The following is a 56,056-nucleotide window of genomic DNA, read 5'->3' as shown; positions in this document are numbered from 1 at the left end:
GGGCGGCCGTCGAGCTGACCGTGACCGACGAGGGGGGCGGCGAAGGTGGAACGTACACCTTCCACGTCGCCACGGAGGGCAAGCCCCATCTGCTCAAGGTGGTCTACGAGGGCGCCGACTACGACACGACCACGTCCTTCACCGGCTTCGACGAGCCGCTGAACATGAAGGCGCCGGACCCGGCCGAGGTCATCGACGCGGAAGAGGCGACGAGGTGAGGCCGTGAGCGGCTCCGGTATCCGTACCGATCGTCTCCTGCTCCGCGAGTGGCGGGCTTGCGACCTGGAACCCTGGGCGGCCATGAACGCCGACCCGTTGGTCCGCGAGTACTTCCCCGGGACACTCACCCGGGAACGGAGCGATGCGTCCGTGGCCGGGTTCCAGGCCGACCTGGAACGGCGCGGCTGGGGCTGGTGGGCGGTGGAGGTGGCCGGCACGGGCGAGTTCATCGGGTTCACCGGACTCGATCCCGTGGAGGACGGGATGCCCTTCGACGGGGTGGAGGCCGGCTGGCGGCTGGCCCGTCCGGCCTGGGGGCACGGCTACGCCACCGAGGCCGCGCGGGCGGTGGTCTCCTTCGGTTTCGAGGAGCTCGGGCTGGCGGAGGTCCTGGCGGTGACCGCGGCCACGAATCTCCGCTCGCAGGCGGTGATGCGCCGCCTCGGCATGACGCGCGACCCGGCCGACGACTTCGACGATCCGGATGTGCCCGAGGGCCCACTGCGCCGCAGCGTGGTCTACCGGATCGGGGCCGGTGAGCGGGGCTCCGCCGGCCGGTAGGGCGCGAGGAGGGCGGAATCACCAGCGGATCAGGAGGCGTGGCCGAGGGCCGTGCCTTCGTGGTCGTCGGCGAGCCGCACCGCGGCCCTCATACGCTTGCCCACGGGCTCCCGGTGCACCTCGAGACTCTGGCAGACGGCCATGACGATCTCCAGTCCGTGTCGCCCTATCCGGTCCGGGTCCGGGCCCTCGGCCAGCGGCAGCACCGGGTCGCTGTCCCACACCGTGACCTCCACCCGGTCCTCGGCCAGCTCGAGGTCGACGAGTGACGGGCCGGGCGCGTACTTGCAGGCGTTCGTCAGCAGCTCGCTGACGACCAGCTGCACCAGGTCCACCGCGCGGTCGGAGACCGGCCGGTTCCGCGTTGCCCGCACACGTGCCAGGAAGCCACGGGCCAGCTCCCGGCCCCGGGCGATGTCGCCGGGCCTGCCCTCGTACTTCGCCGAAACCCTGACCGGCACCTCTCTCGGCCGGTTCCCGTTCTGGACAGCCCCGTTCAATCGATCCGCCCTCTTCCCGAGCCTTGACCGTCACGCCAGCCCGTCTACCCCCGAATCCGGGAAACATCCGACCGTCGTCACGATCACCGGCCGATGGGGCGCCGGACGCGTGGGTCCCAGGAGAACCGGCACTCCGGACCGTGACCGCTGTCAGCTCCTAGGATGGCGGGCGTGGATCTCCTCGCCGTTCGCACCTTCGTCACCGCTGCGGAGGCGGGTCAGCTGCAGATCGCAGCCGACCGGTTGGCGGTGACCCAGCAGGCGGTGTCCAAACGCGTCGCCGCCCTGGAGAAGAGTCTGGGCATCTCCTTGTTCACCCGCACCGCGCGAGGGGTCCGGCTCACCGTCGACGGGCAGGCGTTCCTCCCGCACGCGCGTGCGCTGCTCGACGCCGAGGAGCGGGCCCTCGCCTCCGTACGGCCCGGACGCCGCCCGCTGCGGGTCGACGTGATCGGCAGGCGGGCCGCCACGGCGGGCGTGCTGCGCGACTTCCACCGCGCCCGTCCCGGTGTCGCCCTCGACGTCCTCACCCTCCCCGACGTGCGGGCGGCCATCGACGCCATCCGGTCCGGGGCGGTCGACGCGTCCTTCCGCTGCGTGACCATGCCGGGGCTCGAACTGCCGGACGGCATCGAGGCCACTCCCCTCTTCGACGAGCCGCTCCATCTGGTCATCGGACCCGCCCACGAGTTCGCGGCGGCAGAGGAGATCACCCCGGCCCAGCTCGCCGGGCACCGCGTCTGGATGCCGGGGAACGTCCCCGGCGCCGAGTGGTCGGCCTACTACGACGCCCTCGCCGCCGAGTTCGGGCTCACCATCGACACGGCGGGGCCCAACTTCGGCGTCGAGGACCTGCTCGACACGATCGCCGAGTCCTCGGCCGTCGCCACCTTCCTCAGCGACCGGACACCGCTCGTCAAGCCGACCGTCCAGGGTCTGCGGCGCATCCCCCTGCGCGACCCGACGCCCGTCTACCCGCACTCCCTGCTCCTGCACGCCGACAACCCGCACCCCGCGCTGGCGGCGCTCCGTGCCCACCTCGCCTCCCGGCCGTCCGGCCACCTGGCCGCGGAGGTCTGGGCGCCGCCCTGGGCCCTGCGCCGCCGGCCACCGGACGGTCGTACCCCGATGTGACGAGCCGTGCTGCCGGCCCGACGGATTCCGGGGGTGGTCAGGGGCCGCCGGCTGACTGATCCTGTGAGGACGCCGGCCGGTCGCGCGGTCATCGGGACCGCCCGGGGCCTGGCTTGGGTTCCTTCGGCGACGGCCCGCACCGGTGCCCCGGGGCGCACATCGCCCTGTTGGAGACCGACGTGTTCCTCAGCCGGCTGTTCGCCCTGGACGGCATCCGCTTGAGCGGGGAGCCCCGCGTCGCCTTCCAGGAGGCGATCGGCGGTTACGAGATCCGCGGGCTGACCGTGGCACTCCCCCGGGCCGGTCGCGGCTGACCGGCCCGGTAGTCGGGTACGGCGTCAGTCACCGAGGGCGCCGAGGACGACGAGCTTGGCCTCGTCCTGCACCTGGCGCAGGTGGTCCGCCCCGAGGAAGGACTCCCCGTAGATCTTGTAGACGTCTTCGGTGCCGGAGGGCCGGGCGGCGAACCAGGCGTTCTCGGTGGTCACCTTGATGCCGCCGATGGCCGCTCCGTTGCCCGGTGCCTCGGTGAGCACCGCCGTGACCGGCTCCCCGGCGAGTGTGTCGGCGGTGACCTCGGCCGGGGACAGCTTTGCGAGGCGGGCCTTCTCCTCGCGGGTGGCCGGGGCGTCGATGCGGGCGTAGGCGGGTTCGCCGAAACGGCCGGTGAGGGCGGCGTAGTGCTCGGACGGCGTCTTCCCCGTGACGGCGGTGATCTCGGAGGCGAGCAGGGCCAGGATGATGCCGTCCTTGTCCGTGGTCCACACGGAACCGTCGCGGCGCAGGAAGGACGCGCCGGCCGATTCCTCGCCGCCGAAGCCGAGCGTGCCGTCGACCAGACCGTCCACGAACCACTTGAAGCCGACGGGCACCTCCACGAGCGGGCGCCCGAGGTCGGCGGCGACCCGGTCGATCATGCCGGAGGACACCAGCGTCTTGCCCACGCCCGCGTCGGCCGACCACTCGGTGCGGTGGGCGTAGAGGTAGGCGATGGCGGTGGCGAGGTAGTGGTTGGGGTTCATCAGCCCCGCGTCCGGGGTGACGATGCCGTGCCGGTCGGCGTCGGCGTCGTTGCCGGTCGCGATGTCGAAGCGGTCGCGCCGCTCGATGAGCGAGGCCATCGCGTGCGGCGACGAGCAGTCCATGCGGATCTTGCCGTCCCAGTCCAGCGTCATGAACCGCCAGGTGGGGTCGGTGAGCGGGTTGACCACCGTCAGGTCGAGGCGGTGCTGCTCGGCGATGCGTCCCCAGTACGCGACTGAGGCTCCGCCGAGCGGGTCGGCGCCGATCCGCACGCCCGCCGACCGGATCGCGTCGAGGTCCAGGACGCTCGGCAGGTCGGACACGTAGGCGTCGAGGAAGTCGTGGCGGCCGGTGCCGGGCGCGGCGAGGGCCCGAGCGTAGGGGACGCGTCGTACGTCCTTCAGCCCGGCGGTGATGATCTCGTTGGCGCGGTCCTGGATCCAGGACGTGGCGTCGGAGCCTGCCGGGCCGCCGTTCGGGGGGTTGTACTTGAAGCCGCCGTCGGAGGGCGGATTGTGCGAGGGGGTGACGACCACGCCGTCGGCGAGACCCGAGGTGCGGCCCCGGTTGTGGGTGAGGATGGCGTGGGAGACCGCGGGGGTCGGGGTGTAGCCGTCCGCGGTGTCGATCAGGACGGTCACGTCGTTGGCCGCGAACACCTCCAGCGCGGTGATCCTCGCCGGCTCGGACAGCGCGTGGGTGTCGGCGCCGAGGAAGAGCGGGCCGTCGGTGCCCTGTGCGGCCCGGTACTCGCAGATGGCCTGGCTGGTCGCCGCGATGTGGTCCTCGTTGAACGCGGCCGCCAGTGACGACCCCCGGTGCCCGGAGGTGCCGAAGGCCACGCGCTGGCCGGGCTCGGCCGGGTCCGGGTGCAGCGCGTAGTACGCCGTCACCAGCCGGGCGACGTCGATCAGGTCCTCGGGGCCGGCCGGCTTCCCGGCTCGGTCATGCTGCATGCGCCCACTCCTCCGCATCGTCGGGCATTCGCTCGCGGAACCCATCTTCCCCTGTCCGGTGCGCCGGCACGGGACCGGTACCGGGGGTGGGCCACGGTTACGGTGAACGCTTGACCGAGGTGGAGGTGCTGCAGCCGCTCGTCTCGCCCGCGCACCGGTTGGCCGGGCGCCCCGCGGACGGGCCTTCGCCCGGTCCCGCCGACGAGCGTGTGCCCCGCGTGGAGGTGCGGGAAGGTCTGGGTCCGGTCGGCGACCGGTACTACGCGCGCCCGGCCGCGGCACAGACCGTGGCCGTCGGGACCGGCCGGGGGGGTGTCAGATCCGACCGCCGGTGAGCCGGGTGAGGGGACCGTGGGTGTGGCGTCCCGCGCGGCGGCCCACCGCGTACGACACGGCGCTCAGCGCGGTGATGCCGGCGCCCACGCCCGCGGTGACCAGTTTGCGGTTCGCGATGACCGTCCACGCGGTCTTCGCCCCTGCCGCGACCTGCCCCGACGTGGTGATGACCGCCTGACGTCCGGCTTCGACGCCCTTGGCCGCCGATTCCACTGCGCCGTTCGCGGCCCGGGCCGAACGCTGGGCTCCCGCCTTGGCCGCTGATGCCGCGTCACCCGCCTTGTCCGCGGCGGACTTTCCGGCGCGCGAGGCGGTGGCGGTCGCCTCGTCCGCGACGCCGCTGGTCTTCACCTCGGCGGTCCGTGTGGTGCTGCGCTTCTGGTTCGTGTTCTTGTTCGGATCGCTCATGGACTCCGCTTTGCCTCTCACACCGGCGGCAAACGCGTACGTCGGCGCACGTCGGGTCCGACCGCCGCTCAAGGAGCCGATCAGGGTGCCGAACGGGGCGTAGGCGTCACCCCGCCCCGGGCAGCCGCCGCGGCTCAAGGCGTTCCTCCACCGCCCGGTCGCCGTCGCGGGTCACCACGTAGGCTCCCTTGCCCACGGTCTCCGTCATCGCCTCGACCAGTTCGGTGCCGCGGTAGACCGGGCCCACACCGTCGTCCGTGCAGTGGGCGGCGGGCAGGGTGCCGTCGGCGACGAGCCGGTGGATCAGCGGCCGGCGGCCCTCGTCGACGTCGTGGTGCACGCCGTTGCCGTAGGGCAGAAGTCAGGGCGTCGGTGAGCGGGTTCAGTTCGGGGCCGGAGGAGTCGGTCGCGCCGCCCCGGTACCGGCACAGCGATCCCGCGCTCACTCCGCTGAGCACGACCCCTGCTTCCCATGCGCGTCGCATGATCCGGTCGACGCCGTGGACACGCCACACGGCCGGCAGGTCGGCCACCGAGCCGTCCGTCACCCGGACTACGTCCTGGGCGAGCGTCGGCCGTGCGCGCCCGAGAGGTCCGCCGCGAAGTGGGCCAGGGCGTCGAACGCCACCATGGTCCGTCCGCCCGTGCGATGGCCTCCGGAGGCGGCGAGGACGGTGGGTCCGGGTTCCGTCATGAGGGTGAGCCCCACGACCCGGTCCGAGACGTCGCCCCGGCCAACTCGGCGGGCTACGTTTGCCCTTGAGTGATCAACCAGCCGGACCGGAGGACATTCCCATGACCGAGTCGCCCGCCGTGAACGACGCCCGCGAGAGGATCAGGACGGACCAGCCCCACACGGCCCGCATCTGGAACTACTGGCTGGGGGGCAAGGACAACTACCCGGTGGACCAGCAGGCCGGCGACCAGATACGCCGACTGCACCCCGGCATCGGGGACTACGCCCTGGCCGACCGCGAGTTCCTGGGCCGTGCGGTGCGCCATCTCGCCGGCGACCGGGGCATCCGGCAGTTCCTCGACATCGGGACCGGACTGCCCTCCGCGGACAACACCCACGAGGTCGCCCAGCGCGTCGCGCCCGAATCCCGCATCGTCTACGTCGACAACGACCCGATCGTCCTGGCCCACGCCGAGGCGCTGCTCACGAGCACCCCGCAGGGCCGCACGGACTACCTCGACGAGGACCTGCGCAACGTCGACGCCATTCTGGAGCACGCGTCGCGCACCCTGGACATGAGCGAGCCCGTCGCGCTGGTGCTGCTGGGTGTCGTGATCTTCGTCGAGGACGACGAAGAGGCCCACGGGATCGTGCGGCGACTGGTCGACGCCCTGCCCCGGGGCAGCCATCTCGTTCTGTCGCACACCGTCACCCGGCCGGACATGCCCGACGTCGACGCGGCCGTGGCCTTCTGGAACGAGCACGGCACGCCGAAGCTCACCCAGCGCACCCCGAACGCCGTGGCCCGGTTCTTCGACGGGCTGGAGCTGCTGCAGCCCGGCGTGGTCTCCTGCAACCGCTGGCGCCCGGAGTCCGGTGACGGCGAACTCCCCGCCGAGGTCGCCATGTTCGGCGGGGTGGGCCGCAAGGCGTGACCTCCGGCCGGTGACCGCTACGTCACCGCCGCGGTCGGCGGCAGCTGGGCCGGGCTCACCTGCTCGCCCAGCACTTGGGCCATGAACTGCACCAACCACCGCTGCGCCGGGCTGCGCGAGGACTCGTGCCGCGCGTACAGGGCGATCTCGATCGGCTCGGTGTCGAAGGGGAGACGCACCAGTCGTACCCGGTGGGAGGCGGTGAAGACCTCTCCCACGTACTCGGGGACGATGGCGATCAGGTCGGTCTGCTCCAGCAGGTAGGGCAGCATCGAGAAGCGGGTGGCGTCCACGGCCACCCGCTCCAGCAGTCCGTGCGCCGCCAGTACCGCCCGGGGCGCGACGTGACCGCTCGGCCCGAAAACCGTCGCGTGGTGCTCGGCCGCGAGGTCCGGCAGTGTGACCTCGTCGCCCCGGATCCGGGGGTGGTCGACGGCGACCATCAGGACGTAGCGCTCCCGGAAGAGCGGGATTCGCACCGTCAGGTGCGAGGTGATCACCGGGGTGGCCACGAACGCGTCGAGGTCACCCCGGCGCAGCTGGCTCTCGGCGTCCTCCACGTCGAACGGCCGGACCGTGAACGACACCCCCGGCGCACGCTCGCGCGCGGCGGCCAGAAGCCTCGGCAGGAGGGTGGCCTCGCCGAGGTCGGAGAGGGCGATGGTGAAACGGCCCGACATGGCGGCGGGGTCGAAGGCGTCGCCCTGACGGACCGTCCCGTCGATCTCCGCCAGGGCGCGCTGGAGCGGCTCGTACAGCCGCCGGGCACCGGCCGTGGGTGTCAGTCCGCGCCCGTTGCGGCGGAACAGCTCGTCGTCGAAGTGCCGCCGCAGCTTGCCCAGGCTGTAGCTGACGGTGGGCTGGGTGACGTGGAGCGTCTCCGCGGTGGCCGTGACGCTGCCGGTCTCGTAGAGCAGGACGAAGACGCGGGCGAGATTGAGATCGAAGGTGCCCATATCGATGGACTCTATATCGGTTCGGCGAAACATCTATTGGTGCCCATGTCGCGGGGTCCCTAGCGTGTCCGGCATCACTTCGAAAGGAACGTCCGTGTCAACCGTGCGCCGTCTCTGCCACGATTTCCTGGAGCGCCAGGGCCTCACCACCGTCTTCGGCAACCCGGGCTCCAACGAGCTTCCCTTCCTCGCCGACCTGCCCGACGGTTTCCGCTACGTCCTCGGTCTGCACGAGGGCGCGGTGGTCGGCATGGCGGACGGCTACGCCCAGGCGTCCGGGCGTCCGGTGCTGGTGAACCTGCACGCCGCCTCCGGTTCGGGCAACGCGATGGGGGCGCTGACGAACGCCGTGGCGTCCCGTACGCCGCTCGTGGTGCTGGCCGGGCAGCAGGTGCGGCCGGCCATCGGGCCGGAGGCCAACCTGGCCAGCGTCGACGCGCAAACCCTGATGAAGCCGCTGGTCGGCTGGGCGGCGGAGCCGGCGTGCGCCGAGGACGTACCGCGGGCCCTCGCACAGGCCGTCTTCGAGGCGCGGCTCCAGCAGCGGCCGACGTACCTCTCCGTGCCGTACGACGACTGGTCGGCCGAGGCCGACGACAACGCCCCGGCGGTACTGGACCGGCGGGTGGAGCGGGCCTCGGTGCCCGGCGGTGAGCAGGCCCGCGCGCTCGTGGAGCGGGTCGCCGCCGCCCGGCGCCCCGCGCTGGTGCTGGGCGGCGACATCGATTCGGCCGGTCTCTTCGACGACGCCGTCCGGCTGGCGGAGCTTCTCGGCGGCCCGGTGTGGGCGGCGCCCTCGCTCTTCCGGCTGCCCTTCCCCAACCGGCACCCGCAGTTCCGGGGCGTACTGCCCGCCGGTATCGCGCCCGTCTCCCGTGCCTTCGAGGGGCACGACCTCGTCCTCGTGCTGGGCGCGCCGGTGTTCCGCTACCACGAGTACCTGCCCGGCCGTTATCTGCCCGAGGGCACCCGGCTCGTCCAGGTGACCGAGGACGCGTCGGCCGCCGCGCGGGCGCCGATGGGCGAGGCCCTGGTCGCCGATCCCGGCGCCGTCATCGACCTGCTGCTGAGGTCGCTCGACGCGCGCGGCGAGCCCGCGCGTCCGTACCGGCCCGCCCCCGAGCCGCTCACCGCCGACGGACCGAGCCTCCACCCCGAGCAGGTCTTCGCCGCCCTGCGCGACGAACTGCCCGAGGACACCGCCTACGTCGTGGAGTCCACCTCGACCAACTCCGCGTGGTGGCGTCAGATGGATCTGCGCCACCAGGGTTCCTACTACTTCCCGGCGGCCGGCGGACTCGGCTTCGGCCTGCCCGGCGCCGTCGGGGTGGCGATGGCCCAGCCCGGCCGTCCGGTCGTCGGCGTCATCGGGGACGGCTCGGCCAACTACGGCATCACCGCTCTGTGGACGGCCGCGCAGCACCGGGTCCCGCTGACGATCGTGTTGCTGCGCAACGGCACCTACGGGGCGCTGCGCTGGTTCGGCGGTCTGCTCGGAGTGCCGGACGCGCCCGGACTGGACATCCCCGGGCTGGACTTCACCCGCGTCGCGGAGGGCTACGGGGTGCGCGCCCGGCATGTGGGCGGGGTCGAGGAACTGCGCGCCGTACTCGCCGAGCGGCCCGACCACCCCCGCCTGATCCAGGTGGACACGGCCCTCACCACGCCCTCCTGACCCACGACCCGCCGACCGGCCGAGCGCACGGAGCCGCTGACGCGCTCGACTACCCGAAAATCCCGAAGAAGGGGAAGACGATGACATTCCTGGACAGCGACGTCTGGGGCCGGAAGTTCTTCAGCGACGGCTGGCAGGACTCCCCCGCCGAGCACCCGGTGACCGAGCCGGCGACCGGTGAACGGCTCGGCGCGGTAGGCCTGGCCACGGCCGAGGACGTGGCCAGGGCCGCGGCGCGGGCCGCCGAGGCCCAGCGGGAGTGGGCGGCGACGCCGCCCCGGCAGCGGGCCGCCGTACTGCGCCGTGCGGGCGAGCTCTTCACCGAGCACGCCGCCGAGATCGAGGACTGGCTGGTGCGCGAGGCCGGCTCGGTCCGGTCCAAGGCCGCCTTCGAGGCGGGGCTCGCGATCGGCGAGTGCTTCGAGTGCGCGGGCCTGCCGACGCACCCGCAGGGCGAGGTGCTGACCTCCGAGGAGGCGCGCTGGTCGCTCGCCCGCCGCAAGCCGGCCGGTGTCGTGAGCGTGGTCTCCCCCTTCAACTTCCCGCTGATCCTCGGTCTGCGTTCGGTGGCGCCGGCGCTCGCCCTCGGCAACGCCGTGCTGCTCAAGCCGGACCCGCGGACCGCGGTGAGCGGTGGCGTCGTCATCGCCCGGATCTTCGAGGAGGCCGGGCTGCCCGCGGGCGTCCTGCACCTGCTGCCGGGGGACGGCGCGGTCGGCCGGGCGGTCGTCGAGGCCCCGGAGGTCCGTGTGATCTCCTTCACCGGGTCCACGCCGGTCGGGCGGATCATCGGCGAGCAGGCCGGACGGCTGCTCAAGCGCGCCCACCTGGAGCTGGGCGGGAACAACGCGCTGGTCGTGCTGCCGGGCGCGGACGTGCCGAAGGCGGCGTCGGCGGGGGCCTTCGGCTCGTACCTGCACCAGGGGCAGATCTGCATGACGACCGGCCGGCACATCGTGCACGAGTCGCTGGTGGAGGAGTACACCGCCGCGCTCGCCGCTAAGGCCGAGGCCTTGCCGGTCGGTGACCCGGCCCGCGAGGACGTGGCGCTCGGCCCGATCATCGACCGTCGCCAGCTGGAGCGGGTGCACGGCATCGTCACCGACAGTGTCGCCGCGGGGGCGAAGGTCGCCGCCGGCGGCGAGATCGTCGGCGCCGGCTACCGGGCGACCGTGCTGACCGGCCTGACGACCGAGATGCCTGCCTGGCGCGAGGAGATCTTCGGTCCCGTGGCCCCGGTCATCTCCTTCTCCACGCTGGAGGAGGCCGCGCGGATCGTCAACGACTGCGAGTACGGGCTCTCGGTCGGCATCCTCGGGGACGTCGGGACGGCGATGAAGCTCGCCGACCGGATCGACTCGGGCAAGGTCCACATCAACGAGCAGACGGTGAGCGACGAGCCGAACGCCCCCTTCGGCGGGGTCAAGGATTCCGGCACCGGGTCCCGCTTCGGCGGCGCCGCGGCCAACGTCGAGGCGTTCACCGAAACCCAGTGGGTCACGGTCCGCCCGGACATCGCCGACTACCCGTTCTGATCCGGCCGGCCACGCGTCACGGCCCCCTTCGGCCACCCCGGCCACCCTTCCCGGCTCCGCTCACTCACACCCGTTCCCGGGGGGAGACTCATCATGGCTTCCACCACCACGTCCGGCGCGCCCGCGCGGACAGGCCGCGCCGGCAGCAGCAGGTGGACGGTGATCCTCTGCTGGATCACCGTCCTGCTGGAGGGCTACGACCTCGTCGTCCTCGGCGCTATCATCCCCACCCTGCTCAAGACCCACCACCTGGGCATGACCGCGGGTGACGCGACCACCATCGCCACGCTCTCCCTCGTGGGCGTCGCCATCGGCGCGGTCTGCGTCGGTCCGCTCGCCGACCGGCTGGGGCGCCGCCGGCTGCTCATCGGCTCGGTGGTGCTGTTCTCCGTCTTCACCATCGTGGTGCCGCTCGCGACGTCCGTGTGGATGTTCGCCGCGCTGCGTCTCGTCGCCGGCCTCGGGCTCGGCGCCTGCATGCCCGTGTCACTCACGATGATGGCCGAGCACATGCCCGCCAGCCGCCGGGCGCGGGCCAGCACGCTGACGATGACCGGCTATCACACGGGTGCCGTGATCACCTCGCTGCTGGCCCTCCAGGTGACCGACAACTGGGAGATCCTCTTCTACCTGCTCGGCGTCGTCGGCCTCGTGGTCGCCGCCGTCCAGTGGTTCAGGCTGCCGGAGTCGGAGGCGTTCGTCCGGGCCAAGCAGGACGGGGAGCAGCGGGTGCCGTTCACCGAGCTGCTCAAGCCGGCGTACCTGCGGGCGGGCATCGGCATCTGGGTCGCGTCGTTCATGGGGCTGCTGCTGGTCTACGGCCTCAACACCTGGCTGCCCAAGCTGATGAACGACGCCGGCTACCCGGTACCGACGGCCGTCACCCAGCTCCTCGTGCTCAACGTGGGCGGTGTCGTCGGGCTGGTGCTCGGCGGGTTCGTCGCCGACCGGCGAGGCATCAAGGGCACCACGATGAGCTGGTTCGCGGTCTCGGTGGTCATGCTGGCGTGCCTGAGCATCAAGATGGGGAGCGACCTGATGCTCAACGTCGTCGTCTTCTTCACCGGCGTGTTCGTCTTCTCCGCCATGGTGCTCGTCTACGCCTACGTGACGAACTTCTACCCGGCCGCCGTGCGGAGCACCGCGCTCGGTTCGGCGTCCGGGATCGGCCGCATCGGCTCGATCGTGGGCCCGTCGATCACCGGAGCCCTGGTCTCCTCGGGGATCGGTCACCCTTGGGGCTTCTACTTCTTCGCCGCGGTGGCGGTCCTCGGATTCCTGGCCGTACTGACCCTGCCGCGCACGGCGGCGGGCGTACCGGCAAAGACCGTCGAGCCGGCCGCCTGAGGCCCCCGGGCACGCGTGACGGGAGCGGTCGGGTGACTCACCCGGCTGCTCCCGTCGTCGTCAGGTACTTCTCACAGTGACGTGGGGCGGCGCTCAGTCGCGGTCCACGTGCTCGCGCAGGATCTTGCCGTTCGTCGCGTCGACGTCCACGGTCGTCTTGTTCCAGTTGTCGGTCGAGACCACGTCGACGGACCAGATGGCCTTCTGGTCGTCGTTCTCGTCGAGCTCGACGTGGGTCACCGTGCCCTCGGCCTTGTCGGTGGCCGCCTTGACGGCCTGCTCCGGCGTCTGGGTGGCCTTCTTCAGCAGGTCGGCGATCTGCTGCTTGTCGTCCGCGTCCTGGTTCTCGGCCCGGGTGCGGAAGACCTCCCCGGAGACCGCGTCGATGTCGATCCGGTGCACGGTGCCGTCGGAGGTCGCGACCTTGGCCTCCCATTGGGGAGCGCCCTGGCTGGGGGCCGGGTTCGGCGTGCTGGGGCTGGGCGAGCCGGTCGACGCGGTGGCCTCGGCGGACGTGCGCTTCAGCTCGAGGTCGACGAGCTTGCCCTCGGGGACCTCCTTGACGGCCGTGTCGGCCGCCTTGTCCCAGGTGACCTTCGCCAACGGGACCAGGGCCTGACGCTCGGACCGGTCGTCGGTCATGGTCTCGGAAGGAGAGGGGGAGGTGGTGCCGGTGCTGGTACCGGTGGGGGATGCGGTGCTGGTGTCGGTGGGGGATGCGGTGCTGGTGGCAGGGGTGGTCTGGGCCGCCTCGGCGACACTGGAGCGTGTCGTGTCGGCGTTCGTGCAGCCGGTCACCAGCAGCACGGAGCTGCCCAGCGCGCAGATGACGGCCATCGAACGAAGAGGCGGGAGACGTCGCACAGAGCTCATGAACCTCTCCGTAACCACATGACCGTCTTGTCATACTGGTTCGGTCGGGAAGCCACCTCAATGGCCGATCCGGCTCAGCGCGCCGGTGCGAACACCGCCCGGTCCGTCGCCGTACGGGCTCCGGGCGGGAACGGAGCGCCGGGGCGGGGCCCGACGCGCTCCAGCCACTCCCGGTAGGCGGTGGACTGGCGGGCCACCTCCCAGTACGCCTCCTCCAGCGCTGGGTAGACGGCGTCCAGCTCGGCCCGGGTACGTGCGGCCAGCAGCAGGCGTACGCCGAGGGGGTCGCCGTGCAGGCGCCGTACCGCCGTGTCGGGGCGCGACTGGGAGCTGGGCTGGCAAACCGTGACGACCTCGCCGGTAGCGACGAGGGAGGCGGCGGTGTGGTAGTCGCCGTGCAGGACACGGGGGTTGAGTCCGACGGCGCGCAGGATGCGGTGCACCCCGTCCCACTCGCCGTCGACGGTGGGGTCGACCATCCAGCGGTCGTCGGCGAGCTCGGCGAGGCGGACCACGGGCCGGCCGGCCGCCGGGTGATCGGCGGGAAGCATGACGAACTGAGGTTCGCGCTCCACGAGGACGCGCAGGCGCAGGCCCTCGGGGATGTGCAGCGGGCAGCCCTCGACCTCGTGCACGAAGGCGACGTCGAGCTGCCCGTCGGTGACCCTGCGCAGCAGGGCGTTGGCGGAGACGTCCATCTGGAGGGTGGGTTCCAGGCCGGGACGTCTGAGCCGGCGCAGCCAGCCGGCCAGGGCGCGGCTGGCGGTGGAGCCGACGCGCAGTCGGCTGCCGCCGCCGGCCGCGGCGGCGCGAGCCTCGCGGACCAGGATGCTCATGTCCGCGAGGAGCGGGCGGGCCCGGCCCAGGACCGTCCGACCGAGCGGGGTGGGGCGGCAGCCGGTACGTTCGCGTACGAACAGGGACCCGCCCAGTGCCTGTTCGATCCGGGTCAGCTGTGTGCTCAACGTGGGCTGGGCGACGCCCAGTCGACGTGCCGCCCGGTGCAGGCTGCCGGCGTCGGCTATGGCGCACAGCGCGCGTAGGTGCCTCACCTCGAGCTCCATGCAGGGAGCGTAAGGCGGAACAGTTGGTTGCGCCAGGTGAACAAAACACGGCGGACCAGGGCGAGTTCTGCACTCCGGTCGAAGCTGTCTCCGGCCCCTGCCGGAGGTGAACGCGCGGTACCGGTCCCGGTGGTGATAGCTCCGCCCTATCACCGGTTGCCATCATCACAGCGGGCTCATGGGCGTCCACACTCACCGGTGACGACTTCTCTCCCCACTCCCCACACAAGGAGTCATCGATGCGCATCAGCCTGCCCCTGCTCTCCACCGCGGTCGGCCTAGGCCTGACGGTGGCCGCCCTCGGCACCGGACCGGCCGCGACGGCGGCCGCCGCTCCCCAAGTGCCGGTCCAGGCCGCCCAGGTCGGCTACCAGGCCGCCGCCGGCTCCGGTGAGGACGCCGCCGCCAACCGCGCGTTCTTCGAGGCGGTCATCAAGTCCGTCGCCGAGAAGCGCGCCGCCGCTCCGTCCTCCGCGGCGGCCGTCACCGTCTACTACAGCGCCGCCAACGCACCCAGCTTCCGCACCCAGATAGCCCGCTCCACCCAGATCTGGAACAGCTCGGTGTCCAACGTCAGACTCGCGGAAAGCAGCTCGGGCGCGGACTTCGCGTACTACGAGGGCAACGACTCGCGTGGCTCGTACGCGTCCACCGACGGACACGGCAACGGTTACATCTTCCTCGACTACCGGCAGAACCAACAGTACGACTCGACCCGCGTGACCGCTCACGAGACCGGGCACGTGCTCGGTCTGCCCGACAACTACTCCGGGCCGTGCAGCGAGTTGATGTCGGGTGGCGGCCCCGGCCCGTCCTGCACCAACGCCTACCCGAACTCCGCCGAGCGCAGCCGGGTCAACCAGCTGTGGGCCTACGGCTTCAAGGCCGCGCTCGACAAGGCGCTGCAGAAGACATCGCAGCGCTGACGTCCGGGCGGACGGTCGGACGGGGGCGGCCTGCCGGGGCCGCCCCCGTGCTCGTGTGCCCGCCCACCGCTTGGGCAACGTCCCATGGGGTGCTCGGACTTCACTCTTCAGCGATCTCCGAGGAAGTCCGACGTGGACGAGCGGAAGGCACCCGTGGACGACGGTCTCGACGAGCTGGAGCCGGGCAGGCGCCGGCGCGCGCAGTTGCGTACCCGTGTCGCCGACACCGTGTGGACGGCTCTGTGCGCCGTCCTCGCGCTGTGGGCCGTGTGGAGTGCCGTCGGTGTGGCGCGGGACGCCACGGCGTGGGCGTACTGCGTGGTGACCGGGTGCTGCTCGCCGCGGCGCTCGTCCTGCGGATGCTCGCGGTACGGCGCAGGACGTCGTTGCAGCGGCCCGGTTCAGGGACCGTGGGGCAGTGCGGCGAGCACCGCCCGGTGGACGGCGCGCGCCAGCCTGGCTCCCCACTCGGAGCGGGGACCGGCGAAGGAGTGGATCTCGCCGCCGTCCCGCGGGGTGCGGGCGGCGACGCACACGGCGTCCGTGGGGGTGCCGGAGCAGTCGAGGTCCGCGTCCAGCAGCGCTTGGACCTTGGCCTCGGTCGCCGTCATCACCGCGTTGACCAGGGCCGCGTCGGTCAGCGCCACCGGGAGCGCGGCGACGATGTTGATCGTCCCCGGCGCGGTGGCCCCGGTGGTGCCCGCGTCGGGCGAGGCCGCCCAACCGCGCACCGAGATGCCCGCGGTCACCACCGCTTCCGCACCGCCGTCCCGCGCACCGGCACGGGCCGACACGTCGGCGGCCGTCATCAGGCCCACGCCCGGCCCCCGGGCGCCGGCGTCACGGGCCAGGCCGGCCAGGTGCCGGGCGGGGTCGGTGCGCCGGTAGCCGTCAACCACCTGGGCGTTGAGCACCCACTCGCACTCGGCGATCCCGCCGCCCAGTACGGCGCTGCTGACCATGCGCCAGCCCGGCCCCGAATGCCACAGCAGGGCGTGCAGCCGTTCTCCGTCCTCCACCCGCGTCAGGCACTCCGGGTCCAGCAGACGGGCCCCGGTACGTGGCTGGGGCAGCAGGGCGGGCACCGGTCGGGGCTCCTCGTGGCGGTCGGGACGAACCGGATGATCGTACTCGGCGCGTGCGCCGCGACGAGACGGGGCCGGGCGGGCGCATTGCGGACCGCGCCCTGGGCACTTTCACTGGACTCAACTTCGCCGCGAGGCGTCGGATCGGAGGCCACGATGCTGTCCCACACCCTGGAGCATGGGGTCCTGGTCATCACGCTGGACCAGGACCCGGGAATCGACGGGCGGGCCGCGCTGACCACGCACATCACCAATCTGGTCGACGCGCACAAGCCGACCCCCGTCGTCATCGTTCTCACCGACCGGGCCGGCAGTCATGCCACGGTCAGTGCCGTGCTCCGGGCCCATCAGTGGTGCGGTCGCCTCGGCGTGCTGATGAGCGTGGTCACCCACAGCGCGCCGGTCCGGCGGCTGCTGGAGACCAACGCCGACACCTCCGGTCCGCGGCTGGTCGTGCACGCCCGCGCCGACACCGCCATCGCCACCGCGTTCACCGCGGCGGCCTGAGACCGGGGCGCGTGCCCTGCGCCGTTACCGCTGTCCGAGCCAGAGGCCGGGGCCGAAGACCTCGTTGTGGACGGCCTCGGCCGGCACACCGCGGCGCAGCAGGTCGCCCCGGACGGCGCGCATGAAGGGCACCGGTCCGCACAGGCAGGCGGTGAGCCCCTGGGGCAGTTCGGGGCCGGTGCCGTCGGCGTGCCCGGCCGCCGCCTCCGGCGCCCCGCCGCCGGGCTCCCCGTGCCACAGGTGGAGCCGGGCGTCGGGTAGCGCGCGTACGATGAAAACAAGACATGCACGGCCCGGCCCGCCCCACGGTTGTCTTCTTCGTCCTTCGTGGGACCCTTGCAACGGAGCGAGGAGGAGACGGCATGGACGACTGGCGCGAGTTCGCCGAGCAGATGGCGTCGCTGGCGCGCGATCTCCTGGCGCAGGAGTCGGTGACCGACACGCTGAAGCGGATCTCGTTCTCAGCCACGGAACTGGTGGAGGGGTGCGACGCCGCGGGTATCCTCATCCTGCGCGGCGGCCAGGTGCAGTCCCTCGCTCCGACCGGCCAGGTGGTCGTCGACAGCGACGAACTGCAGGGGCGCGTCGGGGAGGGGCCGTGCTTCGACGCCGCACGGACCAGCGAGAGGCAGCGGCAGTTCCGGATCGCCGACTTCACCGACCAGGCCCGGCGCTGGCCCAAGTACGTGCCCGAGGCACGCAAGCTCGGTCTGGGCAGCATGATGGGTTTCCTGTTGTTCACCGAGGACGAGGATCTGGGGGCACTGAACCTCTACTCGTTCAAGCCCGGGGCGTTCACGGAGGCCAGTGAGACGGCCGGCTGGCTGCTCGCCTCGCACGCCGCGGTCGCCTTCTCCAGCGCCCGTACGCACGCCCAGTTGCAGCAGGCCATCGGTACCCGGCACACCATCGGTGAGGCCATGGGCATCCTCATGGGCAGACACCGCTTCACCGAGGACCAGGCCTTCGCCGCGCTGCGCCGGTACTCGCAGGACCACAACGTGAAGCTCCGCGAGGTGGCCCGCCGGGTGTGCGAACGGGGCGGCCTGCCCTGAGCCGCCGCTCGGCCGGGGCCTCGCCCGGGGCAAGGCCGGCCGACAGGAAGGCGTACCGCTGGGCGACAGCGGGCACACGTCAGCGGTGACCTTGGCTGATTTCCTCTTCGCCGTGCTCGGGGCGGGCGCGCTCGCGGCGGCCGTGCTGCCGCGGTTGGTGGCGGGGCGGCCGCTGTCCATGCCGCTGGTGTTCCTTGCCTTCGGCGTCGCCCTGCAACTGCTGCCCACTCCGCTGCCGGAGATCGACCCGGTCCGCGACCGAGTGTTGGTGGAACACCTCACCGAGATCTGCGTCATCGTCTCCCTGATGGGTGCCGGCCTCGCGCTGAACCGCCCGTTCGGCCTACGGCGCTGGCAGGCGACCTCGCGGCTGATCGCCGTCACCATGCCGCTGACCGTCGCGGCCACGGGACTGCTGGCCTGGTGGCTGCTGGACTGGCCGCCGGCCGCGGCACTGCTGCTGGCGGCCGTGCTCGCGCCCACCGACCCGGTGCTCGCCTCCGAGGTCCGGGTGGGTGCGCCCACCGACTCCGAGCACGACGAGGACGAGGTGCGCTTCGCGCTCACCAGTGAGGCCGGACTCAACGACGGCCTCGCCTTCCCCGTCGTCATGGCGGCGATCGCGCTGACCGCGGCGGCGGGCACGGGACTGTCCGGCGACTGGATCGGACAGTGGCTGCTGGTCGATGTGCTGTACAAGTGCGTGATCGGCGTCCTGGCCGGCCTGCTCGTCGGCAAGCTGCTCGGCTGGCTCTTCTTCCGGGCCGGCCGGCAGGCGGTACGGCTGTCCGAGCACCGGGAGGGCTTCGTCGCCCTGGGCGCCACGTTCCTCTCCTACGGGGTCACCGAACTCGCCCACGGCTACGGTTTCCTGGCCGTGTTCGTAACCGCCTGCCGCATCCGCGCCGCCGAGCGCGACCACGGCTACCACGCCGTGCTCCACGACTTCGTCGAGCAGGTGGAACGACTGCTGACCGCCGGACTGCTCTTCTTGCTGGGCGCGTGCGTCGCGCAGGGCGCCCTGGCCGACCTGAGCTGGCGGGGCGCGGCCGTCGGTCTGCTCGTGCTGCTCGTCGTCCGGCCGGTGACCGGCTGGATCGCGCAGTTCGGTGCGGCGGCCGGCCCCCGGGAACGTCTCGTGACCGCCTTCTTCGGCATCCGCGGCATCGGCTCGCTGTTCTACCTGGCGCACGCGCTCGGTACGGAGGGCTTCCACGTCCCGGCCGGTGAGCTGTGGGCCGTTGTGGCGTTCACCGTGCTGGCCTCCGTCGTCCTGCACGGGGTGACCGCCTCCCCCGCGATCTCCCACCTCGACCGGCTGCGTCTGTTCAAGGCCCGCAGCCGCCGGCGCACCGGACGGAAACCGAACGAGGACGACGTGGCCGGCGAGCGACTCTGACCCCCGCTGCCGGTAACCGACCTGCAGCACGCGAGAGTTGAGCATTACCCTTCACCATCGGATCACGAACTCCCCTATAGTGATCGCCTGTTGCGTGCCGTGGGACAGATGTTCGGCGCGCGCCCGCCCCGAAGGACGACACGAGGGCCGCTTCGGTGGCCTGGCGAGGACCCCGACAGATGACCGCCCCCGCCCGCCCGGACGCCCGCCCCGCTCCCCGTGCCCTCATGGCCGTCGCGCTGCCCTGCGCGGTGGTGTCGGCGCTCGCCGTCGGCGGTGCCGTCGCCGCGGCGCCCTCCTCGGTCCGCGTTCCGTTCGCCCTGGGCGCGAGTGCCGCGGCGATCCTGCTCTGCGTGGCCGTGACCGCGGCCGTGCACGCCGTGCGCGGGGAACGGACCACTCGCCGGCTGCTAGAGGCGGCCCGCGCGGAGGCCGACGGACTGGCTCGGGACCGGGCGCGGGTCACCGAGCGGGCGCGCGAGGACCAGGAGCGCCTGCGGGCGGAGGCGGAGCACGAGCGAGCGCGCCTCCTGGCGGAGTTCGACGGGGAACGCAGGCGACTGGCCGACGGGTTCGAGCAGGAGCGCAGGCAGCTCACCGGGGACTTCGAGCGGGAGTCGAAGCGGCTCACCGAGGGCTTCGAACAGGAGCGGGCAGGACTGGCCGAGCAGCGGGCCCGGGAGGTCGCCCGGCTCACCGAGGAGGCCACGCGGCTGCGGGAGCGGCTCGACCGGGCGTCCGGTGAGCGGGCGGCCGCCGTCGCCGCGACCGCCAACGCGGCCGGCCGGATGCAGGCGCTGGCCACCGGGATGCTCGCCGACCTGCGCGCCATGGAGGAACGGCACAGCGACGAGAACGTCCTCGCCGACCTGCTGCACCTCGACCACCGCACCGCGCAGGCGGGCCGGCTCGCCGACTCCGTCGCCGTCCTCACGGGGGCCCGCTCCGGGCGCCGTTGGGCCCGCCCCATCGGCATGGAGTCCATCCTGCGCGGTGCCATGGGCCGTATCGCCGGCTACCAGCGGGTGCGGGTGCACTCGGTCAGCGACGCCGCGGTCGCCGGGCACGCCGCCGAGGGTGTGATGCACGCGCTGGCCGAAATCCTGGACAACGCCGCGAACTTCTCGCCGCCGACCGCAGAGGTCCACGTGTACGTCGAGGAGGTGCCGGCCGGTGTCATCGTGTCCGTGGAGGACAGCGGGCTGGTGATGGGCGAGGTGCAGCTGCGCCGCGCCGAGCGGGCGGTGTCCGGCGAATCGGCCGGGCTCGGCGGGCTGACCGGGACGCGGCTGGGCCTGGCCGTGGTGGGCCGGCTGTCGGCCAAGTACGGGTTGAAGGTCTCCTTCCGGCCGTCCGCGCGCGGCGGTACCGGCGTACTGATGCTGGTCCCCCAGGACATCCTGAGCGGTCCGTCCGCCACCGACGGGCCGACGCCGGTCGCGGCCCCGTCGGCCACACCCACGCGGACCGGGACACTGTCATCCACGCCCGTGCCGATTGAGGCGCCGTCGCCCGCCCCCTCCAGGAGCGGGGCTCCGTCGACCGAGCCGCCGACCGGCCCGCCGTGCACGCCCCTGTCCTCCTCCCCGCCGCCACCCGGCATCGGCTCCGGCGACGTCGATCGCGAGCCCCTGCCCGCGCCGGAGTCCGCGGACCGGGAGGACGGTCCGGGCACGCCGGCCGACTCCGCCGGACCGGACACCGGGCTGCCCAGACGCCGCCGCGGCCGCACCCTCGCCGCCGCCGAACGCGCGCGGGCCACCGCCCGGGCCGCCGAGCCGCGCGCCACCCCCTCCGCCGAGGACGCGAAGGCGCGCGCGGCCCGCTTCAGCAGCTTCCGCCAGGCCGTACGGGCCGCGGGCCCCGCCCCCGAGGCTCCTCGGGACGACGCCCCGCCGGCGGACCCCACCACAGCCCCACCGGCCGAGACGGCCCCCGACCACCCGTCCCACTCGCACGCGCACGCGCACCCGGAAGGCGACACCACTTCATGACCGGCTCGACCACCGCCGACGAGAAGCTCACCTGGCTCATCGAGGGTCTCCTGGAGCGCACTCCGGGCGCGCGGCACGCGCTCGTCCTCTCCAGGGACGGCCTCAAGCTGTGCCGCACGCCGGAGCTCTCCGTCGACCAGGCCGACCAGCTGGCCGCGATCGCCGCCGGCATCCAGTCCCTGTCGCACGGCGCGTCCGTGGAATTCGGCGACGGCAGCGGCGGGGTGCGCTCGGCCATGACCGAGTTCTACGGCGGCGTCCTGTTCATCGTGGAGGCGGGCGAGGGCGCACACCTGGCGGTGGTCACCTCGGAGGACGCCGACGCGGGGCTGGTCGGGCACAACATGAGCGAGCTGATCGAGCAGCTCGGCGACCACCTGACCGCGCAGCCCCGTACGTCATGAGCCGACCCGGCAGGGACGACGCTCCCGACCGCCTGTACACGCTCACCCAGGGACGCAGCCGGTCGGGACCCGGCAACCCCTTCGACCTGGTCACCCTGGTCGTCGCCGAGTGCGAGCCGGTGCCCGGCATGCAGTCGGAGCACACGGCGATCCTGCGGATGACCGAGGCCCCCACGGCCGTGGTGGAGATCGCCGCCGAGTTGCGGCTCCCGGTGAGCATCACCAAGATCCTGCTCGCCGACCTGCACGCCGCGGGCCGGGTGAGCGCGCGTCATCCGCGCACGGCAGCCGTCCCCGACCCCGAAACCCTGGAGCAGGTGCTCGTTGGACTCCGCAACCTCTGACACCCGCACCCCGCTGGGTGCGTCCGCCGACAACGGCCTGAAGATCGTGGTCGTGGGCGGCTTCGGTGTCGGCAAGACGACCCTGGTCCGCTCGGTGAGCGAGATACGCCCGCTCAACACCGAGGAGACGATGACGCAGGCCGGTGAGGCGGTCGACGACACCAGCGGGGTGCGCGGCAAGGCAGCGACGACCGTGGCCTTCGACTTCGGCCGGATCAGCCTCGACGCGCACAACGTGCTGTACCTGTTCGGCGCGCCCGGCCAGGAACGGTTCTGGTTCCTCTGGGACCGGCTGTTCTCCGGCACGCTCGGCGCGGTGGTCCTGGTCGACACCCGGCGCATCGACGACTCCTGGTACGCCATCGACCGGCTGGAGCACCACGGCACGCCGTTCATCGTCGCCTGCAACGACTTCGGCGGTCCCCGGCACGCGCCCGAGGCGGTCCGCGACGCCCTCGACCTGGACCCGCGGGTGCCGCTGGTCCCGTGCGACGCCCGGTCCCGCGAGTCCGGCAAGCAGGTGCTGATCACGCTGGTCGAGCATCTACAGGCCCACTACGCCGACCGGGCGGCCCTGCCCCGACAGGAGTTCGTGTGAGCACCGACGCGACCGGCGCCGTACCGCTCGGCGGCCCCCGCTTCCAGGACGAACCCGCCCTGCTGTACCGGCAGATGCGGCGCGAGCACGGCGCCGTCACCCCGGTCCTGCTGGACGGTGACGTCCCGGCCTGGCTGGTGCTCGGCTACCGGGAACTGCACCAGGTGACCGGCGATCCGGCGCTGTTCAGCCGGGACTCCGGCCTGTGGAACCAATGGGAGAACATCCCCGAGGACTGGCCGCTGCTGCCGATGATCGGCCGCGGGCAGCCGTCGATCCTCTACACCGTCGGCGACCGGCACCGCGAGCGCGCGGCGATGATCAGCAACGCGCTGGAGGCAGTGGACCCGCACGTGCTGCGCGGCCACGCCGAGCGGTTCGCCGACGAGCTCGTCGACCGGCTCTGTGCCAAGGGCGAGGCCGACCTCGTGGGCGACTACGCCATGCTGCTGCCGGTCCGCGTCCTGGCCCGCCTGTACGGCTTCTCCGACGAGCAGGGCCCGGCCCTCGTCACCGCCCTCAACGACATGATCGACGGCAGGGAGCGGGCCATCGCCGGCCAGGCGCACCTCGCCACGTCGATGGCGGGGCTGCTCGCCGACCGGAAGACGGCGCCCGCCGATGACGTCGCCTCCCGGATGCTGGCCGACGACAGCGGCTTCGGCGAGGAGGAGGTCGCCCAGGACCTGATGGTGATGATGGCCGCGGGCCATCAGCCGACCGCCGACTGGATCGGCAACTCGCTGCGCCTGATGCTGACCGACGACCGCTTCGCCGCCTCCCTCTTCGGCGGCCGCAACAGCGTCGCCGAGGCCATGAACGAGGTGCTGTGGGAGGACACGCCCACGCAGAACGTGGCCGGCCGCTGGGCCGCGCGCGACACCCGGCTCGGCGGGCGCCACATCCGCGCCGGCGATCTGGTGCTGCTCGGGCTGCAGGGCGCCAACTCCGACCCTCAAATCCGCACCGACGGCTCCGCGCTCACCGGCGGCAACAACGCGCACTTCTCCTTCGGCCACGGCGAGCACCGCTGCCCCTTCCCCGCGCAGGAGGTCGCCGAGGTCATCGCGCGCACGGGCATCGAGGTCGTCCTCGACCGGCTGCCGGACATCGACCTGGCGGTGCCCGCCGCCTCCCTCACCCGTCGCCCCTCGCCCTGGCTGCGGGGGCTGACCGAGTTGCCCGTGCGGTTCACCCCGACCCCTGCCCTGGGAGGCACGTCAGCATGACGACCGGCACCGAAGAAGCCCGGATCCCGCTGGACCCGTTCGTCACCGACCTGGACGGCGAGAGCGCCCGGCTGCGCGCGGCCGGACCGCTCGCCGCCGTGGAACTGCCGGGCGGCGTGCCTGTCTGGGCGGTCACGCACCACGCGGAGGCCAAGGCCCTCCTCACCGACCCCAGGCTGGTCAAGGACATCAACGTGTGGGGGGCGTGGCGGCGCGGCGAGATCCCCGCCGACTGGCCGCTGATCGGGTTGGCCAACCCCGGCCGCTCGATGCTCACGGTGGACGGCGCCGAGCACCGCCGGCTGCGTTCTCTCGTGGCGCAGGCCCTCACGGCGCGCCGGGTCGAGCACATGCGGGGGCGGATCACCGAGCTGACCGACCGGCTGCTGGACGAGCTGCCCGCGGACGGCGGTGTCGTCGACCTCAAGGCCGCCTTCGCCTACCCACTGCCGATGTACGTCGTCGCGGACCTGATGGGCATAGAGGAGGTGCGGCTGCCGCGGCTGAAGGTGCTGTTCGAGCAGTTCTTCTCGACGCAGACACCGCCCGAGGAGGTCGTCGCGACCCTCACCGAACTGGCCGATGTCATGGGCGACACGGTCGCCGCGAAGCGCGCGACGCCGGGCGACGACCTGACCAGCGCGCTGATCCTGGCCTCGGAGGACGGTGACCACCTCACCGACGCGGAGATCGTCTCCACGCTCCAGCTGATGGTGGCCGCCGGGCACGAGACCACGATCTCGCTGATCGTGAACTCCGTGGTCAACCTGTCCACGCACCCCGAGCAGCGTGCCCTGGTGCTCTCGGGGAAGGCCGAGTGGTCCGCGGTGATCGAGGAGACGCTGCGCTTTTCGACACCGACCTCGCACGTCCTGATCCGCTTCGCCACCGAGGACGTCCCGGTCGGCGACCGGGTGATTCCCGCCGGGGACGCGCTGATCGTGTCGTACGGCGCGCTGGGTCGGGACGAGCGGGCGCACGGCCCGACGGCGGGCGACTTCGACATCACCCGCGCCTCCCCGAACCGGCACATCTCCTTCGGGCACGGACCGCACGTGTGCCCGGGCGCGGCCCTGTCCCGGCTGGAGGCCGGCGTGGCGCTGCCCGCGCTCTACGCCCGCTTCCCGCGCCTGGACCTGGCGGTGCCCGCGTCCCAGCTGCGGAACAAGCCGGTGGTCACGCAGAACGACCTGTTCGAGCTGCCGGTCAGGTTGGCCTAGCGCCCTTCCTCCGGGGCCCGTACCTTCACCCGTGGGGCGTTTGCACCGCGCCCCGCGGGTAACTCCGGCATTCCGGACGCCGATCCGTTCCGGCACGCCGGCGTCGGCACTGTCGTGTGACACCCCGGGAGGCGCCATGTGGAAGCGCAAGGGCAGGAAGGGCCGTCGCGCCGCGAGGCCGGTACCCATGGAGCTGTGCGACCTGTGCGCCAGGGTCTTCCCCGAGGACGACGCCGTGCGCGGGTACGTGCCGGACTCGTCCGCGGCGCACGCCACCCAGCCGTGCTTCGACGGGCTACGGCTCATCACCGCGTGCTGCGACGACCACTTCGACGTGATCAAGGACGGTTACGCGCACCGGCCCTTCGTCGAGGAGGAACTGTGGGCGGCGAAGCTCACCCGGGCCTTGACCACGGGGACGCCGGCGCTCTCCATGGACCAGCTCGGCTGCCGGACCGGCCTCCAGGACCCGCAGATACGCGCCGCCATCGCCTGGCACAACGAGCGCATGCGCGAGCAGCAGCGCACCGACCCCTGATCGCCCCGGCGCGGTCGGGGCCGGGGAGCGCGGGTTCACGTCCCGGACGGGCGGGTTCCGTACAAGCGGCGGGGCTCCGCTTCGAAGGGGTGCACGTCGGCCGCCTCGACGGCGCACGGGTCCAGTGCCCGCGCGGCGGGTCCGGCGACCGGCGTCATCGTGTCGTCCTTCGGGTGCCCTGCCCGTGACCTTCCGCGGGCGGCCGGTCGGCGCCGCCCTCCAGCGTGATCACCGTCTTGATGTCGTCGGGGCTCCGCTCGAAGGTTCGGGTCGCCCTCGCCAGGGGCACACGGCGGGTGAGGAGCCGGTGGAGCCATTCCCGGTCGGCCCGTGCCAGCGCGTCGGCGGCCTGCCGGAAGTGGCGGAGGTTGGCGTTGACGGAGCCCACCACGACGTCGTTCTCCAGCACGATGTCGCGGTTCACCGTGCCCGCGTCGACCGTCAGGGACCGGCCCGCGGGCGAGACGCCGGTGAGGCAGACGATGCCGTACGCCGCCGTTCCGCCGATCGCGTCGAACACGACCCGGCCGGCGTCGGCGGCCTCGACCACGACGTCGGGGCGTACGGCGGCGAGCACGTCGTCCGCCGCGCCGCTGTGGTAGGCGGCGCCGAGGGCGCGCACGAGGTCCGGCTTGGGGCCGTCCGTGACCCGGTCCAGGACGTGCACGTCGAGGCCGCGCTGCCGGCCGAGCAGGGCGGCGAGCAGCCCGATGGGGCCGGCTCCGGTCACCAGTACGGTGCGGGGTTCGAACCAGGCCCGTGCGCCGACCCTCTCGATCTGCTCCTGTTAGGCCTTGGCCACGACACTGGTCGGCTCCATCAGTACACCGGCGAGTCCCAGGTCCGCGTCGATCCGTACGGCGTAGCCCGTCTCCAGGCACCACAGCTCGGCGCCGTAGCCGTCGAGTCCCTTGATGCCGCGTTCGCGGTAGCGGCCGTTGCGGCACATGTCGAACTCGCCGTGCGCGCAGGCGCCGCACGGCTCCGGATCGGGGCGTCGCACCACGCCCACGACCAGGTCGCCGGGGCCGAAACCGCTGTCGTGCGGTGCCTCGACCACACGGCCGAGGGACTCGTGGCCGAGGACCAGCCGGTCGTGGTGCGGCGGTGCCTGGCCGTACGTGCCCGAGGCGATCTCCCGGTCCGTGCCGCAGACGCCGAGGGCGAGGCCCTCGACCAGTAATTCCCGGCGGCCGGTTCCGGGTCCGGGACCTCCTCCACGCCGAGCGATCCGTCCCGGCCGGGGCGGACGGTCAGTGCGCGCATGGTGGTCGTCCTCTCGGCTCGCCTTTGAGGGGCCCGGTTCCCCGCATCGCCGGGCCCATGCGGCGACCGGGTGGCGTCACGTTTGCCCGGCCCCTGCCGGGTCACTCAGGTGCGCGTCCACGAGCCATCGAAAGGACCGCCCGAGGAGCACTCCGTGAACCGGTTCTGGCAGCCGTTCCACCGTGTGTGGGACCGGCTGGCCGCCTCCGCTCTCGTCCGGCGCGGCCGGGACCTGGAGCTGATGCACCGTGCCATGGGGTTCGCCACCCTCGCCCTGGTCACGCTGGCGCCGCTGCTCATCGTGGTGGCCGCCTTCGACCCGCTGGGACGCGGCGGTTTCGGGTCCTGGCTGGCCGACGGCATGGGGCTGTCCGGCCGGTCCGCACGGGTGCTGACCGACATCATCAGTCCGCCGACCAAGGTCCTCGGCACCACGAGTGTCTGGGGCGGTATCGCGCTCGCCGTGTTCGGCGTGTCCTTCGCGGCGAGTGTGCAGAACGGCTACGAGCGCATCTGGGAGCTGCCCTCCGGCCCGTGGCACCGTGTGTGGCGCCAGCTGACCTGGGTGGTGGTGCTGACCGCCTACCTCTACCAGGAGGTGCAGACGCGGACCGCGTTGCACGGGTCGGTGCGGATCGCGTTGTCCACGGCGACCGGCATGCTCTTCTTCTGGTGGGGGCAGCACTTCCTGCTCGGTAGCCAGGTCCGCTGGCGCGATCTGCTGCCCGGGGCCGTCGCGACCATGATCGGCCTCATCGGGCTGCGGGGCTTCTCGTACCTGGTCTTCACTCCGCTCATCCTGGACAACGCGATCAGCTACGGCACCGTCGGCATCGTCCTGGTGGTGGAGTCCTGGCTGATCGGTGTCGGGTTCGTCGTCTTCGGCGGCGCGATGGTCGGCCACTGGTTCTGCGAGCACCACTGGTGGACGCGCACCGTCGACCGGGAGTGAGTGCCGGGGTCCCCTTGTCCGGTCACGGGGCGGGCGGCCGTGCCGAGGTCCGGCCGCCCCCTGAAGGGCCCTGGGCGCCGCGCGTCGTGGCACTCGCCCTTCCGGGCTACCTCCGGGCCCCCGGGCCGAGCGCGCGGTCCGTCGCGCGCCGCCTCGGCAGCACCTGGCCGGAGGCGCCGGCGTATGCCGTCGGCGAGCGCCGCGGCGACCGTCCCGGTCACGGCGTCGGCCAGGGCGAGCGGGCGGCGGTGGCGGGAGAGCCAGAACGGGAGACTGCGCGGGCGGGCCTCGTCGTCGAAGACCCCGTGTGCGCCGTAGTCGGCCGGAGCGGTGTCGTCCGGCGGCTTCCAGAGGTTGACCGGGAGGGACGGGTCGACGGGTTCACCGGTCTGCTGCCCGTCGTAGCCGGTCCGGGCCGGGTAGCGGTCCAGCAGTCCCGGGACGAGCTTCTGGCCGAGCAGGGGTGGCGACGGTTCAGCCGCCGACCCGGTGATCGCGCCGCTCGGGACGGTCCGCGGCGTGCCCGACCGCCTCGGCGGTCACCTCGGCTGGTAGACGGGGGCCACCGGGCGGGATGGCGGGGCAGCCGGGTGAGCACCCAGCTGAACCAGGGCGTGTCGAGCCCGGTCATCTGGACCATGTCACCCGCACCCGCTGCGGTCGTGCAGCAGCTCGCAGCGCAGGGACTCGGTGAAGCCCTGGATGTCGTGCTTGGCCCCGCAGTACGCCGCCCGCAGCGCAACGCCGCGCTGGGCTGTCCAGGGCGGGACCGACCTGGACAATGGTGCCGCGGTCGCGCGGGAGCATGCGTCGCAGGGCGGCCTGGGTGCCGTGGACGAAGCCGAAGTAGGTGACCTCGGTGGTCCGTCGCAGTTCCTCGGGCCTGCTCTCCGCCACGGGGGCGAAGACGGTCGAGAACGCGGCGTTCACCCGCACGTCGATCGGGCCGGGTTTCTCCTCGATCCGGTCGGCCGCCGCGTCCACGGCATCCGCGTCGGCGTCGTCACCACCAGCGGCAGCGCGCGTCCGCCGGCCTCCCGGACCTCCTGTGCCGCCCGCTCGAGGGCGTGCTCGCCGCGCGCGGGCAGGGCCACGGAACTCCCGCGGGCACCCAAGGCACGGGGGTGGCCCGGCCGACGCCGCCGGTGGCCTCGGTGACGACCACGACGTCGGTGCCGCGCGCCCGGCGGCGCCGGCCGCCCCGCGGGTCCCGTGGGCGGCCGCTCACTTCTTCCCCCGGCCGGGAAGGTGCTCGGCGTACTCGGTGAGCTTCTGGCGCACGCCCTTGGTGGCGATACCGGCGAGTTGCGGGTCGTGCAGCGCCGCCTTGCCGGCCTTCTTGCCCTGCTCCTTCATGATGTGCGGCGGGATCGGCGCGATCTCCGCGTCGACCTTGAACTCCAGGACCACGGGCCGGCCCACCGCGAGCGCCTCGTCCCAGGCGGAGCCGACCTTCTTGGGGTCGGTGCAGACGATGCCCTTGAGGCCGAGCAGTTCGGCGTAGGCGGCGTAGGGGACGTCGGGGATGTCCTGGGAGCCGGGGTACTTGGGGTCGCCGGCCATGGCGCGCTGCTCCCAGGTGACCTGGTTGAGGTCCTGGTTGTTGAACACGCAGAAGACCAGCGGGGCAGGTCCGGACAGGCGGTCCAGATAGCGCTTGACGGTGATCATCTCGTTCATGCCGTTCATCTGGAACGCGCCGTCCCCGACGAAGGCGATCACGGGACGGTCCGGGTACGCGAACCGCGCCGCGATGGCGTACGGCGTCCCGGGTCCCATCGTCGCCAGGGTGCCGGACAGCGAGGCGCGCATGCCCTCGCGCAGCTTGAGGTGCCGGGCCCACCAGTTGGTGCCCGAACCGGAGTCGGCCGTGAGGATGGCGTCGTCCGGCAGGCGGGCGGAGAGTTCGGCGGCGACGGCCTGCGGGTTGATGGTCTTGCCGAAGTGCTCGCCGGCCCAACGGTCGGCCAGGTCGTGCCACTCCCGCACGTCCTTCTCGATCTTCTCCCGCCAGCCTCGGTCCTTCTTGCGCTGGAGCAGCGGGATCAGGGCGCGCAGGGTCTCCCCGGAGTCGCCGACGAGGTGGGCGTCCATGGGGTAGCGGATGCCGATCATGCGGCCGTCGATGTCGATCTCGACGCCCCTGGCCTGTCCCTCCTCAGGCAGCCACTCCGAGTACGGGAAGCTGCTGCCGACCATCAGGAGGGTGTCGCACCCCTGCATCATCTTGTCGCTGGCCTTGCTGCCCAGCAGACCGATGGGCCCGGTGACGTACGGCAGGTCGTCGGGCAGGACCTCGCGGCCGAGCAGCGCCTTGGCGACGCCGGCGCCGAGCAGTTCGGCCACCTCCATCACCTCGGCCTCCGCGTTCGCCGCGCCCTGGCCGACCAGCATGGCCACCTTGTCGCCCGCGTTGAGGACGTCGGCCGCCTTGCGCAGCTCGTCGTGGTCGGGCAGGACCCGGGGGCGGCTCCAGCCCACGCTGGAGAAAACGGAACCGTGCTCCCTGGGCGGGGAGGACATGGCGTCCTCTTCCTGCACGTCGTTGGGAATGATGATCGTGGCGACGCCCCGGGTGGTCAGCGCGGTTTTGAAGGCGCGGTCGATCACGTGCCGGGCCTGCCCCGGGTGCACGACCATCTGGCAGTACTCGGACACGTCCGCGAACAGCTGGTCGAGGGCGATCTCCTGCTGGTAGTGGGTGCCGAGGGAGAGTCGCTTCTGCTGGCCCACCACGGCCACCACGGGCTGGTGGTCGAGCTTGGCGTCGTACAGACCGTTGAGCAGGTGGACGGCGCCGGGGCCCGAGGTGGCGACGCAGCAACCCACCTCGCCGGTGAACTTCGCGTGGGCGCAGGCCATGAACGCGGCCATCTCCTCGTGCCGCGCCTGGATGAACTCCGGTTCCCCGTCGGCCCGGTCGAAAGCGCCGAGCAGACCGTTTATGCCGTCACCTGGATAGCCGTACACACGCTGGACGCCCCACTCGGACAGACGCTGGAGCACATAGTCGGCGACTTGGGTCATGGAGCTCTCCCGGGGGCGTGCGGGGACAACGGCCGGCTTGTGGAGTTGCCTCCCCGGCCGCCCGTAAACCGGGCGGTACTCACCCGTCGGGCCGCCGACCGACTGGCGTTTGCGCAGGGCGAAGGACGGCGCGCCCGTTCCGCCGTCGGCGGGGACGGAGCCCCGCGAACGCCCGGGCTTTCGCGCCGTACACCCTGGGCCGGGAAGTGGGACGCGCATGTCTGTCACCAGCGCCCCGGCACTCCGCGGCCCACACCCGGGCCGGCGCGGGAGCCGGAAGAGGACGGGCGGCCGGACGGTACGGGCGGCCGGACGGCCGAGGAGGAACGCGCGCACCGGAGGTACCGCGTGCCCGAGGCCGGGATCGCGAGGACCTGCGGGAGGCGGCCAGCACGGCGTACCCGCCGGTTGCCCGACGGATCGCCCGCGCTACGGTTCGCCCGACCGCGGCCGTGAGACCTCGACCGGGTGGCCGTGGCCCGCTCGGGCTCGTCAAGGCGGCGGACCGCTTCGCCCCCAGCTGTTGGACCGGCCCCGCGACCTCCTTGGGTGCGGGTTGCTCGGGAGCCGGGGCCGGCTCGGAGCGCGCGCCGCTACCGCGGCGGCGGCGCCGTGCTCGCCCGGGTCACCAGCCGGGTCGGCACGAGCGTCGTGCCCCGCTCCGGGCCGTCCTGGCGCATCTTTCGCAGCACGGCCTCGACACACAGCCGGCCGACCTCGGCGAAGTCCTGGTGGACGGTGGTCAGCGGCGGCAGGAAGGAGCCGGACTCGGGGATGTCGTCGAAGCCGATGACGCTGACGTCCTCGGGGACGCGCCGCCCGCGTTCGTGCAGGGCGCGCATCAGGCCGAGGGCCATCTGGTCGTTGGCCGCGAAGACGGCCGTGCACTGCTCGCGCGCGGCCAGTTCGAGGCCCGCCCGGTATCCGGACTCCGCCGACCAGTCGCCCCGGACGAGGGGCGTCGGGTTGCGGCCGGCCTCGGCGAGGGTGTGCCGCCAGGCGTCCGCGCGGCGCTGGGCGGCGAAGGAACCCTCGGGCCCGCCCAGGTGCCACACCGTGTCGTGCCCGAGGTCCAGCAGATGGCGCACGGCGGCGCGGGTGCCGCCGGCCTGGTCGGTGTCGACGACCGTGTAGTGGTCGCCGGCGTCGGAGTCGACCACGACGACCTGGACGTGGGGCGGCAGTTTCAGGGTCGCCGCGTCCAGCAGGTGGACCTCCATGATGACGATCACCGCGTCGACGGCTAGTTCCTCCAGCCGGGAGAAAGCGCCCCGCACCTCGTCCTGGGTCGGAACGGCGACCGGCAGGAGGGTCACCGCGTAGCCCTCGCTCGCCGCGGACGTGGCGATGGCCTCCAGCGTGCGCACGTTGCCGGTGGTGGCCAGCGAGAAGGTGATGACGCCGATGGTGCGGAACTCGCCGCGCTTGAGCGCACGGGCCGCGCTGTTGGGCCGGTAGCCCAGCTCCTTCATGGCCGCCAGCACCTGCCGCCGGGTCTCCTCGGTCACGCCCGCGTAGCCGTTGGAGACGCGGGAGACGGTCTGCGAGGAGACTCCCGCCAGCCGCGCCACGTCCGCCATGGACGCCGTGGGCACTCGGCCGCCACGCCGGCGCCGCACGCCCGCTTCCGGCGGGGCCGCGACCCCCTCAGCCGTGTCCACTTGCGTCCGCCACCTCTCCGCAGCCGTCCGAGTCCCGGTTCGCGAAGGACCCTTGACCGTCCTCCACGGGGCAGTGTAGACATGCCGCCATCAAATGTTTACGTAAACATAACAGCCTGCCACCGCTCAGGACCGCACTTCGCGCGGCGTGATGTTTACGCAAACATACTGATGCTCCCGTACCTGGACGAGCGAGGAACGACAATGTCGACGCTGCAACCGCCGGCCGCCGCCGCACCGCGGCCGGCCCCGCACCGGGCCAGGCGGGACCGCCGCTCTTGGACGGGGTGGGGCTTCCTCGGTCCCTTCGTGGCCGTGTTCGCCCTGGTCTTCCTCGCGCCGATCGCGTACTCGGTCTACCTCAGCCTCTTCCGCGACCAGTTGATCGGCGGCACGACCTTCGTCGGCCTGGACAACTACACCCAGGCCCTGAAGGACGACCGGTTCTGGGCCGCGCTCGGCCGGGTGTCGCTCTTCCTGGCCGTACAGGTGCCGATCATGCTCGGCATCGCGCTGCTGGTGGCCCTGGCACTGGACAGCGGACGCCTGTACGGCCGGGACTTCTTCCGCATCTCGATCTTTCTTCCGTACGCCGTGCCCGCCGTGGTGGCCACCCTGATGTGGGGCTTCATGTACGGCACCCGGTTCGGCCTGGTCGGCGACATCAACAGCGCCTTCGGCGTCTCGCTGCCCGACCCGCTCTCCCCCGACCTGGTGCTCGCCTCCATCGGCAACATCGTGACCTGGGAGTTCGTCGGCTACAACATGCTGATCTTCTACTCGGCGCTGCGCGTGATCCCGCACTCGCTGTACGAGGCGGCACAGATCGACGGCGCCGGCCAGATCCGCGTGATCACGGCGATCAAGCTCCCGGCCATCCGCGGCGCCCTGGTGATCGCGACGATCTTCTCGATCATCGGCAGTTTCCAGCTCTTCAACGAGCCCAACATCCTCCAGCCGCTCGCGCCCAACGCCATCACGACCGACTACACGCCGAACTTCTACACGTACTCGCTCTCCTTCAACGGCCAGCAGCACAACCACTCCGCGACGGTGGCCATCGTCATGGGGCTGATCACCATGGTCATCGCCTACGTCGTCCAGCTGCGCGGCATGCGCAAGGGAGTGTGAGCAGCGATGACCAGCCCTGCCGTCACCGTCACCGACCGTTCCGCGGCCGAGCCCGCCGGCACCCCGGGCTCCGCGCCGCCCCGGCTGCGCGCACCCCGGCGCCGGCACTCCGCGGACAAGCCCCGGCGCAGCGTCCTGCTGACCCTGCTCACCTCGCTCGTGCTGCTGTACAGCCTGGTGCCGCTGATCTGGCTGGCCGTCAGCGCCACCAAAACGCAGGCCGGGCTGTCCCGTTCCTTCGGCCTGTGGTTCGACGACGACTTCGCGCTGTGGGAGAACGTCAGCCAGACGTTCACCTACGACGACGGCGTGTTCACACGCTGGCTGCTCAACACCCTGCTGTACGTGGGTCTGGGCGCGGGAGGGGCCACCTTCCTCGCGGTGTTGGGCGGTTACGCGCTGGCCAAGTTCGACTTCCCCGGTCGCCGGGCCGTCTTCGCCGTGGTCATCGGCGCGGTGGCCGTGCCGGGTACGGCGCTGGCGGTACCGACCTTCCTGATGTTCAGCAAAATGGGGCTCACCAATACCCCTTGGGCGGTGATCATCCCGTCGCTGATCTCGCCGTTCGGCCTGTATCTGATGTGGGTGTTCGCGAGCGAGGCCATCCCGACCGAGCTGATGGAGGCCGCCCGCATCGACGGCGCCGGCGAGGTGCGCACCTTCTTCCGGGTCGCGCTGCCGCTACTGGCGCCCGGCATCGTGACCGTCCTGCTGTTCACCATGGTCGCGACCTGGAACAACTACTTCCTGCCGCTGGTCATGCTCAAGGACCCCGACTGGTATCCGCTGACCCTGGGCCTGAACAGCTGGAACGCACAGGCCGCGACCGCGGGCGGCGAGGCGGTCTTCAACCTGGTCGTCACCGGGTCGCTCATCACCGTCCTGCCGCTGATCGCCGCCTTCCTGCTGCTCCAGAGGTACTGGCAGTCCGGACTGGCCGCCGGAAGCGTCAAGGAGTAGCCCCCTCCCCTGCCCGTCCGTCCTGTCCGTCCCTGCCCTCCGACCCACAACGGTGCCGGTCCCGGCCCACGAAGAAGTGGAAGCTCGCCCATGCACAAGCACTCGCGCCGCCTGCTGCGCGGCATCGGCCTCGTCTGCGCCCTCGCCCTGGGGGCGACCGCCTGCGGTTCGGACGACGGGGGGTCGAGCCGGAAGGCGGTCTCCCAGGAGGACATCCAGGCCGCCCTGAAGGAGGGAGGCACCCTCACGGTCTGGGCGTGGGAGCCCACGCTGAAGCAGGTCGCCGCCGACTTCGAGAAGAAGCACCCCGGCGTGAAGGTGAACCTCGTCAACGCGGGCACCAACGCGGACCAGTACACGGCGCTGCAGAACGCCATATCGGCGAAGAAGGGCGTCCCCGACGTCGCGCAGATCGAGTACTACGCGATGGGCCAGTACGCGCTGACCGAGCAGCTCACCGACCTCAAGGGCTTCGGCGCCGACAAGCTCTCCGGCACGTTCTCCCCCGGCCCGTGGAACGGTGTGAAGGCCGGCGGCGACGGCGTTTACGCCCTGCCGATGGACTCCGGTCCGATGGCGCTGTTCTACAACGAGAAGGTATTCGACGAGTACGACATCGAGGTTCCCACCACCTGGGCCGAGTACCTGGACGCCGCCCGCGAACTGCGCAAGGCCGACCCGAAGGCGTACATCACCGCCGACGCCGGCGACGCCGGGTTCGCCACCAGCATGCTCTGGCAGGCCGGTTCGCGCCCCTACACGGTCGACGGCACCAAGGTGAAGGTCGACTTCTCCGACCAGGGCGCGAAGACGTTCACCGACACCTGGCAGAAGCTCATCGACGAGAAGCTGCTCGCCCCCGTCACCAACTGGACCGACGACTGGTACAAGGGCCTCGGCGACGGCACCATCGCGACGCTCGTCACCGGCGCCTGGATGCCCGCCAACCTCGCCTCGGGCGTGAAGGACGCCGCCGGTGACTGGCGTGTCGCCCCGCTGCCGCAGTGGACCGCGGGAGCCCAGGCGAGCGCGGAGAACGGCGGCAGCGCGCTGGCCCTGCCGGAGCTGGGCAGGAACGAGGCACTGGCGTACGCCTTCGTCGAGTACGCCAACGCCGGCGACGGCGTGCAGACCCGCCTGGACAACGGCGCCTTCCCGGCGACCACGGCGGACCTGCGGTCCACGGAGTTCCAGGACACCGCTTTCCCCTACTTCGGCGGCCAGAAGGCCAACAAGATCTTCGCCGAGTCGGCCGCGAACGTCGCCGACGACTGGTCGTACCTGCCCTACCAGGTGTACGCCAACTCGATCTTCAACGACACCGTCGGCAAGGCCTACGTCTCGGACACCACGTTGAGCGAGGGCCTGAGGTCCTGGCAGGAGGCGTCGGTCAAGTACGGCACCGAGCAGGGCTTCACCGTCGAGAAGTAGCCGAGCAGCAGCTGACGCAGCACACGATGCGGCGGCCCGCGGGTGGCGGCGCGCGACACGCACCGCCACCCCCGTACCGCACGCACCACACCGGAAGGACCGCCATGATCTCCACCCTCCTGTCCCGCCTTCGCCGCGGGCCGGACGGCGCGCCCGCCCCCCGTCTCGCCTTCGGCGCCGACTACAACCCCGAGCAGTGGCCCAGGGAGGTGTGGGAGGAGGACGTGCGGCTGATGCGCCAGGCCGGCGTCAACGTCGTCTCCGTGGGCATCTTCTCCTGGGCCCGCCTCCAGCCGGGCCCGGACGCCTGGGACTTCGGCTGGCTCGACGACGTCATGGACCTGCTGCACCACAACGGCGTGGGCGTCGACCTGGCCACCGCCACCGCCTCTCCCCCGCCGTGGCTGAGCGCCGCGCACCCGGAGATCCTTCCGGTCACCGACCGCGGGGAGACCCTGTGGCCGGGAGCCCGCCAGCACTGGCGCCCGACCTCACCGGTCTTCCGCGAGCACGCCCTGCGCCTGGTCCGCGAGCTGGCGACCCGCTACGCCGGCCACCCGGCCCTGGTCGCCTGGCACGTCAACAACGAACTGGGCTGCCACAACGTCTACGACTACTCCGACGACGCGGCGCGCGCCTTCCGGGTCTGGCTGCGCGGGCGGTACGCCACCCTGGACGCCCTCAACCACGCCTGGGGCACGGCGTTCTGGTCGCAGCGCTACAGCGACTGGGAGCAGATCCTGCCGCCGCGGCTGGCCGCCTCCCACCCGAACCCGACGCAGCAGCTCGACTTCAAGCGCTTCTCGTCGGACGCCCTCAAGGACCACCTGCGCGCGGAGCGCGAGATCCTGCGTGAACTCACGCCCGACGTCCCCGTCACCACCAACTTCATGGTGATGCCCGGCACCAAAGGCATGAACTACGCGGACTGGGCCGCCGAGGTGGACTTCGTCGCCAACGACCACTACGTGGTGCCGAGCCCCCGGGACCGCGACGAGCTGTCGTTCTCGGCGAACCTCACCAGCGGCATCGCGGGCGGCCGGCCCTGGTTCCTGATGGAGCACTCCACCAGCGCCGTGAACTGGCAGCCCGTCAACCTCGCCAAGAAGCCGGGCGAGCTGGCCCGGGACTCGCTGACGCACGTAGCGCACGGCGCCGACGCGGTCTGCTTCTTCCAGTGGCGTCAGTCGGCGGCGGGCGCCGAGAAGTACCACTCTGCGATGGTCCCGCACGCCGGCGCGGACAGCGACCTGTTCCGCGCGGTCACCGCGCTGGGCGACACGCTGAAGACGCTGGCGCCGGTCGCCGGTGCCGAGCGGGAGCCCGCCGAGGTCGGCATCCTCTTCGACTGGGAGTCGTGGTGGGCGAGCGAGCAGGACTCGCACCCCACCTCGCTGCTCGACTACCACCGGGAGGCACTGGACTGGTACTCGGCACTGCTCACCCTCGGCATCCGCGCCGACGTGGTCCCCACCGGTGCCGACCTGAGCCGTCACCGGGTGGTGATCGCGCCCGTGCTGCACCTGGTGCCGGCCGAGCTGGCCAAGGACCTCACCCGGTACGCGGAGCAGGGCGGGCACCTGGTCACCACGTACTTCTCCGGCATCGTCGACGAGAACGACCACGTGTGGCTCGGCGGCTACCCGGGCGCCCTGCGGGACCTGCTCGGCATCCGCATCGAGGAGTTCGGCCCGCTGGCCGCCGGTGAGACGGTGGAGCTGGACGGCGCGGGCACCGGCGGTCTGTGGACCGACCGGATCTCCGTGACCGCGCCGGAGACCGAGGTCCTGGCCCACTACCGCAGCGGGGTCCACGCGGGCCGTCCGGCCGTCACCCGGCGCCCGACGGGCCGCGGATCGGCCGCCTACGTCTCCACCCGGCTCGGCGCCGAGGGGCTCGCGTCCCTGCTGCCGGGGCTGCTGGAGCCGGCCGGCGTGACGAGCGACCTGCCCGCCGAGGCGCGCGGCCGGGTCGAGGCCACCGTGCGCCGCGGCCCGGGCGGACGGTTCCTGTTCCTGGTCAACCGGACCGACGAGACCGTGACCGTCCCGGGGCTCACCGGAGAGGTCCTGGTGGGCGACACCGGCGAGGAGGACGCCGTGGTCCTCGCGGGTCGAGGCGTCGCCGTCCTGCGCACGCCCACCGACTGAGGGCGTACCACCCCCGCGACCACCCCCTCTTCTCCCCGGAGCGGCACGCGTCCGCTCCGGGGCCGTCCCCGCTGCCCCGAGCCGGGCGGCAGGGGCCACCGCAGCGTCCACACCCTCCAGTTGGGAGCACACGATGGCACGCCGTACCCGCAGCAGACGCCTCCTCACGGGCGCCGTCCTGACCGCACTGGCCACGGGCGCCGGCCTGATCGGCGTACCCGCCCAGGCCGGACCGGTCTCCGCCACCGCCTCCGCCGCCGCCTCCGTCACCGTGCGGCCGGACCCGTCTTACCAGCAGGAGGAGTTCGAGGGGTGGGGCACCAGCCTGGTCTGGTTCGCCAACGCCACCGGTGACTACCCGCCCGAGATCCGCGAGCGGCTGGCCCGGCTCCTCTTCGACGACGAGGGTCTGGGTCTGAACATCGCCCGCTACAACATCGGCGGCGGCAACGCGCCGGACGTCGAGGACTACCTGCGCGCCGGGGGCGCCGTCGAGGGCTGGTGGAAGGCCCCCGCCGACACCACCCGCGAGGACACCGACTGGTGGAGCGCCGACGACCCGGCCGACTGGAACGAGGACGCCGACGCCCCCCAGCGCTGGTGGGTGGAGCGGATCAAGGACGACATCGACCACTGGGAGACGTTCAGCAACTCCCCGCCCTGGTTCATGACCGTCAGCGGTTACGTCTCCGGCGGTTTCGACTCCTCCGCCGACCAGCTGAAGACCGAGTCGGTCGACGACTTCGCCGCCTATCTGGCGGGTGCGACGAAACGGCTGGAGCAGGCCGAGGGCATCGAGGTCGACACCGTCGACCCGTTCAACGAGCCAAACACGCCCTACTGGGGAACGCGGCTGGGCGCGGACGGCGAACCCGTCGGCGGCCGGCAGGAGGGGGCCCACATGGGTCCCGAGCTCCAGCGCCGGGTCCTCCAGGCCCTCGCCCCCGCGCTGAAGACGGCGAAGGTCGAAGCCGACATCTCGGCGATGGACGAGACCAACCCCGGTACCTTCGCGCGGAACTGGAGCGCCTACTCCTCCGCCGACCGCGCCCTCGTCGACCAGATGAACGTCCACACCTACGGCACCGGACAGCGCACCACCGTGCGGGACCTCGCCAAGGCGGCGGACAAGCCGCTGTGGATGAGCGAGGTCGGCGGCGACTGGGGCGACGGCCAGGACTTCGAGGACATGCGGCCCGGCCTCGGCCTCGCCCAGCACATCGTCGACGACCTGCGCGAACTGGAGCCCCGTGCCTGGGTGTTCTGGCAGCCCGTCGAGGACTACGACAACATGAAGCCCGGCGGCGAGTCCGACAAGGGCGGCAACTGGGGCAGCATACAGATCCCGTTCGACTGCACCGCCGAGGACACACTCGAGACCTGCCCGATCCGGACCAACACCAAGTTCGACACCGCCCGCAACTTCACCCACTTCATCAAGCCCGGCGACCGGCTGATCAAAACCGACGACACCTCCAGCGCCGCCGCCGTCACCCGCGACGGCAAGGGCGCCTCACTCGTCCACGTCAACCGCGCCACCGAGGCCCGCACGGTCACCATCGACCTGTCGAAGTTCCGCGACGTCAGCCGCAGGGCCACCGTCACCCCGGTCGTGACCAGCGCGGACGGCAAGCTGGAGAAGCGGTCCCCGATCAGGGTGAGCGACCGCGCGGCCACCTTCACCGTGCCCGCACAGTCCGTGACCTCCTTCGAGATCAAGGGCGTCTCGGGCGTCGCCAAGGACGCCCACCTGCTCCGCAAGGGCCACAGCTACACGCTGACCGGCGTGCAGAGCGGCAAGGCCGTCACCGTGGCGGACGACGGCAGGAGCCTGGTCCTCGGCGCGGGAGACGGCACGAGCGCCCGGCAGTGGCGGCTGAGCGCGGTGCGTCACGACGCCGGCGTCCGCGACCGCTACGTCTTCACGAACCCGCAGGACGGCACACGGCTGGCCGTGCGGAACGACGTCCCGGTCGCCGAACCCGACACCGGCAGGCGTGACAGGGCCACCGAGTGGATCATGTCGACCACCGGTGACGGCACCTGGACCCTGGTCAACGCCGCCACCGGCCGCCTGCTCGAAGTCGGCGGCCAGGCGACGCACGAGGGGGCGGCCGTCACCACCTGGCCACCGAACTCCGGCGCGAACCAGCGCTGGTCGGTGACCGACGTGTCCGCCGGCTGATCCCTGCCGCCGGTAGGGCCCCGTACGCACGGCCACCGGGAGTGCGGACGGGGCCCCGGCCCCCGTACGAACAGAAGGAGACGGCATGACCACCGATCCCCGCGAACTCGACGTACGCCGCAGGATGGCGGCGCACGAGCTGTACGCGGACGGCGCGCCCGGTCTGGAGGGCCTGGCGGAGGAGCGGACGCGGGGCAAGGAGCTGGCCGACGCCTACAACCGCACCGGCGCCCGCGACGAGGAGGGCCGCCGGGCGCTGTTGAAGGAACTGTTCGCCTCCCTCGGCACGGGCGTGTGGATCGAGCCGCCGCTGCACGTGGCGTACGGCAACCGGGTGCACCTGGGCGACGACGTGTACGCCAACTTCGGGCTCACGCTCGTCGACGACGTCGAGGTCTTCGTCGGGGACCGGGTGATGTTCGCCCCGCACGTGACCGTCAGCACCACCGGGCATCCCGTCCACCCGGACCTGCGCCGGGACGGCACGCAGTTCTCGGCGCCGGTGCGCATCGAGGACGACGTGTGGGTCGGGTCGGGCGCCCAGATCATGCCCGGGATCACCATCGGCCGGGGCTCGGTGATCGGCGCGGGCAGCGTCGTCACGGCGCACGTGCCGCCCATGGTGGTGGTCGCTGGGTCCCCGGCACGAATGATCCGCGAGATCACCGACGCCGACCGGGAGTGGTCGTACCGTCCACCGCGCACCGTTCGCCGGGGCGCCGCCTGACCCGGGAGGGATCCTCAACTTCCGCTGTCGTCGGGGCACATGGCGCCTCCGCACAGAGCAGTACGATGATCGAAATCGCGGCGAGCGTCACCTCCCGGACCACGGAGCCTGCCATGACGACGGACCATCCCCAGCTCCCTCGGATCGACACCGGCCGGGCCCACCCGGCGCGGGTCTACGACTGGCTGCTGGGCGGCAAGGACAACTACCCGGTCGACGAGGCGGTGGGCGAGACGCTGCCTCCCGAGGCGCGGGACGCGGCACGCCAGAACCGCGCGTTCATGAACCGCGCGGTGGCGCACCTCGCCGCCCGGGGCGTCGACCAGTTCCTGGACATCGGCACGGGCATCCCCACCGAGCCCAACCTCCACCAGATCGTCCAGCGGACGGTGCCGGCGGCCAGGGTCGTCTACGCGGACAACGACCCGATCGTCCTGAGGCACGCGGAGGCGCTGCTGGTCAGCAGTCCCGAGGGGGCCACGGACTACATCCAGGCCGATGTGCGCGAGCCGGACGAGATCGTGCGGCACGCCCGCGAGATCCTGGACTTCGACCGGCCGGTGGCGTTGTCGCTGATCGCCCTGATGCACTTCGTCCCGGACGAGCAGGACGCCCACGGCATCGTGCGCGAAATGGTCGAGACCCTGCCCTCGGGCAGTCACCTGGTCCTCTCGCACGCCGCGATCGACCTCTTCCCCGAGCTGGCGGAGCTGGTGATCGCCCAGTACGCCAAGGGCGGCATCCGGCTCGGCTTCCGTACGCGGGCGGAGGTGGCCCGCTTCTTCGACGGGCTGGAACTGCTGCCGCCGGGCCTGGTCACGGCCACCGAGTGGTACGGCGAGGGCCAGGAGCCGCCCGCGCCGGAGGAGAGCGGCATCTACGCGGGCGTGGCGCGCATCCCCTGACGGGGGCGAGGGGGCGGGGGGGCGGGGGCTCAGCGGCGACGGCCGCGCGCCGCCCAGCCACTGCCGATGCCGGCGACGTGCAGGGCCAGCAGGGCGAGGCCGATGAGCATGACGTTGGTAGAGGTGAAGATGTCGTTGGTCGAGATCTCCGCCGCGTTGATCAGCCAGGCGAGGAGGAACAGAACCGCCGCGATGATGGCGAGCACGGTGTACATCCCTTCGATCGGGGGCACCGGGGCGGTGCCGTGCCTCGCGTATGCCCCCGACGGGAGCCGTGACACGGCCGAAAGGGCGCGCGCTCCGTACAGTGGAAGGACGAGGACCGCGGCACCGCCGCCCGGTCCCTGCCCGTCCCCTCGCCCGGGAGCCCTCATGCGCGACCCGTCCACCGCACCGGACGACGGCTCCGGCACCCTGTTCGGCCTCGACGCCCTGACGCCCGGCCCGTCGGCGGCCCCGCCCGCCGGGCCGCTCTTCCGGGACTCCCCCGCTGCGCGCCGCCTGCTGCCCGTCCGGGAGATTCACGCCGAACCGGCGGCGGCCGCGTCCGCGCGCGGCCGGCAGGTCCTCGCCCGGTTCCCCGACGCCCGTGTCGTCGAGGTGGACTCCCACTGGCGCATCCCCGGCCTGCACGGCAACGAGGGCAATGTGGAGCGCTGGGTGCGGATCAAGGGTGAGACGCTGGTGCTGGGCGAGAAGAAGACGCTGACCACCCGTCCCAACGGCCGGTCGGCGGACTGGATCGCACCGGGCGCCTCCAACGGGTGCGCGATGGCCTGCGCCTACTGCTACGTACCCCGGCGCAAGGGGTACGCCAACCCCGTCACCGTCTTCACCAACATCGACCGGATCATCGCCCACCTCGGACGGCACATCGCCCGGCAGGGCCCCAAGCCGGAGCCGAACCAGTGCGACCCCGAGGCCTGGGTGTACGACGTCGGCGAGAACGGCGACTGCTCGGTGGACGCCCTGATCTGCGACAACACCGCCGACCTGGTGCACGCCTTCCGGCAGTGGCCGACGGCCAAGGCGTCCTTCGCCACCAAGTTCGTCAATCCCGACCTGCTCGCCCTCGATCCTCGCGGCCGCACCCGCGTCCGCTTCTCGCTGATGCCGCCGGACGACTCCCGGCTGCTGGACGTGCGCACCTCGCCGGTCGCCGAGCGCATCGCCGCGGCGGCCGACTTCCTGGACGCCGGGTACGAGGTGCACTTCAACCTCTCCCCCGTGGTCGTGCGGCCGGGCTGGGAGGAGGCCTGGACGGAACTGCTCCGGCACCTCGACGACGTGCTGCCGGACCGGGTCAAGCGGCAGGCCGCCGCCGAGGTGATCATGCTGACGCACAACCGGGAGCTGCACGAGGTCAACCTGGGCTGGCATCCGCGCGCCGAGGAAGTCCTGTGGCGGCCGGACCTCCAGCAGGCCAAGCGCTCCGAGAACGGCGCGCTGAACGTGCGCTACCGGGTCGGCGTCAAGGCCGACGCGGTGGCGCGGGTCCGGGCGCTGGTGGCAGCGCACGCGCCCTGGCTGCGCATCCGGTACGCCTTCTGACGGTGCCCTCGGAGGTGAAGCCAGTACCCGATAATGTTGCGCGTGCAACTACCCGCCGGGAGCAGCACACCCTTCCGGCCCGCACGGACCCGGGAGCCGGCCTTGCCACACACCATCGACACGGCCGGGGGCCGGCCGGACACCACCGGTGAAGAGGGCTGGTCGGAACTCGGCTCCCACGCCGAGCTGCGCGAACGGCTCGGCGAGCCCTGGCCCGTCGTCATCGACAAGGTGCACGAGCGGCTCACCGACGACGACCTCAGCATCCTGGCCCGCTCCCCCTTCTGCCTGCTGGCCACCTCCGACGCCCGGGGCAACTGCGACGTCTCACCGCGCGGCGACGCCCCCGGCTTCACCCACGTGCTCGACCCCGCCACCGTCGTCGTGCCGGACCGGCCGGGGAACCGGCGGGGGGACAGCTTCCACAACATCCTCGACAACCCGCACGCCGGGCTGCTCTACCTGGTCCCCGGCGGCAAGCAGGTACTGCGGGTCAACGGCCGGGCCCGCGTCCTCACCGACGCGCCCTTCTTCGACGCGATGACGCGAGACGGTCTGCGTCCGGATCTGGCGCTCCTCCTGAAGATCGACGAGATCTATCTCCACTGCCCGCAGTCCCTGAACCGGGCGGGCCTGTGGAAGCCCAATTCGTGGCAGGCGAGTTGAGACCGCAGTCGAGCACGGGGCAAGAGGCGGGCGCGTTCGGCTCCTGCGCCGTGTGACCCCCGCCTCTATCAGCGCTTCTTAGGTTAGGCTAACCTTCGCCACGTGAGATCCGGTGAAGACACAACCGACAGCCCACGCCTGCGCGGACACGAACTGTCGGCCACGGACGTGACCGTGGCCTACGACGGTGTCGATGTCGTGCACGGCGCGGCCGTCAGGCTCAGGCCCGGTGAAGTGACCGTCCTGGTGGGTCCCAACGGCAGCGGGAAGTCGACGCTGCTGCGGACCGTCGCCCGGTTGCAGCGGGCCCGCAGTGCCACGCTCAGCATCGACGGCGACACGGACGGCCTCGCCCTGACGTCCCGTGAGTTCTCGCGGTACGTCGCCCTGCTGACGCAGGGTCGCCCGACGCCGGGCGGGCTGACCGTGCGGGACGTCGTCGACTTCGGCCGGTACCCGTACCGGGGACGCTGGGGCCGCCCCGATCCGGAGGGCCCGGCCGCCGTGGACCGGGCGCTCGCGCTCACCGGCGTCGACGCCCTGGCCGACCGCGGCGCCGATCACCTGTCGGGCGGGCAGTTGCAGCGGGTCTGGCTGGCGAGCTGCCTCGCCCAGGAGACCGGCGTACTGCTCCTGGACGAACCCACCACCTATCTCGACCTGCGCTACCAGGTGGAACTGCTCGACCTCATCCGTGACCTGGCCGACGACCACGGCATCGCCGTCGGCGTCGTCCTGCACGACCTCGACCAGGCGGCGGCCGTCGCCGACCGGATCACGCTTCTCGAAGCGGGCCGGATCGTCGCCGACGGGCTGCCCGAGGACGTACTGACGCCGGAACGCCTGAGTGCCGTCTACGGCATCCGGATCGACGTCGACACCGACCCCCTCACCGGCCGGCTGCGCACCCGCCCGATCGGCCGCCACCACATACGAACCGAAAGGCTCGGCACCACCTCATGAGACGCCTCCTGCTCACCGCGGCCGCCGCCACCGCCGCGGCGCTCACCCTTGCCGCCTGCGGCACCACCGAACCCGCCGCCGACAAGTCCGAGAAGAAGGCCTCCGAGGCCATCACGCTCAAGGACGGCAAGGGCGCCGAGGTGAAGCTCGACGGCCCGGCCACCAAGGTCGTCGCCACCGAGTGGAACGTGGTGGAGAGCCTCCTCGCCCTCGGTATCCAGCCGGCGGGTGTCGCGGACGTCAAGGGCTACAGGACGTGGAACAAAGCATTTCCGCTGACGGGTGACCCCAAGGACATCGGCACCCGCGGCGAGCCGAGCATGGACACCGTCGCCTCCCTCGCCCCCGACCTCATCGTCGCCACCACGGACCTGCCGCCGGCGGCCGTGAAGCAGATGCGCGAGGTCGCCCCGGTGCTGGAGGTGAAGTCCACGGACGACGCCGACCAGATCGGCCAGATGCTGAAGAACGTCGACCTCATCGCCAAGGCCACCGGTACCGAGGACAAGGCCGAGGCCGTCCGCGAGGGCTTCGAGGCGAAGGTCGCCGAGGGCAAGAAGGCCCTGGCCGACGCCGGGATAACCGGCGAGGAGATCGCCTTCGCCGACGGCTACGTGACCTCCAACCAGGTCTCGATCCGTCCCTACACCGCCACCTCGCTCCTCGGTGAGGTCAACGAGGCGATCGGCCTGGCAAACGCCTGGAAGGTGAAGGGCGACGAGGCCTACGGTCTCGGCGCCACCGACGTCGAGGGCCTGACCGCCCTGCCGAAGGACGTCCAGTTCGCCTACATCGCCAACGACGAGGACAAGAACAGCACCCCGTTCACCGGTGCCCTCACCAAGAACTCGGTGTGGAAGTCCCTGCCGTTCGTCGTAGCCGGCGACGTCCACCGGCTCGACGACGGGATCTGGATGTTCGGTGGCCCCGGATCGATGGAGGCGTACATCGACTCCGTCGTCGGCGCACTGACGAAGTAGCGAGGTCATGGCCGTCACCGCAACCGAACCCGCTGCCCGTCCCTCGACGGCTCCCACGCCCCGGTCGGGTGCGGCCGCGGTGACGGCCGGACTCGTCCTGCTCGTCGCCGTCCTCGCCGTCGTCGACGTCACCCAGGGCACCGCCGCCGTCGGCCCCTCCGAGGTGTGGCGGGCCCTCACCGGGCGGGCCCACGCGGGCGACTCCTCCGTCGTCGTCGCCTCCCGCCTCCCCCGGATGACCGCGGGCCTGCTGGTCGGCGCCGTGCTCGGCATGGCCGGCGCCGTGCTCCAGGCGGTCAGCCGCAACGTGCTGGCCTCACCCGACACCCTGGCCGTGAACGCGGGTTCCTACCTGGCGCTCGGGCTGGTCGGCGCCACCGGCCTCTCCCTGCCGATGGTCGCCTCCTCAGGCGTCGCCTTCCTCGGCGGCCTGGCGGCCGCGGCCGTCGTGCTCGGTCTGTCCGGGCTCGGCACGGGCACCGTCCGGCTGGTGCTCGCGGGCACGGCGCTGATGCTGGGCCTGCACTCCATGACCGAGGGCCTGCTGCTGCTCTTCCCCGAGCAGACCGAGGGCCTCTACCAGTGGAACCAGGGCAGCATCGGCCAGAACGGCTTCGACGGCGTCCTGCAGATGCTGCCCATCGCGATCGTCGGGCTCGTCGGGCTGCTGCTGACGGCCCGCCGGGTGGACGCGCTCGCCCTCGGCGACGACGCCGCACGCGGGCTGGGCGTCCCGGTCCGGGCCACCCGGGTCACGGTCGTCGTCCTGGCGGCGCTGCTGTCGGCCGCCGCGGTCACGCTCGCCGGGCCGATCGGCTTCGTCGGCCTGTGCGCCCCCGCCCTGGTCCGCCCGCTTGCGCGGCGTTTCCGCGGCTACGCGCGTTCCAGTGCCGTCCTGCCCGCGGCGGCGCTGACCGGCGCGGCCCTGGTCCTCGGCTCGGACGTGCTGCTGCGGACGCTCGTCGCCGACGACCTCTCGGTTGCCGTCCCCACGGGCGTCGTGACCAGCCTGGTCGGTGCCGTGTTCCTGGTCGTGATGGCGCTGCGGCTGCGGGACACCGCCGGGGCCGGGGCTCCCGACCGGCTGCGCACCCCGAGCCGTGCGGTCTTCCTGGTCACCGTGGCCGTGCTGGTCGTCGTCCTGGTCGGTCTGGTGATCGCCGCCGTGCTGGTGGGCGACAGCAAGCTGCTGCTCGGTGACGTGGTCAACTGGGCGCAGGGGCGGGCCGGGCGGACCGTGTCCTTCGTCCTGGACACGCGGGTGCCGCGGGTGCTCGCCGCGCTCGGCGCGGGTGCGGCGCTCGCCCTGGCCGGCACGCTGGTGCAGGCCGTGACCCGCAACCCGCTCGCGGAACCGAGCGTCCTGGGCGTCACCGGCGGTGGCGCGCTGGGTGCCGTGATCCTGGTGACCACCGCGCCCGTCGCCGGTACCTGGGGCGTCGCCGGTGCGGCGTTCGCCGGGTCGGCGATCACCGCGGTCGTGGTCTTCGGGCTCGCCGCCCGGGGCGGCTTCCAGCAGAACCGGCTGGTCCTCGTCGGCATCGGCGTGGCCTCCGGGTCGGCGGCGCTGATCAGCCTGCTGATCGTGGTCACCGATCCGTTCAACGCCACCAAGGCCCTGACCTGGCTGTCGGGTTCGACCTACGGACGGACCATGCCGGACGTGGTGCCGGTCGCGCTGGCGCTGGCCGTCGGCATCGGTGTAGCGGTCGCCCGGCGCACCGAGCTGGACCTGGTCTCGCTGGACGAGGACACCCCGCGGCTGCTCGGCCTGCGGCTGGCGCCGGGGCGCCTCGGGTTCCTGGTGCTGAGCGTCGTACTGAGCTCGACGGCCGTGGCGTGCGCGGGCACCATCGGGTTCGTCGGGCTCGTCGCCCCGCACGCTGCCCGCGCTCTCGTGGGCCGTCGGCACGTGCGGGTGGTGCCGGTCGCGCTCCTCCTCGGCGCGACGCTGGTGTGCGCGGCCGACCTGATCGGCCGCACGGTGATCGCGCCGGCCCAGCTCGGCGCGGGGCTCATGACGGCGGTCATCGGCACACCGTACTTCCTGTACCTGCTGGTGCGCAGCCGCCGGTAGCCGAGCGCTGTTGGACAGTACGTCAAGTTACTGAACCGTAATGAGCATGGCGCTACCCACGGTAACCCCTCTCCGGTTACGGTCCCCGAGCAGCGCGGCCACGGCCCTCTCCCAGCGGACCGCGGACGACCGGTTCCGGCCCTTCCCCAGGAGGTTCGCCATGCCCCCACGTCCACGCACGCTCGCCGCGGCGATCGCCGTCGCACTCGCCCTCGGCGCACAGGCCGTCCCGGCCGCCGCCGACGACGGAAGGTCAGCCGGTCCGGCCACCGCCACGGAGGTCTCCCGCGGCATCGAGATCCCCGCCTTCTACACCCCGCCGGCCACCCTGCCCGAGGCCGACGGCGCGCTGATCCGGAGCGAGCCGCTGCGCCTGGCCCTGAGCCTGCCCAGCCTCGGCGGCCCGCTCCCGGGCCGGGCGACCCGGCTGATGTACAAGTCCACCGACGCGAACGGCGAACCGGTCGCCGTGACCGGCGCCTACATAGAACCGTCCGCCGAGTGGCGCGGCGACGGCCCCAGGCCGATGGTCGCCGTCGCCCCCGGCACCATGGGCCAGGGCGACCAGTGCGCCGCCTCGATGGCCCTGGAGCAGCCGTTGCGGTTCAACGGTGAGACGGTCTCGGTGGGTTACGAGGACCTGTCGGTGTACCGGCTGCTGCTGCGCGGTGTCGCCGTCGTCGTCACCGACTACGTCGGCCTCGGCGCCACCGACCGGCTGCACACTTACGTCAACCGTGTCGACGGCGCCCACGCCGTCCTCGACGCCGTACGCGCCGCCCGCTCGCTCGACTCGGCGTCGGTCACCTCCGCCTCCCGGGTCGGGCTGTTCGGGTACAGCCAGGGCGGCGGGGCGGCGGCCGCCGCGGCCGAGCTCCAGCCGTCCTACGCCCCGGACGTGCCCCTGGCGGGCACCTACGCCGGTGCTCCGCCCGCCGATCTGGTCGAGGTCACCGAGGCCATCGACGGCGGCGACCTCGCCGGCGCCCTGGGCTGGTCGCTCAACGGCTTCCTGCAGAGCGAGCCCGCGCTCCGGCCGATCGCCGACCGGTACATCAACCCGGCCGGTGAGGCAGCGCTCAGGGACCTGTCGACGATGTGCGTCGGCGACGCGCTCTTCGCCTACGGAGGCGACAGCAGCACCGTCTGGACGAAGACCGGTCAGTCGCTCGGCGACGTCATCCGGGCCGAGCCCGCGTTGCAGAACTTCCTCGCCGAACAGCGGATCGGCACGCTGAAGCCGGACAGCCCGGTCCGGGTGGCCACGGGTGTCAGCGACGACCTGGTCCCCCACGACCAGTCCCGGCAACTGGCCGTCGACTGGTGTCGCAAGGGCGCGAAGGTCACCTACGACCCCGTCCTGCTGCCGGGCGTCGGCAGCGGCCTGCTCAACCACTTCGCCCCGCTCCTCGCCGACCAGGGCAAGGCCATCTCCTGGCTCACCGACCGGCTCTCCGGCGAGCCGGCCCGCTCCAACTGCTGGAGCATGCCCGCCCAGCCCTGAGGAGTCGCGGCCGGTGTGCGGGGGGGGAGCGTCCCGCACAAACGCCCGGGACCGGGGGCCCAGGCTCCGACCCCGCCGGTGTGAACTCAACCCGGAGGAGTTCCCCGCCTTCCAGCTGCGACTCGACGAGCACGAGAAGGGCCTAGCGCAGGAGTCCGCGGGCAGCGAGTTCAAGACGATCCTCAAGGAGCACTGGCGCCCGCTGCTCATCTGCATGGGCCCGGTGCTGCTGTACAACGTCACCAACCGCATGGTCACCGGCTACCTGCACGAACCGGACGGAGACCCTGAACCGCTCCAGCGGCTTCGCCGACGTGCTGGTGCTGGTCGGCGTGGTGTGGATCGTGCTGCTGATCACCTTCCTCGGCAGGCTCAGCGACCATGTCGGCCACCGCCCGCTCCACGCCGGCGGGGCCGCCGCGATGGTCGTCCTCGCCGTACCGGCCTTCCTGCTCCTCAAGGCCGGCGGCACCTGGCAGCCGGTCGCCGGGGTCCTGCTCCTGTGCACCCTGCTGGCCTGCTTCGCCGCGCCGAGCGCCGCCACCCTGCCCGTGCTCTTCCCCACCGCCGTGCGCTACGCGGCCATGGGCATCGGCTCCTACTTCGCCGTCGCGGCCTTCGGCGGCGCCACACCGCTGTTCACCGAGGCCCGCCTACTACCTGATGGTGGCGGGTGTCATCGGCCTGGTGAACGTGCGGTTCCTGCCGGACAGCGCCCGGGTGCCGCTGCGCGGCTCGCAGCCCATGGTCGGCTACCGCCAGCAGCGGCGGGAGCTCATCACCACCTCGATGAACCTCTACAGCTTCTCCAAGAAGCGTCCCGAGACCCGCTGACGCCTCGTGGCACCCGGCCCCTGAAGCGGGGCGAGGCGCCCGACCCCACCACGACCCCGGCGCAGACCAAGGCGCTGCCCACGGCCTGCGCGGCGCCGTAGGAGCCGGTGCCGACGAGCGGGGCGGTGCAGGCGGCCGCGACCGGTATCAGGCCGGAGAAGAGGGTGGCGCGCTCGGCCCCGATCCGCTGCATGCCCATGTACCAGCACACGAACCCGACGACGGTGACCACCACCGCCTGCCACAGCAGGGCCCCGGCCTCGACCGCGTCCGGCCGCCGCAACCAGCCCGAGCCGTCGACCAGTGCTCCGGCCAGTGCCGACTCGGCCGCCGCGACACCGCACACCACGGTGGACAGCAGCCGGGGTCCCAGGGGCCGCAGTACGGGCACGGCGAGGACGGCGAAACCGACCTCGCCGATCAACGCGCACACGGAAAAGGCGATGCCCGCGCCGTCGGTGCGCCCCCAGCCCTGGACGGTGAAGGCGCCCACGGCCACGAAGAGCGCCGCGTACAGCACGACGCGTTGCGGCCGTCGGCCGTCCGACAGCGGGACGAGCACGGCGACCACCACCGGGGCGCAGCCCACGAAGACACCGGGGACCGCCGGTTCCGCGGTGCGTTCGGCGGCGAGGACGGCCAGGTTGAAGCCGACCATGCCGACGGCCGCGAGCAGTGCGAGCCGCAGCCACCTGCCCGCCCCGAGCGATCGCAGCCGGTCCGTCGCACCGGGACCGGCGAAAGGGACGAGCAGCAGGAAGGCCAGTGCGTAGCGCAGGAACTGGCCGCCCGCGTACGGGTAGTCGCCCAGCAGGCTGTTGGCGGTGAAGGAGCCTCCGACGAGGACACAGGCGAACGCGGCGAGCAGGGCCCCGCGCGTGGTCGTGGCGTTCATGGCCACGACGTTAGGAAGCACGGCGGTCCGTCACGGGGTCCACCGCACGAGTGCCATCGGGGACCAATCGGCCCGGCCGGCCCTCACACGACGTTCCCCGCCCCCTCCCCGCCCTCCCGGTCCGAGGCCGGCCACACGTAGGGCAGGTCGTCGGGGACACCGGGGAACAGCCCGGCATACGCCTCGGGGTCCTTGCGCACCAGCGCGGATCGGTGGCTGCGGTGGAAGGCCTCGTCACCGAGCCAGGGCGGCAGCTCCCCGGCGTCCGCCAGCTCCCCTTGGCCGCGCACCGGCTCGCCCGGACGGCACGCGGCGAGCCCGGCGACGAGTGAGGCGGCGCAGCTGTCCTGGTGCCCCTGCTCCCGCCAGACCCGGCAGATCTCCAGTCCGTACCGGACGAGTGCCTCCTCGTAGCCCGTCCACATCCGCACCGCCGGGTGCCGGCGCCAGCCGTACCCGGGCACGATCAGGCCGCGCAGCACCTGCAGCGCCTCGACCCGCTGCTTGCCCAGTCGGCGGCGGTCCAGGGTGAGTGCCGACTCCCGGAATCCGGGGTGGGGCAGGAAGGTCTGCATGCTGTCCTCCTTCCCCGTCAGCCGGGGAACCGGCCCGTGTCGCGCAGGTGCCTGCGGCGTTCGGCGTAGGCGAGATCGTCGCGCCACAGACGGCCGGCGGCGGCGCGCAACAGGGGACGCAGGGCCGGCGCCAGGCGGCGGGCCACGCGGAAGCCCGGCCGGTCCGAGGTGGCCAGCACCGCCTCGGTGACCGCGGTGCGCGACCGGCCGTGCCCGTCCGCGCCGAGTGGCGTGGCGTGGCTCTCCACCACGGACCCGGTGCCCTCGCCGTCGGTGATGCGCATGACGACGGTGCGGGGCCCGGGCGCGGTGAACTCGGCGCGTACGGGCACGACGAGCCGTCCGGCGAGCCGGAAGGACACGTCCACGACGAAGCGGTCGTCGTGCTCGCCGGCGTCCGGCCCCTCGCCGGGCGCCTCGACGACGGTGAGGTCCACGAAGGAGTACGGGTGGAACCAGGCACCGTGCCACGGGTCGAGCCGGTTGGCCACGACGTCCTCGGGGTCGCAGACGCCGACCCCTCGCCACACGGACGTCAGGGCCGTCGCCCGCGCCGGTCGACCGGGCACGACGGGAGCGGGCGTCGGGGTTTCCGTGCCCACGGCGTCCAGCCGTACCCACACCAGTACGCCGTCGTCGTGGACCGGCAGGGGCTCCCAGCCGGCGAACGGGGTACCGTCCAGGGCCAGTCCGTGCCAGTGGCACACGAGCGTGCCGCACCGCACCGGACTGTCGGCCAGCGGGGCGCCGAGGTGGGGGCAGACACCGGGGCCGCCCACCGGACGACCGTTCGCGTCCCGCCAGACGACGACCTCGACGCCGGCGACCGTGCCCGACAGCGGCCGGTCGGCCCGTACGCCGGTGCTGGCGCCCAGGACGTACCAGTTGCCCGAGGGGCGGGCCAGGGCGCGTTTGAGGGCTCCGGCGATGAGCGCGGGGCGGGCCTCACGCCAGGTCGGGCGCTGGTGCCGCCAGGGGACGGGGCGTCGGCGCAGCCGCAGGGGGTAGCGGCCCCGTCGGGGGCCATGGTTCTGCCTCATCCGCTCTCCTTCACGCAGTGGGCGTCGTGCCGGGGCGGCACCGGTGCCGCCCCGTGCGCGGCGGCTCCCCACCGGGCGGCCAGTACCCGGGCGAGCCCGTCGGCGGCGACGACGGCGCGCCGGCGGCGGGGCACCACCGCGCGCCGGTGCAGTACCGCGTACCCGCTCTCCGCGATCGAGTCGAGGATGCCGCGGTAGAGCACGTACGCGGTGCGGATGCAGGGCCGGGCCACCGGGTCCAGCATGGCGAGTCCGGGGGCGGCCTCGCGGTACACGGCGCGGGTGAGGTCCTCGGCGGCCCGCAGTGCGGCGGTGACGCGCCGGTCGGGGCGGCCGGTCCGCCTGCTCCACAGCAGCAGGTCCCGCTGGACGTCGTGCGCGGCCAGCAGGTCCGCCGGGAGGTAGATCCGGCCCCGGTCCAGGTCCTCGCCGACGTCCCGCAGGAAGTTGGTCAGCTGAAAGGCGACGCCGAGCGCGGCGGCGTGCGGAGCGGCCCGGTCTCGGGCGGTCACGGTGCCGAGGACGGGCAGCATCTGTAGGCCGATGACGGCGGCCGAGCCGTGCATGTAGGCCCGCAGGTCCGCGTAGGTGGCGTAGTCGGTGACCGTGAGGTCGCTGCGCATCGAGGCGATGAAGTCCGTGAAGTGCGCCGGGTCGATGGCGTACCGGGCCGCGGTGTCGGCCAGGGCGAGCACCACTGGTTCGCCGGTGGGGCGGGTGCCGGTCAGCGCCCGCCCCAACTGCTCCTCCAGCCGGGCGAGGGCGGCGGCGCGCTCGGCGGTCGTCGCCCCGGCCCCCATGTCGTCGACGATGTCGTCCGCCCACCGGGCGAACCCGTACAGGGCGTGCACGGCGGGTCTGCGGTCGGCGGGCAGCAGGCGGGTGGCCAGGAAGTAGGTGCGGCCGTGGCGGGCGTTGAGGTGCCGGCAGCGGGTGTAGGCGGCGCGCAGGGCAGGGTCGGTGACGCCCGCGGCGTCCAGTTCGCGGCGGGTCATCGCCGCCCGCCCTTCGCCGCCGTGCGGCGCCCGGGTGTTCCGGTGATGCGGGCGGCTGCCAGCTTCCCGGAGATCAGCACGGTCGGCACCCCGACCCCGGGGGTGGTCCCGCAGCCCGCGAGGACCGCGTTGTCGGTGCCGCGCACCAGGTTGCGGGGGCGGAAGGGCCCGGTCTGGGCGAAGGTGTGGGCGACGGAGAAGGGGGTGCCGGCGGCGTGGCCCTGGGCGGTCCAGTCGGCGGGGGTCACCAGGCATTCCTCCTCGATGGCGGCGGCGAGCCCGGCCAGTCCCCGGCCTTCGAGGGTGGCGAGCAGCCGGTCGCGGTAGCGGGGGGCGAGGTCGGCCCAGGCGCGGGCGTCCGGGCCGGTGTCGGTGTTGGGGCAGGGCGCGAGGACGTAGTGCAGGTGGCGGCCCTCGGGGGCCAGGGCGGGGTCGCTCGCGGTCGGGCGGGTGATCAGCAGGGAGGGGTCGGTCATCAGGGTGCCTGTCCTGGTCAGTTCCTCGAACGTGCGGTGCCAGGCGGTTCCGAAGGAGAGCGTGTGGTGGGCGAGGTGCGGCCAGGTGCGGGTGGTGCCCGCGTGCAGGACGACCGCGGAGGGGGCGTGCCGCAACGGGACCGGGCGGCGCGGGCGGCGGCCCAGCAGCCGGTGGGCGACGGGCAGGTCGGGGGTGAGGACGACGGCGTCGCACGGGATGCGTTCGTCGGCGGTGACGACCGCGGTGATCCGGGAGCCGGACCGTTCCAGCCGGGTGACCTCCCGCCCGAGGCGCAGGTCGGCTCCCGCCCTGGCCGCCGCGGCGGCCATGGCGCGGGGCAGGGCGTGCATGCCGCCGCGCGGGAAGTACACGCCGGCCACGGTGTCCATGTAGGCGATGACGGCGTAGGCGGCCAGGGCCCGGGCCGGTGCGACGCCTGCGTACAGCGCCTGGAAGGAGAAGACCCGCTTCAGCCGTTCGTCCGTCAGGAACCGTCCGATGCGCGCGTCCAACCGCCCGAAGCCGCCGAGGGCGGCCAGCCGGGCCAGGTCAGGGGTGAGCAAGCCGAGCGGCGAGTCGAAGTTGGCGTCGATGAACCGGCGCATCTGTACGGCGTGCAGCCGCGTCAGCCAGGTGCGCAGCCTCCGGTACCCGGCCGCCTCCCGGGCCCCGGCGAAGCGTTCGACCTCGGCCTCCATGGCGGCGGCGTCGGTGTGCACGTCGAGGGTGCCGCCGTCGGCGAAGCGGGCCCGGTAGGCGGGGTGCAGGGGCAGCAGTTCGACGTGGTCGGCCAGCCGGTCTCCGACGGCCGCGAACGCCTCGTCGGCCAGGTCGGGCATGGTGAGCACGGTGGGTCCGGTGTCGAGGCGGTAGCCGCCGAGCTCGCGACTTCCGGCCCGGCCACCGGGCAGCGCGTCGCGTTCGACGACGGTCACCCGCCGCCCGGAGCCCAGCAGGTGAAGGGCGGCGGAGAGGCCCGCCAGCCCCGCCCCGACGACCACGACGTGGTCGGTGCGGCCGGTCACCGCCCGCGTCATCGCGGGCTCCCGCCGCCCGCGGGAGCCCGGTCACGCGGCTGTTCCGCGCCGTCGTCGGCGGTGCTGGGAAGGCGCATCCCGGGTCCTCTCGTCGTCGGCTGCGGCGGGGAACGTGCCTGGTGCCGTCACTGGGGGTCCTTCGGCCGGACGGCGCGCCGCGGTAGCGGCGTGCGGGATCTTCCGTGGCCCGCCTAAGTGACTCGCCGTCATGCCTTTCCCCGTCGCTTCCGGCACGACGCCCTCCGCGCCCGATCACGCCCGGCAGTCACCCGGGCGGCGGGTACCCACCGCCCCGTCGGGTACCCGCCCCTGACCGTCCAGCGCGCCGTGCGCCCGCGGACGCACGGACGCGGAATACTCCGCCGGAGCCGAGCCGCCACCGCGCGCCCGCGTCCGGGCGCACCGGGCCCGAACACGCCCCGGGCGCCGTCGCCGGGTGCCGGGGCGGGACCGGCCTACGGACGAGGACGAAGACGAGAGGGAGGCGGCGGCCGTGGTGGACGCGGACATCGTCGTCGTCGGGGCCGGCGCGGCGGGTCTCTCCCTGACGCACCGGCTCGTTGCCGACAC

At 72.7% G+C, this 56,056-nt stretch carries 52 protein-coding genes and 5 pseudogenes (2 of these 57 only partly in view); 36 read left to right on the top strand and 21 right to left on the bottom strand.

Annotated elements, in window-relative coordinates; translation table 11 throughout:
• Positions 1-218 carry the 3' portion of a hypothetical protein gene (locus IE142_RS13435; protein ID WP_191885967.1) on the top strand. The gene continues 484 nt to the left of window position 1, outside the view, so only the last 218 of its 702 coding nucleotides appear in the window; its start codon lies off the left edge, out of view; the stop codon is at positions 216-218.
• A 4-nt stretch (positions 219-222) separates the two neighbouring features.
• Positions 223-780 (top strand): GNAT family N-acetyltransferase, encoded by a 558-nt coding sequence (locus tag IE142_RS13430; protein ID WP_191885966.1) that lies wholly within the window; start codon positions 223-225, stop codon positions 778-780.
• 29 nt (positions 781-809) lie between these two features.
• Here IE142_RS13430 and IE142_RS13425 read toward each other — a convergent pair whose 3' ends face one another.
• On the bottom strand, positions 810-1,241 hold the full coding sequence (locus IE142_RS13425) for an ATP-binding protein (protein WP_370466344.1): 432 nt from the start codon (positions 1,239-1,241) through the stop codon (positions 810-812).
• Between the two features lie 210 nt (positions 1,242-1,451).
• Between IE142_RS13425 and IE142_RS13420 the strand changes: the two genes are divergently transcribed.
• Positions 1,452-2,414 carry a LysR family transcriptional regulator gene (locus IE142_RS13420; protein WP_229830434.1) on the top strand — a complete coding sequence of 321 codons (963 nt, stop codon included), beginning with the start codon at positions 1,452-1,454 and terminating at the stop codon, positions 2,412-2,414.
• Between the two features lie 104 nt (positions 2,415-2,518).
• Positions 2,519-2,728 (top strand): annotated as a pseudogene (locus tag IE142_RS13415) (cytochrome P450); the annotation flags it as partial.
• Positions 2,729-2,752: 24 nt separating this feature from the next.
• Here IE142_RS13415 and pgm read toward each other — a convergent pair.
• Complete coding sequence (gene pgm / locus IE142_RS13410) at positions 2,753-4,393, bottom strand: phosphoglucomutase (alpha-D-glucose-1,6-bisphosphate-dependent) (RefSeq protein ID WP_191885963.1); 1,641 nt, start codon at positions 4,391-4,393, stop codon at positions 2,753-2,755.
• A gap of 110 nt (positions 4,394-4,503) precedes the next feature.
• On the opposite strand from pgm, the gene IE142_RS13405 reads away from it, so the two are divergent.
• Entirely contained in the window at positions 4,504-4,728 is a 225-nt protein-coding gene (locus IE142_RS13405) for a hypothetical protein (RefSeq protein ID WP_306432549.1), read from the top strand.
• Here IE142_RS13405 and IE142_RS13400 read toward each other — a convergent pair.
• Both IE142_RS13400 and IE142_RS13395 read right to left on the bottom strand, forming a co-directional pair.
• Entirely contained in the window at positions 4,709-5,137 is a 429-nt protein-coding gene (locus IE142_RS13400; protein ID WP_191885962.1) for a hypothetical protein, read from the bottom strand. The genes IE142_RS13405 and IE142_RS13400 overlap by 20 nt on opposite strands.
• Before the next feature lie 106 nt (positions 5,138-5,243).
• Positions 5,244-5,831 (bottom strand): annotated as a pseudogene (locus IE142_RS13395) (Type 1 glutamine amidotransferase-like domain-containing protein).
• 101 nt (positions 5,832-5,932) lie between these two features.
• Here IE142_RS13395 and IE142_RS13390 point away from each other — a divergent pair.
• On the top strand, positions 5,933-6,748 hold the full coding sequence (locus tag IE142_RS13390; RefSeq protein WP_191885961.1) for an SAM-dependent methyltransferase: 816 nt from the start codon (positions 5,933-5,935) through the stop codon (positions 6,746-6,748).
• 17 nt (positions 6,749-6,765) lie between these two features.
• On the opposite strand, the gene IE142_RS13385 is transcribed toward IE142_RS13390, so the two are convergent.
• Entirely contained in the window at positions 6,766-7,704 is a 939-nt protein-coding gene (locus tag IE142_RS13385) for a LysR family transcriptional regulator (protein WP_191885960.1), read from the bottom strand.
• 94 nt (positions 7,705-7,798) lie between these two features.
• Between IE142_RS13385 and mdlC the strand changes: the two genes are divergently transcribed.
• The 3 genes from mdlC to IE142_RS13370 all read left to right on the top strand — a co-directional run bounded on the left by mdlC (position 7,799) and on the right by IE142_RS13370 (position 12,261).
• Positions 7,799-9,379 carry a benzoylformate decarboxylase gene (gene mdlC / locus IE142_RS13380; RefSeq protein ID WP_191885959.1) on the top strand — a complete coding sequence of 527 codons (1,581 nt, stop codon included), beginning with the start codon at positions 7,799-7,801 and terminating at the stop codon, positions 9,377-9,379.
• Positions 9,380-9,459: 80 nt separating this feature from the next.
• On the top strand, positions 9,460-10,914 hold the full coding sequence (locus IE142_RS13375; RefSeq protein ID WP_191885958.1) for a benzaldehyde dehydrogenase: 1,455 nt from the start codon (positions 9,460-9,462) through the stop codon (positions 10,912-10,914).
• 93 nt (positions 10,915-11,007) lie between these two features.
• On the top strand, positions 11,008-12,261 hold the full coding sequence (locus IE142_RS13370) for an MFS transporter (protein WP_191885957.1): 1,254 nt from the start codon (positions 11,008-11,010) through the stop codon (positions 12,259-12,261).
• A 93-nt stretch (positions 12,262-12,354) separates the two neighbouring features.
• On the opposite strand, the gene IE142_RS13365 is transcribed toward IE142_RS13370, so the two are convergent.
• On the bottom strand, positions 12,355-13,134 hold the full coding sequence (locus IE142_RS13365; protein WP_191885956.1) for a PepSY domain-containing protein: 780 nt from the start codon (positions 13,132-13,134) through the stop codon (positions 12,355-12,357).
• 74 nt (positions 13,135-13,208) lie between these two features.
• Positions 13,209-14,198, bottom strand: a complete 990-nt coding sequence (locus IE142_RS13360; RefSeq protein WP_191885955.1) for a LysR family transcriptional regulator — start codon at positions 14,196-14,198, stop codon at positions 13,209-13,211.
• A gap of 239 nt (positions 14,199-14,437) precedes the next feature.
• On the opposite strand from IE142_RS13360, the gene snpA reads away from it, so the two are divergent.
• On the top strand, positions 14,438-15,124 hold the full coding sequence (snpA, locus tag IE142_RS13355) for a snapalysin (RefSeq protein WP_191885954.1): 687 nt from the start codon (positions 14,438-14,440) through the stop codon (positions 15,122-15,124).
• 401 nt (positions 15,125-15,525) lie between these two features.
• On the opposite strand, the gene IE142_RS13350 is transcribed toward snpA, so the two are convergent.
• Positions 15,526-16,209, bottom strand: a complete 684-nt coding sequence (locus tag IE142_RS13350; protein ID WP_191885953.1) for an adenosylcobinamide amidohydrolase — start codon at positions 16,207-16,209, stop codon at positions 15,526-15,528.
• Between the two features lie 156 nt (positions 16,210-16,365).
• Between IE142_RS13350 and IE142_RS13345 the strand changes: the two genes are divergently transcribed.
• Positions 16,366-16,716, top strand: a complete 351-nt coding sequence (locus IE142_RS13345) for a hypothetical protein (protein WP_191885952.1) — start codon at positions 16,366-16,368, stop codon at positions 16,714-16,716.
• A gap of 24 nt (positions 16,717-16,740) precedes the next feature.
• On the opposite strand, the pseudogene IE142_RS13340 reads toward IE142_RS13345, so the two are convergent.
• A pseudogene (locus tag IE142_RS13340) lies at positions 16,741-16,989 on the bottom strand (hemin transporter); the annotation flags it as partial.
• 89 nt (positions 16,990-17,078) lie between these two features.
• Between IE142_RS13340 and IE142_RS13335 the strand changes: the two are divergent.
• The 9 genes from IE142_RS13335 to IE142_RS13295 all read left to right on the top strand — a co-directional run bounded on the left by IE142_RS13335 (position 17,079) and on the right by IE142_RS13295 (position 25,497).
• Positions 17,079-17,771, top strand: coding sequence for a GAF and ANTAR domain-containing protein (locus tag IE142_RS13335; protein WP_191885951.1), 693 nt, complete (start codon positions 17,079-17,081; stop codon positions 17,769-17,771).
• Positions 17,772-17,856: 85 nt separating this feature from the next.
• Positions 17,857-19,170: a cation:proton antiporter gene (locus IE142_RS13330; RefSeq protein WP_191885950.1), complete on the top strand. Its 1,314-nt coding sequence runs from the start codon at positions 17,857-17,859 to the stop codon at positions 19,168-19,170.
• A gap of 227 nt (positions 19,171-19,397) precedes the next feature.
• On the top strand, positions 19,398-21,164 hold the full coding sequence (locus IE142_RS13325) for a sensor histidine kinase (RefSeq protein ID WP_440862269.1): 1,767 nt from the start codon (positions 19,398-19,400) through the stop codon (positions 21,162-21,164).
• On the top strand, positions 21,161-21,568 hold the full coding sequence (locus IE142_RS13320) for a roadblock/LC7 domain-containing protein (RefSeq protein ID WP_100044055.1): 408 nt from the start codon (positions 21,161-21,163) through the stop codon (positions 21,566-21,568). Before IE142_RS13325 ends, IE142_RS13320 begins: the two co-directional genes overlap by 4 nt.
• Positions 21,565-21,912, top strand: coding sequence for a DUF742 domain-containing protein (locus IE142_RS13315; protein WP_191885948.1), 348 nt, complete (start codon positions 21,565-21,567; stop codon positions 21,910-21,912). The genes IE142_RS13320 and IE142_RS13315 overlap by 4 nt, the downstream gene beginning before the upstream one ends.
• Complete coding sequence (locus tag IE142_RS13310; protein WP_191885947.1) at positions 21,893-22,510, top strand: GTP-binding protein; 618 nt, start codon at positions 21,893-21,895, stop codon at positions 22,508-22,510. Before IE142_RS13315 ends, IE142_RS13310 begins: the two co-directional genes overlap by 20 nt.
• Positions 22,507-23,739 (top strand): cytochrome P450, encoded by a 1,233-nt coding sequence (locus tag IE142_RS13305; RefSeq protein WP_191885946.1) that lies wholly within the window; start codon positions 22,507-22,509, stop codon positions 23,737-23,739. The genes IE142_RS13310 and IE142_RS13305 overlap by 4 nt, the downstream gene beginning before the upstream one ends.
• The gene (locus tag IE142_RS13300) at positions 23,736-24,959 is read left to right on the top strand and encodes a cytochrome P450 family protein (protein ID WP_191885945.1); all 1,224 of its coding nucleotides are present in this window, start codon (positions 23,736-23,738) and stop codon (positions 24,957-24,959) included. The genes IE142_RS13305 and IE142_RS13300 overlap by 4 nt, the downstream gene beginning before the upstream one ends.
• Positions 24,960-25,095: 136 nt before the next feature.
• Positions 25,096-25,497: a hypothetical protein gene (locus tag IE142_RS13295; RefSeq protein WP_191885944.1), complete on the top strand. Its 402-nt coding sequence runs from the start codon at positions 25,096-25,098 to the stop codon at positions 25,495-25,497.
• A 35-nt stretch (positions 25,498-25,532) separates the two neighbouring features.
• Here IE142_RS13295 and IE142_RS37355 read toward each other — a convergent pair whose 3' ends face one another.
• Genes IE142_RS37355 through IE142_RS36550 form a run of 3 tightly spaced genes read right to left on the bottom strand, consistent with a single transcriptional unit; the run spans position 25,533 to position 26,632 of the window.
• On the bottom strand, positions 25,533-25,655 hold the full coding sequence (locus IE142_RS37355) for a hypothetical protein (protein WP_268252960.1): 123 nt from the start codon (positions 25,653-25,655) through the stop codon (positions 25,533-25,535).
• A complete protein-coding gene (locus IE142_RS36555; protein WP_229830432.1) occupies positions 25,652-26,227 on the bottom strand; it encodes an MDR/zinc-dependent alcohol dehydrogenase-like family protein in 576 nt (191 codons plus the stop codon). The genes IE142_RS37355 and IE142_RS36555 overlap by 4 nt, the downstream gene beginning before the upstream one ends.
• A gap of 57 nt (positions 26,228-26,284) precedes the next feature.
• On the bottom strand, positions 26,285-26,632 hold the full coding sequence (locus tag IE142_RS36550) for an alcohol dehydrogenase catalytic domain-containing protein (protein WP_229830494.1): 348 nt from the start codon (positions 26,630-26,632) through the stop codon (positions 26,285-26,287).
• A 285-nt stretch (positions 26,633-26,917) separates the two neighbouring features.
• Between IE142_RS36550 and IE142_RS13285 the strand changes: the two genes are divergently transcribed.
• On the top strand, positions 26,918-27,715 hold the full coding sequence (locus IE142_RS13285; protein ID WP_191885943.1) for a ribonuclease BN: 798 nt from the start codon (positions 26,918-26,920) through the stop codon (positions 27,713-27,715).
• Between the two features lie 173 nt (positions 27,716-27,888).
• Here the strand turns inward: IE142_RS13285 and IE142_RS13280 are convergent.
• From IE142_RS13280 to IE142_RS13270, 3 genes and pseudogenes are all read right to left on the bottom strand, one after another.
• Positions 27,889-28,880 (bottom strand): annotated as a pseudogene (locus tag IE142_RS13280) (SDR family oxidoreductase); the annotation flags it as partial.
• 59 nt (positions 28,881-28,939) lie between these two features.
• Positions 28,940-30,742, bottom strand: coding sequence for a thiamine pyrophosphate-requiring protein (locus IE142_RS13275; protein ID WP_191885942.1), 1,803 nt, complete (start codon positions 30,740-30,742; stop codon positions 28,940-28,942).
• 593 nt (positions 30,743-31,335) lie between these two features.
• Complete coding sequence (locus tag IE142_RS13270) at positions 31,336-32,322, bottom strand: LacI family DNA-binding transcriptional regulator (protein WP_191886175.1); 987 nt, start codon at positions 32,320-32,322, stop codon at positions 31,336-31,338.
• Between the two features lie 285 nt (positions 32,323-32,607).
• Here IE142_RS13270 and IE142_RS13265 point away from each other — a divergent pair, with 285 nt between their 5' ends.
• The 7 genes from IE142_RS13265 (at position 32,608) to IE142_RS13235 (ending at position 41,892) form a co-directional block, all read left to right on the top strand.
• Entirely contained in the window at positions 32,608-33,534 is a 927-nt protein-coding gene (locus IE142_RS13265; protein WP_191885941.1) for a carbohydrate ABC transporter permease, read from the top strand.
• 6 nt (positions 33,535-33,540) lie between these two features.
• Positions 33,541-34,494 (top strand): carbohydrate ABC transporter permease, encoded by a 954-nt coding sequence (locus tag IE142_RS13260; RefSeq protein ID WP_191885940.1) that lies wholly within the window; start codon positions 33,541-33,543, stop codon positions 34,492-34,494.
• 90 nt (positions 34,495-34,584) lie between these two features.
• Positions 34,585-35,925, top strand: coding sequence for an ABC transporter substrate-binding protein (locus IE142_RS13255; RefSeq protein WP_191885939.1), 1,341 nt, complete (start codon positions 34,585-34,587; stop codon positions 35,923-35,925).
• Between the two features lie 104 nt (positions 35,926-36,029).
• Complete coding sequence (locus IE142_RS13250; protein WP_191885938.1) at positions 36,030-38,075, top strand: beta-galactosidase; 2,046 nt, start codon at positions 36,030-36,032, stop codon at positions 38,073-38,075.
• 133 nt (positions 38,076-38,208) lie between these two features.
• On the top strand, positions 38,209-40,260 hold the full coding sequence (locus IE142_RS13245; RefSeq protein ID WP_191885937.1) for an RICIN domain-containing protein: 2,052 nt from the start codon (positions 38,209-38,211) through the stop codon (positions 40,258-40,260).
• A gap of 85 nt (positions 40,261-40,345) precedes the next feature.
• Positions 40,346-40,987 carry a sugar O-acetyltransferase gene (locus IE142_RS13240; protein WP_191885936.1) on the top strand — a complete coding sequence of 214 codons (642 nt, stop codon included), beginning with the start codon at positions 40,346-40,348 and terminating at the stop codon, positions 40,985-40,987.
• A 113-nt stretch (positions 40,988-41,100) separates the two neighbouring features.
• Entirely contained in the window at positions 41,101-41,892 is a 792-nt protein-coding gene (locus IE142_RS13235) for an SAM-dependent methyltransferase (protein WP_191885935.1), read from the top strand.
• Between the two features lie 29 nt (positions 41,893-41,921).
• Here the strand turns inward: IE142_RS13235 and IE142_RS13230 are convergent, their stop codons facing one another.
• Entirely contained in the window at positions 41,922-42,107 is a 186-nt protein-coding gene (locus tag IE142_RS13230; protein WP_043376345.1) for a hypothetical protein, read from the bottom strand.
• Positions 42,108-42,264: 157 nt separating this feature from the next.
• Between IE142_RS13230 and IE142_RS13225 the strand changes: the two genes are divergently transcribed.
• The 7 genes and pseudogenes from IE142_RS13225 to IE142_RS13195 all read left to right on the top strand — a co-directional run.
• Positions 42,265-43,443: a spore photoproduct lyase family protein gene (locus IE142_RS13225; protein WP_043376343.1), complete on the top strand. Its 1,179-nt coding sequence runs from the start codon at positions 42,265-42,267 to the stop codon at positions 43,441-43,443.
• 102 nt (positions 43,444-43,545) lie between these two features.
• Positions 43,546-44,109 (top strand): MSMEG_1061 family FMN-dependent PPOX-type flavoprotein, encoded by a 564-nt coding sequence (locus tag IE142_RS13220; protein WP_229830430.1) that lies wholly within the window; start codon positions 43,546-43,548, stop codon positions 44,107-44,109.
• A 102-nt stretch (positions 44,110-44,211) separates the two neighbouring features.
• Positions 44,212-45,072, top strand: a complete 861-nt coding sequence (locus IE142_RS13215; RefSeq protein ID WP_191885933.1) for an ABC transporter ATP-binding protein — start codon at positions 44,212-44,214, stop codon at positions 45,070-45,072.
• Positions 45,069-46,052 (top strand): ABC transporter substrate-binding protein, encoded by a 984-nt coding sequence (locus IE142_RS13210; RefSeq protein ID WP_191885932.1) that lies wholly within the window; start codon positions 45,069-45,071, stop codon positions 46,050-46,052. Before IE142_RS13215 ends, IE142_RS13210 begins: the two co-directional genes overlap by 4 nt.
• A 7-nt stretch (positions 46,053-46,059) precedes the next feature.
• Complete coding sequence (locus IE142_RS13205; protein ID WP_191885931.1) at positions 46,060-48,129, top strand: iron ABC transporter permease; 2,070 nt, start codon at positions 46,060-46,062, stop codon at positions 48,127-48,129.
• Between the two features lie 160 nt (positions 48,130-48,289).
• Positions 48,290-49,633 carry a lipase family protein gene (locus tag IE142_RS13200; protein WP_191885930.1) on the top strand — a complete coding sequence of 448 codons (1,344 nt, stop codon included), beginning with the start codon at positions 48,290-48,292 and terminating at the stop codon, positions 49,631-49,633.
• A gap of 85 nt (positions 49,634-49,718) precedes the next feature.
• Positions 49,719-50,467, top strand: a pseudogene (locus IE142_RS13195) (MFS transporter); the annotation flags it as partial.
• Here IE142_RS13195 and IE142_RS13190 read toward each other — a convergent pair.
• The 5 genes from IE142_RS13190 to crtI form a co-directional block, all read right to left on the bottom strand.
• On the bottom strand, positions 50,412-51,362 hold the full coding sequence (locus IE142_RS13190) for a DMT family transporter (RefSeq protein WP_229830428.1): 951 nt from the start codon (positions 51,360-51,362) through the stop codon (positions 50,412-50,414). The pseudogene IE142_RS13195 and the gene IE142_RS13190 overlap by 56 nt on opposite strands.
• An 83-nt stretch (positions 51,363-51,445) precedes the next feature.
• Positions 51,446-51,937 carry an MSMEG_6728 family protein gene (locus tag IE142_RS13185; protein WP_191885929.1) on the bottom strand — a complete coding sequence of 164 codons (492 nt, stop codon included), beginning with the start codon at positions 51,935-51,937 and terminating at the stop codon, positions 51,446-51,448.
• Positions 51,938-51,954: 17 nt separating this feature from the next.
• Positions 51,955-52,977 carry a Rieske (2Fe-2S) protein gene (locus tag IE142_RS13180; protein ID WP_191885928.1) on the bottom strand — a complete coding sequence of 341 codons (1,023 nt, stop codon included), beginning with the start codon at positions 52,975-52,977 and terminating at the stop codon, positions 51,955-51,957.
• Positions 52,974-53,972 (bottom strand): phytoene/squalene synthase family protein, encoded by a 999-nt coding sequence (locus tag IE142_RS13175; RefSeq protein WP_191885927.1) that lies wholly within the window; start codon positions 53,970-53,972, stop codon positions 52,974-52,976. Before IE142_RS13175 ends, IE142_RS13180 begins: the two co-directional genes overlap by 4 nt.
• Positions 53,969-55,486, bottom strand: coding sequence for a phytoene desaturase family protein (crtI, locus tag IE142_RS13170; RefSeq protein WP_191885926.1), 1,518 nt, complete (start codon positions 55,484-55,486; stop codon positions 53,969-53,971). The genes IE142_RS13175 and crtI overlap by 4 nt, the downstream gene beginning before the upstream one ends.
• Positions 55,487-55,979: 493 nt before the next feature.
• Here crtI and IE142_RS13165 point away from each other — a divergent pair, with 493 nt between their 5' ends.
• Positions 55,980-56,056: the start of a lycopene cyclase family protein gene (locus tag IE142_RS13165; RefSeq protein WP_191885925.1), read on the top strand. 1,126 nt of this gene lie beyond the right edge of the window; only the first 77 of its 1,203 coding nucleotides appear in the window; its start codon is at positions 55,980-55,982; its stop codon lies off the right edge, out of view.

This window comes from Streptomyces mutabilis (assembly GCF_014649815.1).
Lineage (GTDB): Bacteria > Actinomycetota > Actinomycetes > Streptomycetales > Streptomycetaceae > Streptomyces > Streptomyces mutabilis.
Note: the sequence above shows the minus strand (reverse complement) of the source record. Positions and strands in the feature narration are given on the sequence as shown.

Excerpts from the sequence above, each read along its gene's own strand:
- IE142_RS13240 (WP_191885936.1), top strand. The coding sequence starts at position 40,346 with ATGACCACCGATCCCCGCGAACTCGACGTACGCCGCAGGATGGCGGCG.
- IE142_RS13245 (WP_191885937.1), top strand. The coding sequence starts at position 38,209 with ATGGCACGCCGTACCCGCAGCAGACGCCTCCTCACGGGCGCCGTCCTG.
- IE142_RS13230 (WP_043376345.1), bottom strand. The coding sequence starts at position 42,107 with ATGTACACCGTGCTCGCCATCATCGCGGCGGTTCTGTTCCTCCTCGCC.
- crtI (WP_191885926.1), bottom strand. The coding sequence starts at position 55,486 with ATGACGCGGGCGGTGACCGGCCGCACCGACCACGTCGTGGTCGTCGGG.
- IE142_RS13200 (WP_191885930.1), top strand. The coding sequence starts at position 48,290 with ATGCCCCCACGTCCACGCACGCTCGCCGCGGCGATCGCCGTCGCACTC.
- IE142_RS13275 (WP_191885942.1), bottom strand. The coding sequence starts at position 30,742 with ATGACCCAAGTCGCCGACTATGTGCTCCAGCGTCTGTCCGAGTGGGGC.
- IE142_RS13320 (WP_100044055.1), top strand. The coding sequence starts at position 21,161 with ATGACCGGCTCGACCACCGCCGACGAGAAGCTCACCTGGCTCATCGAG.
- IE142_RS13260 (WP_191885940.1), top strand. The coding sequence starts at position 33,541 with ATGACCAGCCCTGCCGTCACCGTCACCGACCGTTCCGCGGCCGAGCCC.
- IE142_RS13365 (WP_191885956.1), bottom strand. The coding sequence starts at position 13,134 with ATGAGCTCTGTGCGACGTCTCCCGCCTCTTCGTTCGATGGCCGTCATC.
- IE142_RS13300 (WP_191885945.1), top strand. The coding sequence starts at position 23,736 with ATGACGACCGGCACCGAAGAAGCCCGGATCCCGCTGGACCCGTTCGTC.
- IE142_RS13175 (WP_191885927.1), bottom strand. The coding sequence starts at position 53,972 with ATGACCCGCCGCGAACTGGACGCCGCGGGCGTCACCGACCCTGCCCTG.
- IE142_RS13255 (WP_191885939.1), top strand. The coding sequence starts at position 34,585 with ATGCACAAGCACTCGCGCCGCCTGCTGCGCGGCATCGGCCTCGTCTGC.
- IE142_RS13315 (WP_191885948.1), top strand. The coding sequence starts at position 21,565 with ATGAGCCGACCCGGCAGGGACGACGCTCCCGACCGCCTGTACACGCTC.
- IE142_RS13185 (WP_191885929.1), bottom strand. The coding sequence starts at position 51,937 with ATGCAGACCTTCCTGCCCCACCCCGGATTCCGGGAGTCGGCACTCACC.
- IE142_RS13335 (WP_191885951.1), top strand. The coding sequence starts at position 17,079 with ATGGACGACTGGCGCGAGTTCGCCGAGCAGATGGCGTCGCTGGCGCGC.
- IE142_RS13225 (WP_043376343.1), top strand. The coding sequence starts at position 42,265 with ATGCGCGACCCGTCCACCGCACCGGACGACGGCTCCGGCACCCTGTTC.
- IE142_RS13210 (WP_191885932.1), top strand. The coding sequence starts at position 45,069 with ATGAGACGCCTCCTGCTCACCGCGGCCGCCGCCACCGCCGCGGCGCTC.
- IE142_RS13265 (WP_191885941.1), top strand. The coding sequence starts at position 32,608 with ATGTCGACGCTGCAACCGCCGGCCGCCGCCGCACCGCGGCCGGCCCCG.
- IE142_RS13390 (WP_191885961.1), top strand. The coding sequence starts at position 5,933 with ATGACCGAGTCGCCCGCCGTGAACGACGCCCGCGAGAGGATCAGGACG.
- IE142_RS13360 (WP_191885955.1), bottom strand. The coding sequence starts at position 14,198 with ATGGAGCTCGAGGTGAGGCACCTACGCGCGCTGTGCGCCATAGCCGAC.
- IE142_RS13345 (WP_191885952.1), top strand. The coding sequence starts at position 16,366 with ATGCTGTCCCACACCCTGGAGCATGGGGTCCTGGTCATCACGCTGGAC.
- IE142_RS13205 (WP_191885931.1), top strand. The coding sequence starts at position 46,060 with ATGGCCGTCACCGCAACCGAACCCGCTGCCCGTCCCTCGACGGCTCCC.
- IE142_RS13400 (WP_191885962.1), bottom strand. The coding sequence starts at position 5,137 with ATGAGCGATCCGAACAAGAACACGAACCAGAAGCGCAGCACCACACGG.
- IE142_RS13235 (WP_191885935.1), top strand. The coding sequence starts at position 41,101 with ATGACGACGGACCATCCCCAGCTCCCTCGGATCGACACCGGCCGGGCC.
- IE142_RS13375 (WP_191885958.1), top strand. The coding sequence starts at position 9,460 with ATGACATTCCTGGACAGCGACGTCTGGGGCCGGAAGTTCTTCAGCGAC.
- IE142_RS13250 (WP_191885938.1), top strand. The coding sequence starts at position 36,030 with ATGATCTCCACCCTCCTGTCCCGCCTTCGCCGCGGGCCGGACGGCGCG.
- IE142_RS13385 (WP_191885960.1), bottom strand. The coding sequence starts at position 7,704 with ATGGGCACCTTCGATCTCAATCTCGCCCGCGTCTTCGTCCTGCTCTAC.
- IE142_RS37355 (WP_268252960.1), bottom strand. The coding sequence starts at position 25,655 with ATGACGCCGGTCGCCGGACCCGCCGCGCGGGCACTGGACCCGTGCGCC.
- IE142_RS13370 (WP_191885957.1), top strand. The coding sequence starts at position 11,008 with ATGGCTTCCACCACCACGTCCGGCGCGCCCGCGCGGACAGGCCGCGCC.
- IE142_RS13295 (WP_191885944.1), top strand. The coding sequence starts at position 25,096 with ATGTGGAAGCGCAAGGGCAGGAAGGGCCGTCGCGCCGCGAGGCCGGTA.
- IE142_RS13270 (WP_191886175.1), bottom strand. The coding sequence starts at position 32,322 with ATGGCGGACGTGGCGCGGCTGGCGGGAGTCTCCTCGCAGACCGTCTCC.
- IE142_RS13180 (WP_191885928.1), bottom strand. The coding sequence starts at position 52,977 with ATGAGGCAGAACCATGGCCCCCGACGGGGCCGCTACCCCCTGCGGCTG.
- pgm (WP_191885963.1), bottom strand. The coding sequence starts at position 4,393 with ATGCAGCATGACCGAGCCGGGAAGCCGGCCGGCCCCGAGGACCTGATC.
- IE142_RS13325 (WP_440862269.1), top strand. The coding sequence starts at position 19,398 with ATGGCCGTCGCGCTGCCCTGCGCGGTGGTGTCGGCGCTCGCCGTCGGC.
- IE142_RS13190 (WP_229830428.1), bottom strand. The coding sequence starts at position 51,362 with ATGAACGCCACGACCACGCGCGGGGCCCTGCTCGCCGCGTTCGCCTGT.
- snpA (WP_191885954.1), top strand. The coding sequence starts at position 14,438 with ATGCGCATCAGCCTGCCCCTGCTCTCCACCGCGGTCGGCCTAGGCCTG.